This is a genomic window from Sphingomonas sp. (assembly GCF_035910975.1).
Taxonomy (GTDB): Bacteria; Pseudomonadota; Alphaproteobacteria; order Sphingomonadales; family Sphingomonadaceae; genus Sphingomonas.
Map to the genome: position 1 here is coordinate 173,015 of NZ_JAMHWM010000007.1, position 41,975 is coordinate 214,989.

40 protein-coding genes (1 of these 40 cut by a window edge) are annotated in these 41,975 nt (G+C 67.1%); 32 read left to right on the forward strand and 8 right to left on the reverse strand.

The features are described from left to right. A protein-coding gene (locus VYI76_RS02385; RefSeq protein ID WP_326523170.1) for an autotransporter assembly complex protein TamA crosses the window boundary here: on the reverse strand, positions 1-1,247 show its 5' portion. The gene continues 727 nt to the left of window position 1, outside the view; 1,247 of the gene's 1,974 nt are visible here — the first part of the coding sequence; its start codon is at positions 1,245-1,247; its stop codon lies off the left edge, out of view. Between the two features lie 40 nt (positions 1,248-1,287). After that, positions 1,288-1,560 carry a hypothetical protein gene (locus tag VYI76_RS02390; protein ID WP_443018885.1) on the reverse strand — a complete coding sequence of 91 codons (273 nt, stop codon included), beginning with the start codon at positions 1,558-1,560 and terminating at the stop codon, positions 1,288-1,290. Between the two features lie 111 nt (positions 1,561-1,671). Between VYI76_RS02390 and VYI76_RS02395 the strand changes: the two genes are divergently transcribed. Further along, complete coding sequence (locus tag VYI76_RS02395; RefSeq protein ID WP_326523171.1) at positions 1,672-1,857, forward strand: hypothetical protein; 186 nt, start codon at positions 1,672-1,674, stop codon at positions 1,855-1,857. A gap of 124 nt (positions 1,858-1,981) precedes the next feature. Here VYI76_RS02395 and VYI76_RS02400 read toward each other — a convergent pair whose 3' ends face one another. Then, complete coding sequence (locus VYI76_RS02400) at positions 1,982-2,596, reverse strand: S24 family peptidase (RefSeq protein ID WP_326523172.1); 615 nt, start codon at positions 2,594-2,596, stop codon at positions 1,982-1,984. A 102-nt stretch (positions 2,597-2,698) separates the two neighbouring features. Between VYI76_RS02400 and VYI76_RS02405 the strand changes: the two genes are divergently transcribed. Together VYI76_RS02405 and VYI76_RS02410 are read left to right on the forward strand one after the other, a co-directional pair. Next, on the forward strand, positions 2,699-2,872 hold the full coding sequence (locus tag VYI76_RS02405; protein WP_326523173.1) for a hypothetical protein: 174 nt from the start codon (positions 2,699-2,701) through the stop codon (positions 2,870-2,872). Beyond that, positions 2,869-3,183 carry a hypothetical protein gene (locus VYI76_RS02410; RefSeq protein ID WP_326523174.1) on the forward strand — a complete coding sequence of 105 codons (315 nt, stop codon included), beginning with the start codon at positions 2,869-2,871 and terminating at the stop codon, positions 3,181-3,183. Before VYI76_RS02405 ends, VYI76_RS02410 begins: the two co-directional genes overlap by 4 nt. Before the next feature lie 141 nt (positions 3,184-3,324). Here the strand turns inward: VYI76_RS02410 and VYI76_RS02415 are convergent, their stop codons facing one another. Further along, a complete protein-coding gene (locus tag VYI76_RS02415; protein WP_326523175.1) occupies positions 3,325-4,176 on the reverse strand; it encodes a hypothetical protein in 852 nt (283 codons plus the stop codon). Further along, a complete protein-coding gene (locus VYI76_RS02420; protein ID WP_326523212.1) occupies positions 4,146-5,384 on the reverse strand; it encodes a TIGR04063 family PEP-CTERM/XrtA system glycosyltransferase in 1,239 nt (412 codons plus the stop codon). Before VYI76_RS02420 ends, VYI76_RS02415 begins: the two co-directional genes overlap by 31 nt. 90 nt (positions 5,385-5,474) lie before the next feature. Between VYI76_RS02420 and VYI76_RS02425 the strand changes: the two genes are divergently transcribed. The 13 genes from VYI76_RS02425 (at position 5,475) to VYI76_RS02485 (ending at position 18,901) form a co-directional block, all read left to right on the forward strand. After that, entirely contained in the window at positions 5,475-5,627 is a 153-nt protein-coding gene (locus VYI76_RS02425; RefSeq protein ID WP_326523176.1) for a hypothetical protein, read from the forward strand. Beyond that, positions 5,620-6,981, forward strand: coding sequence for a putative O-glycosylation ligase, exosortase A system-associated (locus tag VYI76_RS02430; RefSeq protein WP_326523177.1), 1,362 nt, complete (start codon positions 5,620-5,622; stop codon positions 6,979-6,981). Before VYI76_RS02425 ends, VYI76_RS02430 begins: the two co-directional genes overlap by 8 nt. Next, on the forward strand, positions 6,978-8,054 hold the full coding sequence (locus tag VYI76_RS02435) for an acyltransferase family protein (protein WP_326523178.1): 1,077 nt from the start codon (positions 6,978-6,980) through the stop codon (positions 8,052-8,054). The genes VYI76_RS02430 and VYI76_RS02435 overlap by 4 nt, the downstream gene beginning before the upstream one ends. A gap of 159 nt (positions 8,055-8,213) precedes the next feature. After that, a complete protein-coding gene (locus VYI76_RS02440; protein WP_326523213.1) occupies positions 8,214-9,170 on the forward strand; it encodes a DNA topoisomerase IB in 957 nt (318 codons plus the stop codon). Positions 9,171-9,174: 4 nt separating this feature from the next. After that, positions 9,175-10,413: a mechanosensitive ion channel family protein gene (locus VYI76_RS02445; RefSeq protein ID WP_326523179.1), complete on the forward strand. Its 1,239-nt coding sequence runs from the start codon at positions 9,175-9,177 to the stop codon at positions 10,411-10,413. Between the two features lie 216 nt (positions 10,414-10,629). Then, on the forward strand, positions 10,630-11,085 hold the full coding sequence (locus tag VYI76_RS02450) for a MaoC family dehydratase (protein WP_326523180.1): 456 nt from the start codon (positions 10,630-10,632) through the stop codon (positions 11,083-11,085). 97 nt (positions 11,086-11,182) lie between these two features. Beyond that, positions 11,183-12,358: an acetyl-CoA C-acyltransferase gene (locus tag VYI76_RS02455; RefSeq protein WP_326523181.1), complete on the forward strand. Its 1,176-nt coding sequence runs from the start codon at positions 11,183-11,185 to the stop codon at positions 12,356-12,358. A 731-nt stretch (positions 12,359-13,089) separates the two neighbouring features. After that, positions 13,090-15,885: a monovalent cation/H+ antiporter subunit A gene (locus tag VYI76_RS02460; protein ID WP_326523214.1), complete on the forward strand. Its 2,796-nt coding sequence runs from the start codon at positions 13,090-13,092 to the stop codon at positions 15,883-15,885. After that, positions 15,882-16,229 (forward strand): Na+/H+ antiporter subunit C, encoded by a 348-nt coding sequence (locus VYI76_RS02465; RefSeq protein WP_326523182.1) that lies wholly within the window; start codon positions 15,882-15,884, stop codon positions 16,227-16,229. Before VYI76_RS02460 ends, VYI76_RS02465 begins: the two co-directional genes overlap by 4 nt. After that, positions 16,226-17,740 carry a monovalent cation/H+ antiporter subunit D gene (locus VYI76_RS02470; RefSeq protein WP_326523183.1) on the forward strand — a complete coding sequence of 505 codons (1,515 nt, stop codon included), beginning with the start codon at positions 16,226-16,228 and terminating at the stop codon, positions 17,738-17,740. Before VYI76_RS02465 ends, VYI76_RS02470 begins: the two co-directional genes overlap by 4 nt. Further along, a complete protein-coding gene (locus VYI76_RS02475; RefSeq protein ID WP_326523184.1) occupies positions 17,737-18,228 on the forward strand; it encodes a Na+/H+ antiporter subunit E in 492 nt (163 codons plus the stop codon). The genes VYI76_RS02470 and VYI76_RS02475 overlap by 4 nt, the downstream gene beginning before the upstream one ends. Next, on the forward strand, positions 18,225-18,494 hold the full coding sequence (locus VYI76_RS02480) for a K+/H+ antiporter subunit F (protein WP_326523185.1): 270 nt from the start codon (positions 18,225-18,227) through the stop codon (positions 18,492-18,494). Before VYI76_RS02475 ends, VYI76_RS02480 begins: the two co-directional genes overlap by 4 nt. Then, on the forward strand, positions 18,491-18,901 hold the full coding sequence (locus VYI76_RS02485) for a Na+/H+ antiporter subunit G (RefSeq protein ID WP_326523186.1): 411 nt from the start codon (positions 18,491-18,493) through the stop codon (positions 18,899-18,901). Before VYI76_RS02480 ends, VYI76_RS02485 begins: the two co-directional genes overlap by 4 nt. Before the next feature lie 5 nt (positions 18,902-18,906). Here VYI76_RS02485 and VYI76_RS02490 read toward each other — a convergent pair whose 3' ends face one another. Together VYI76_RS02490 and trkA are read right to left on the reverse strand one after the other, a co-directional pair. Then, positions 18,907-20,406, reverse strand: coding sequence for a TrkH family potassium uptake protein (locus tag VYI76_RS02490; RefSeq protein ID WP_326523187.1), 1,500 nt, complete (start codon positions 20,404-20,406; stop codon positions 18,907-18,909). After that, the gene (gene trkA / locus VYI76_RS02495) at positions 20,403-21,779 is read right to left on the reverse strand and encodes a Trk system potassium transporter TrkA (RefSeq protein ID WP_326523188.1); all 1,377 of its coding nucleotides are present in this window, start codon (positions 21,777-21,779) and stop codon (positions 20,403-20,405) included. The genes VYI76_RS02490 and trkA overlap by 4 nt, the downstream gene beginning before the upstream one ends. A 236-nt stretch (positions 21,780-22,015) precedes the next feature. Between trkA and VYI76_RS02500 the strand changes: the two genes are divergently transcribed. From VYI76_RS02500 to VYI76_RS02570, 15 genes are all read left to right on the forward strand, one after another. Continuing rightward, positions 22,016-23,821 (forward strand): SLC13 family permease, encoded by a 1,806-nt coding sequence (locus tag VYI76_RS02500; protein ID WP_326523189.1) that lies wholly within the window; start codon positions 22,016-22,018, stop codon positions 23,819-23,821. 93 nt (positions 23,822-23,914) lie between these two features. Next, complete coding sequence (locus tag VYI76_RS02505) at positions 23,915-24,481, forward strand: RNA polymerase sigma factor (protein WP_326523190.1); 567 nt, start codon at positions 23,915-23,917, stop codon at positions 24,479-24,481. Further along, on the forward strand, positions 24,474-24,836 hold the full coding sequence (locus VYI76_RS02510) for a DUF6768 family protein (protein WP_326523191.1): 363 nt from the start codon (positions 24,474-24,476) through the stop codon (positions 24,834-24,836). The genes VYI76_RS02505 and VYI76_RS02510 overlap by 8 nt, the downstream gene beginning before the upstream one ends. Positions 24,837-24,968: 132 nt before the next feature. Beyond that, positions 24,969-25,817: a TorF family putative porin gene (locus VYI76_RS02515; protein ID WP_326523192.1), complete on the forward strand. Its 849-nt coding sequence runs from the start codon at positions 24,969-24,971 to the stop codon at positions 25,815-25,817. A gap of 17 nt (positions 25,818-25,834) precedes the next feature. Further along, a complete protein-coding gene (gene kdpF, locus VYI76_RS02520) occupies positions 25,835-25,924 on the forward strand; it encodes a K(+)-transporting ATPase subunit F (protein ID WP_294093469.1) in 90 nt (29 codons plus the stop codon). Between the two features lies 1 nt (position 25,925). After that, on the forward strand, positions 25,926-27,944 hold the full coding sequence (gene kdpB, locus VYI76_RS02525) for a potassium-transporting ATPase subunit KdpB (RefSeq protein ID WP_326523193.1): 2,019 nt from the start codon (positions 25,926-25,928) through the stop codon (positions 27,942-27,944). A gap of 112 nt (positions 27,945-28,056) precedes the next feature. Then, positions 28,057-29,718: a potassium-transporting ATPase subunit KdpA gene (kdpA, locus tag VYI76_RS02530; protein ID WP_326523194.1), complete on the forward strand. Its 1,662-nt coding sequence runs from the start codon at positions 28,057-28,059 to the stop codon at positions 29,716-29,718. 12 nt (positions 29,719-29,730) lie between these two features. Further along, positions 29,731-30,285 carry a potassium-transporting ATPase subunit C gene (locus tag VYI76_RS02535; protein ID WP_326523195.1) on the forward strand — a complete coding sequence of 185 codons (555 nt, stop codon included), beginning with the start codon at positions 29,731-29,733 and terminating at the stop codon, positions 30,283-30,285. 42 nt (positions 30,286-30,327) lie between these two features. Then, on the forward strand, positions 30,328-32,973 hold the full coding sequence (locus VYI76_RS02540) for a sensor histidine kinase KdpD (protein WP_326523196.1): 2,646 nt from the start codon (positions 30,328-30,330) through the stop codon (positions 32,971-32,973). Then, complete coding sequence (locus tag VYI76_RS02545; protein ID WP_326523197.1) at positions 32,970-33,638, forward strand: response regulator transcription factor; 669 nt, start codon at positions 32,970-32,972, stop codon at positions 33,636-33,638. Before VYI76_RS02540 ends, VYI76_RS02545 begins: the two co-directional genes overlap by 4 nt. 853 nt (positions 33,639-34,491) lie before the next feature. After that, the gene (locus VYI76_RS02550) at positions 34,492-36,570 is read left to right on the forward strand and encodes a MobA/MobL family protein (RefSeq protein WP_326523198.1); all 2,079 of its coding nucleotides are present in this window, start codon (positions 34,492-34,494) and stop codon (positions 36,568-36,570) included. 93 nt (positions 36,571-36,663) lie between these two features. Further along, positions 36,664-37,575: a HEPN domain-containing protein gene (locus tag VYI76_RS02555; RefSeq protein ID WP_326523199.1), complete on the forward strand. Its 912-nt coding sequence runs from the start codon at positions 36,664-36,666 to the stop codon at positions 37,573-37,575. A gap of 143 nt (positions 37,576-37,718) precedes the next feature. Continuing rightward, positions 37,719-38,330 (forward strand): hypothetical protein, encoded by a 612-nt coding sequence (locus VYI76_RS02560; protein WP_326523200.1) that lies wholly within the window; start codon positions 37,719-37,721, stop codon positions 38,328-38,330. A 118-nt stretch (positions 38,331-38,448) separates the two neighbouring features. Continuing rightward, positions 38,449-38,973, forward strand: coding sequence for a hypothetical protein (locus VYI76_RS02565; protein WP_326523201.1), 525 nt, complete (start codon positions 38,449-38,451; stop codon positions 38,971-38,973). 48 nt (positions 38,974-39,021) lie between these two features. Further along, complete coding sequence (locus tag VYI76_RS02570; RefSeq protein ID WP_326523202.1) at positions 39,022-39,504, forward strand: hypothetical protein; 483 nt, start codon at positions 39,022-39,024, stop codon at positions 39,502-39,504. Positions 39,505-39,631: 127 nt separating this feature from the next. On the opposite strand, the gene VYI76_RS02575 is transcribed toward VYI76_RS02570, so the two are convergent. Beyond that, on the reverse strand, positions 39,632-40,585 hold the full coding sequence (locus tag VYI76_RS02575) for a LysR family transcriptional regulator (RefSeq protein WP_326523203.1): 954 nt from the start codon (positions 40,583-40,585) through the stop codon (positions 39,632-39,634). A gap of 79 nt (positions 40,586-40,664) precedes the next feature. On the opposite strand from VYI76_RS02575, the gene bla reads away from it, so the two are divergent. Further along, complete coding sequence (gene bla, locus VYI76_RS02580) at positions 40,665-41,585, forward strand: class A beta-lactamase (protein WP_326523204.1); 921 nt, start codon at positions 40,665-40,667, stop codon at positions 41,583-41,585. Positions 41,586-41,975: the final 390 nt, after the last annotated feature.

A 41,975-nucleotide genomic window follows, 5' to 3' on the forward strand; every position in this document is an offset into this window, starting at 1 on the left:
AAGGTGAAGGTGTCCGCCTCATAGGCATCACGTTCGGTATGCGCAGCGGCGACCTGCAGCGTCAGCACACGGTCACGCCCGCGGAAATTGTTGCGGCGGAAGGTGACCGCGCCGAGCTGTTCGCGCGTGCCGGCGACCGCGCGCAGCGTCAGCGCGCCCTCGGGCGGGAACAGGTTGCGGTGGGTCCAGCTCACCTCGGCACGCGCGCCTTCGCCGGTGCCATAACCCAGTTCGCCCGCGATCGTGCGCGGCGGCGCCGGCTCCAGCGCGACCGACACGTCGACCGAATCCGGCGTCTGCCCCTCAACCGGCTCGACGCGCACCGACGATACCAGCCCGGTCTGGATCAGCGCGCGGCGCAGGTCGGTCAGCGCGGACGCATCATACTCCTGACCGGGCGCGAACCGCGCGATTTCCTGCACATGGCGCGGGCCGAAGACGCGCGTGTCGTCCATCACCACCCGGCCGAAACGACGCGCGGTGCCGAGATCGAGCGCCATCGTCAGCGTCGCGGTACGGGCGGCGCGATCGACCACCACCTCGGGCTCGCCGACGCGCGCGAAGGCGAAGCCTTCCTCGCCCACCGCGACGCGCAGCCGGTCGGCGGCGGCGGCGATGGCGTCGTTGTTGACCGGCGCATCGGCCGGAAGCCCGAACGCACGGGTCAGGTCGGCTGCACGAGTCCCCGCGCGCTCCACCCCGTCCAGCGTCACCTGGGTCAGGCGATAGACCGGCCCTGCCTCGACATCGAGGGTGACGACCGCCTCGCCAGCCCTGGGTTCGACGCGGGTGGCGATGCGCGCGTCATAATAGCCCTCGGCGCGAAGCAGGTCTTCGAGCAGCGCCGAATCCTCGCGCGCGCGGCGGTCGAGCTGGGCGGCGTTGGCCGGCTCGCCGCGCCCCTCGCGCAGCGTGGATGCGGCGTCGAAACGCTGGCGCAGCAGCGTGCCGCCGACGCCGTCCAGTCCGGTCACCGCATAGCTGTAGCGCGTCTCCGGCGCGATCTGCGCGCGCTCGGCCGATGCCGCGTCGCTATCGGCCGGCGCGGTGGCGAGATCAGGCCAGTCGATCCCGATCCCCGGCAGTTCGGCCATCGGCGATCCGGGATCCAGTTCACCATCCTGCGGCGCCGGGGCTGCGGTCGGCGCGGGCGCGGCCGGGGGCACGCTCTGGGCAACGGCGGAACAGGGCGCGAATGCAAGCCAGCAGGCGGCAGCGACGCGGCGACGGCGAGCGAGCCCGGGCATCGCCGGTGTCTAGCCCCGATGCGGTCGCCCCGACAATGGTTTAGTGAACGGTTCCGTCCACGTCCTCGCTCGCCAGCAGCACGATCAGCCGCTCGATCTGGCGCCAGCGCGCGAAATGGGTGGCGTTGCCCTGGTCACGGCTGCGCTCGGCGCGCGCGGCCGCCTCGAAGCCGGCGTCGTCGCCGAACGCGGCGATCAACGCGGCGGCGTCATCCACCGCGCGGCGATCGGCAAGATAGGGAAGCGGGGCGGCAAGGCCATCGTCGATCATCATCGTCGCGCACAGTTCCAAACCGCGTGCCAGATCGCACACCGCGGCCCGTTCCGCCGATCACGACGGTTAACGCGAAAACTCGCGCCGTCCCGCCGATCCCGCGACGGGACGGTGGCGTCCAGCCTCGGGACATGGCACAGGCGCGGCACGATGCCCGCCCCCGCCCCCCTTCCGCCCAAGCGCCGGCCGATCGGCCCCGGCGGCCCGTTCGTCCTCGCGCTGTTCGCCGGCGTCATCATCGGCCTGATCTACGGCCAGCCGACGATCGGCTTCCTCGGCGGCCTGGCAACGGGCATCGCGGTCGCCCTGCTGATCTGGTTGCGCGACCGGACGTGACGTGACGCATGTTCCCCGGCGGAGACCGGGGTCCAGTCACGGCAACACCCGCCTTCAGGGCGCCGGGGCCGGCCTTGGCCTCCGCCGGATCGATTGAAACGGCTCCGACGTCTGACGGTGCTTCCTACAGCCGCCGGATCAACTGCACGACCCGGCCCAGCACTTCGACCTCGTTCAGCGCCGCGCGGCGTTCGGGGGCATTGTCGCTGACGATCCGCCAAGCATCGCCATCGCGCCGCAGCCGCTTGGCGAGCAGTTCGTCGTCCAGCCGCAGGACCCAGATCGCGCGATCATCCCCCGGCACGCAGCGGCCGCGATCGACCAATATGCGGTCGCCATCGTGCAGGGTGGGCTCCATCGACTGGCCCGCCACGTCGAGGATCGCGGCATCCCCCGCCCGGATGCCGAGCCGGTCGAGATCCTCGGCCGCATAGCCCGCGCTCGCCACCGCCCGCTCGTCGATCGCGAAGCGCCCCGGCCCGGCGGATACCGCAAGCGCCAGCCGCGGCACCCGCACCATCGCCGCCGGCTCAGGCCCCCCCAGCGCGCTGTCCGCCACGCCCAGGAAGGCGGCGAGCAGCCCGCGCTCGCGCTCCGGTAACAGCCGGGGCGTCCCACGCCTCAGATATTGCTGCATCCACGCCGAGTTCCGCCCCGCCACGCGTGACAGCGTGGCGAGCGTCGCGCCCTCGCGCGCGATCAGCGCCGTCAGCGCGGCGCGTTGCCCGGCTTCATCCATGTCGCCGCCATAGCTGTAGGAAAATTCCTAGACAAGTTGGATTTAGAACATTTCAAGAACAAAAGGCAGCGACTCGGGAGTGGAAGGGCAATGGCGATAGTGATGAAGGTGCGACGGTATCTGACACGCACGGGGATGGCGCCGACGGTGTTCGGGCGAAGCGCCGTCAACGATCCCCGGCTGGTGAGCGACCTGCTCAGGGGGCGCCAGCCGCGAGCCTCGATGACGGCGCGGATCGACGCCTTCATGACCGCGAACCCTGTGGGGCGGTCGTGAGCGCGCGGGCCGATGCCTCAAGGCTGCTCGATCGCGCGCTGCGAAGGTCGGCGGCGGATGCCGGATTGGCGATCGCGTTGTCGGAGAGCGGCTCGCGCCGCTGGGCGAGCGCGACTTTCGCCGGTTCGCGGCACCTGCTGGAAATCAGGCTGTCGACCTGTCCGACGGCCGGGGCGTGGCTGGAAGGGTTGCCGGAGGCCGACCTGCCGCTGCGCGGGCATCTCGTCGCCGACCTGATCGTGACGGAGCGTCGCGACGACGGCGCGGCGACCGTGGCGCAGGTCGAGGTGCTGACCCTCGAGGACGGCTGAGGGTCGAGCGACATTCAGGTCGGACACAGCCGAAAATGGCGTTAAGCGCGACCCGGATCGCAGCCTACTCCCGGTACGTGAGCACCGGGAGCGCACGGAGCCGCCATTCGCAGGCCGAGATGACCTGAATGTCGTTCGGACCTAGCCGGCCGCGCTGCGGCGCTCGTCCTTGGTGGCGTCGCGCTGGGCGACTCCGCGTTCGAGCCGGTCGAGCAGCGCGTGGATCGTCGCGTCGGTACGCGGTGCGGCGATCGGCGTGGCGCCCGCGATGGGCGCCGGGCGCGGCAGCTCGAACGCTTCGAAACGCTCGCCCTTCGCGTGGATCGCGACGCCGGTCCGCGGCGCCAGCTGCGCCAGCGGCCGCGCCGGATCGGCGGGCACTTCGGGAATCGCGTCAGGGTCGAAGGCGGCGAGCGGTGCGTCCAGATCACGCGGCAGATCGCGTTCGACCGGCGGACGCGCGGCCTTCACCGCCAGAAAGGGCGTACCCAGTTCGGCGCCGGCGTTGAGCGGCGCGCGTGGTGGCGCATCGGGGTGCGCGTCGGCACGGCGCAGCACCGGCACATTGGAATCCGGCGGAGCGGTCACACGCCTGGCCGTCAGTGCCGAGATACGCTCGCGAATGAACGCCGTTGCCCGAGATTTCGTCGACTTCGGGCGAGCCGGCACCGGTTCGTCGAGCACCTCGCGCAACGGCCGGCCGGACGGGCGCAGCGTCACCACGCCCTCGCCACCCAGCAGCAGGAAGGCGCCGAGCCACGCCGCCGCGCCGCCGGCACCGCCCAGCGTCATCGCCAGCGCGGTCCGCGCCGTCCAGCCGAGTGGCGGTTCCGCGGCCGGCAGCAACGCCGGCAGGCCGCTGTCGAGCACCGCGATCTCCAGGATGCCCTGCGGCACCAGCATGCACGCCAGCGCGATGCCGCCGCCGACGACGATGGCGAAGGCGGGGGCGAGCGGGATTTTCAGGCGGTCGGGGAGAAGCTGTGCGGCCATGAGGTTCCGTTTGCACCAGTTCGGATGATATTTTGGTAAACGCCATCGTAGCGGGCGACGTTGCTCGCCCAGTCGCGCTCCGCCTCGACGAAGGCGCGACCCCGCTGTCGCCGGCCGTCCCAGTCGGCGCGGTCCTCGAACAATGTGGCGACGCGATCGGCCAGGCTGGCCGGATCGTCGGCGGCAAATAATGTGCCGGTATCGCCGTCGCGAATCAGTTCGCGGTGGCCGCCGACGTCGGACGCCGCGACCAGCCGGCGCTGCGCCATCGCCTCCAGCGGCTTCAAGGGCGTCACCAGGTCGGTCAACCGCATGTGCTTGCGCGGATAGACCAGCACATCGATCACGCCATAATAACGCTCGACCTCGCCATGCGGCACGCGGCCGACGAAGTGGATCGCTTCGGCCACCGGCGACGCCGCCGCCTGCGCCCTGAGCGCGCCTTCGACCGGCCCACCGCCGACCAGCACCAGCTTCAGCCCCGGCCGCCGCGCGACCAGCGCGGGCATCGCCGCGATCAGATCGTCGAGCCCTTCGTAATCGTAGAAGCTGCCGATGAAGCCGATCGTGTCGCCCGCCAGCCCCAAACCGGCGGCCAGCGCATCGTCGCGCGGCGCCGGCGCGCCGAACAGCGTCAGATCGACGCCGTTGGGCGACACCATGATCTTGCCCCCGTCGATGCCGCGCCCGATCAGGTCGCCGCGCAGCCCCTCGCAGATCACCGCCGCCGCGTCGGCCTGACGCACCGCGAAAGTCTCCAGCGCGCGGGTCGCCCGATAGCGCGCCGATCCCTCGCGTCCCGTCCCGTTGCCGACGGCCGCATCCTCCCAGAAGGCGCGAATTTCGTAGAGCAGCGGAATGCCGCGTCGTTTCGACACCAGCAGCCCGGCCAGCGCGTCGATCACCGGCGAATGGGCGTGGAGTATGTCGGGGCGGAACTGATCGACGACCTGGCCGATGCGCTGGGCGAACCGGACGATCTCCCACGCCTCGCCCACAGGCGCAGGCAGGCGGCGGGGCAGCGGAGTGCGGTGGAAGTCGATCCCGTCGATCGTCTCTCGCGGCACCCGCGCGTCGCCGTGGCGCGGCCCGGTGACCGCCGCGACGACATGCCCGCGCCGCATCTGCGCCGACAGGATCGCACGGGTGCGAAAGGTGTAGCCGCTGTGCAGCGGCAGGCCGTGATCGAGGAGGTGGAGGATACGCATCGCAGGTCCGGCCATGGCACGCCGGTGTTTAACGCCGCGTCAACCGCCCGGGGCTACACCCCCGCCGGTGCAACAGGCCGACCAAAGACCATGATCGACAATCTCTCGCTCGGCCTGACGCACGGGCTGATGATGCTGGCCGCCTGGTATCTGCTGCGTCGGCCCGACCTCGACCGCGAGCGCACGTCACGCGACGCCGCCGAACCGCAGAAGCGTTCGCGCTGGGGCCGCCGCGATGCGTGATCTCGCCTTCGTCGGCTTCCTCGCCGCGATCCTCGCGCTCGGCTTCCGCCGGCCGTTCCTGTTCGTGCTGACCTATGTCTACATCGATATCGTCTCGCCGCAGCGGCTGACCTATCTGCTGCTCAACGCCGTTCCGATTTCGGCGATCGCGGTCGGACTCGCCATCCTCGCCTGGGCGGCGGTGGACGACAAGCGCGATACCCGCATCGCCCCGCGCCAGGGGCTGTTGCTCGTCCTGCTGCTCTACTGCTGGTACTCCACGGTCCACGCCGATTTCCCGGTCGATGCGGTGTTCAAATGGGAATGGGTGTGGAAGGCGCTGGCCTTCGCCATCTTCCTGCCGCTCACCCTGCGCACCCGGCTCAGGATCGAGGCGCTGTTGCTGTTCATGATCCTGTCGGCGGCGTCGATCATCATCGTCGGCGGCATCAAGACGGTCGCCTCGGGCGGCGGCTACGGCCAGCTGGCGCTGATGGTGGACAACAACTCCGGCCTCTATGAAGGCTCGACCATCTCGATGGTGGCGATCGCGATCATCCCGCTCATCCTGTGGTTCACGCGCTTCGGCACGATCTTCGTTCCGGACTGGCGGGTGAAGACCTTCTGCTCCGCGCTGATCTTCGCCTGCCTGCTGATCCCGGTCGGCACCTCGACCCGCACCGGCCTGTTGTGCATCGGCCTGCTCGCCCTGCTGATGCTGCGCGAGACGAAGCGGCGGGTGCTGTACCTCAGTCTGATCGGCGTCGTCGGGCTCGCGGCCATCCCGTTCCTGCCCTCCACCTTCACCGAACGGATGGGGACGATCAAGACCTACCAGGCCGACGCTTCCGCCTCGACCCGCCTCGCGGTGTGGAAATGGACGCTCGACTATGTCGGGACGCACCCGTTCGGCGGCGGATTCGAGGCCTATCGCCAGAACAGGATCGCCTACGACAAGGTCTCGGTCGCCGGCGACAAGAACAACGCCACGGTCGAACGCGAGTTGGAGACCGATCAGGGCCGCGCCTATCACAGCGCCTATTTCGAGATGCTGGGCGAACAGGGTTGGCCGGGTCTCGCCATCTGGCTGGCGATCCAGTTGGGCGGCCTGTTCCGCATGGAAGTGCTCAGGCGCCGCTATGCAAGGGAAACCGGCGATCTCGCCTGGGTCGCGCCGCTCGCCGGGGCGCTCCAGAACGCGCAGTTCGTCTACCTGCTCGGCGCCGCCTTCATCGCGGTCGCCTTCCAGCCCTTCATCTACATGCTGATCGGCGCGCAGATCGGGCTCGACACCTATGTCGCGCGCAAACGCCGCGAGGCGGGATGGACGCCGATCGGCCGCAAGCGCGCCGCACCCGCACCGGCCCCGGCATGACCACCCGCCGCGAACTCGCCGCGCTGACCAGCGTGCGCGGTATCGCCGCCTGGGCGGTGGTCCTCTATCACATCCGCCTGTCGGCGGACTGGCTGCCGAACGGGCTCGTTTCGATGCTCGCCAAGGGGTATCTGGCGGTCGATTTCTTCTTCCTGCTTTCGGGCTTCGTCATCTGGATGACGTGGGCCGATCGCCTGCGGAGCCGCGGGCTGGCCGAGCTGCCGGCCTTCCTGCAGAAGCGCGTCGCGCGCATCTGGCCGCTCCATGCCGTGGTACTGGCGGGGGGCGTCGCGCTGGCGCTGCTGCTCGCGGCGACCGGACGGCACGACGCGCGCGAATTTCCCTTCGCGGAACTGCCGCTGCACCTGCTGCTGATCCAGAACTGGGGATTCACCGACGCGCTGGCGTGGAACGATCCGGCGTGGTCGATCTCTGCCGAACTCGGCGCCTACCTCCTGTTCCCGCTGCTCGCGCTGGCGATCGACTGGCGGCGGATGCCGGCCTGGGCCGTAATCTCCGCGATCGCGGCCGGGGGCGTGCTGCTGGCGAGCATCTTCGCCGCGGCCGGCGCTCCGACGCTGGGGCACGAGATCGCCCGGCTCGGGCTGATCCGCTGCGTCATCGAATTCGCGATGGGGACGGCGGTGGCGGCGCTGTGGCTACGCTGGCGCGACCGGCCGGTGCTGCCCGCCCTGTCCGCCACCGCTGTCCTGACGCTGCTCGGCACGATGACGATAACAGGATTGATCCCCGAAGCGCTCGGCGTGCCGCTGGCCTTCGCCGCCCTGCTGCTCGCGCTGGCGCTGACCAGCGGGATGCGCGGCAACCCGCTGGAAGGGCGTGCGCTGCACTATCTCGGCGAGATCAGCTACGCGACCTATCTCGGCCATTTCCTGCTGTGGTTCGCCTTCAAGCTGGCGTTCGTCGACGATGCCCATGCGGTGCCGCCGACGCTGACCGCGCTGTACCTGCTGCTCGTCCTCGGCAGCTCGATCGCGCTCTACCATCTGATCGAGCGGCCGGCGCAACGCGCGATCAACGCGATCCGCCTGCGCCGGCCACGGCCCGCCTAGGCGACCACCTTCCCCAGCGGCCCGCCAACCCTCCCCCGCACTCTGCATTTCGGAACGGATCGACAGCCCGAGCATTGGCAGCGTCGTTACGAGCGAGGAACGAGCGTGGCGCGGATTGCCTATTGCGACGACAGCGAAGCCGGCATCACCCGGCGAAAGATGCGCCACGGCTGGGGCTATTGGGATGCCGCCGGCGCGCGCATCACCGACCAGGAGGAGATCGACCGGCTGAACGGCGTCGGCCTGCCCCCCGCCTATCGCGACGCATGGTTCTGCCCCAAGCCGAACGGCCATATCCAGGCGATCGGCTGGGACGAGAAGGGCCGCAAGCAATATCGCTATCACCCCGATTTCCGCGCCCGGCAGGAAAGCGCGAAATATGAAGGCTGCGCGACGTTCGGCCGGCTGCTGCCCAAGCTGCGCGCGCGGGTGGAGAGGGACCTGAAACTGCGCGGACTGAGCCGCGAAAAGGCGGTCGCCGCCGTCGTCCGGCTGCTCGACCTGGGCCATATTCGCGTCGGCAACGAAGGCTATGCGCGCGCCAACAGGAGTTTCGGCGCAACCACCCTGCGCTGCCGGCACGCCCAGGTGGTGGGCGAAAAGCTGAAGCTGAAATTCCGCGCGAAATCGGGCAAGGAAAAGGTGATGACCGTCACCGACCGCTCGCTCACCCGCTTCGTGCGCAAATGCCACGACCTGCCGGGCCAGCATTTGTTCCAGTGGCTCGACGAGGAAGGCGCGCCGCACCCGGTTTCATCGAGCGACGTCAACGAATATATCCGCGACGCAATGTCCGACGATTTCACCGCCAAGCATTTCCGGACCTGGGGCGCGAGCGTGCTGGCGTTCGAGGCGCTGGCCGGCGCGGACGAGGATATCGGATTGAATGCGATGCTGGCCCCGGTGACCGAGGCGCTGGGCAACACGCCCGCCATCGCCCGCAAATCCTATGTCCATCCGATGCTGGTCGAACTCGCCAGGTCGGGCGACCAGCAGGCGTTGCGCAACCGGCCGCTGCCCCGCGCCACCGCCCATCTCAGTCGGGCGGAGCGCGCCCTGATCGCGCTGCTCGACGCTACCGCCCAGGAGAAGCGCGAGTTGAAGCTCGCCGCATGAGTCTATGAGCAACACCACCAACGCCGCCGACGCGCCGAAACTGACCGGCGACGCCGCCCAGGCCCATATCCAGAGCCTCTGGACCGACGGGATCGTCTGGCTGCAGCACAACTGGCTGCAGATCGCCATCGCGATCGCCATCGCCACCGCGATCACCTTCGCGCTGATGTTCGCGCGACGGATGGGGCGCAAGCTGTGCGAGCGGCCGTCGCTGGCCGGCGGATGGGGGCTGGTGCTCGGCCGCACGATCGCCAGGACCAGCAACTTCTTCATCGTCATGCTCGCGGCCAAGCTGGTGGAGGGCTATGCCGACACCCCGCCGGCGCTGACGACGACGATGACCTTCCTGTTCACCGTCGCGGCGGTGTTCCAGGCGGCGATCTGGGCGCGCGAGCTGATCCTGGGCGGGATCGAGCACCGCATGACCGGGCAGGACCATGCGACGCTGGGCAGCGCCTTCGGCCTGATCCGGCTGCTCGTCACCTTCGCGCTGTTCGCGGTCGCGCTCATCGTCGTGCTCGACAATCTGGGCGTCAACGTCACCGGCCTGGTCGCGGGCCTGGGCGTCGGCGGCATCGCGATCGGCCTCGCCGCGCAGGGCATCTTCGCCGATCTGTTCGCGGCGCTGGCGATCATCTTCGACAAGCCGTTTCGCGTCGGCGACGCGATCACCTATTCGGGATCGTCGGGCACGGTCGAGCAGATCGGCCTGAAATCGACCCGCGTGCGCAGCGCGACGGGCGAGCAGAAGATCATCTCGAACAAGAGGCTGCTCGACAACGAGATCCTCAACAACACCCAGCGCGACTATCGCCGCATCTCGTTCACGCTGGGCGTGGTGCAATGGACCGGCGTGGAGGTGATGGAGGCGCTGCCCGGCATGATGAAGGCGATCGTCGAGCAATATGGCAAGCGGTTCGTCCGCGCGGGTTTCACAGCGTTCGGCGCGTCGTCCTACGACTTCACCGTCGAGTTCGATTCGCCCGGCCCCGCCTTCCAGGATGCGTTCGACGCCCGGCACCAGATCGGCCTGGCGATCATCCGTCGGCTGAACGAGGAGGGCATCGAGCTCGCCTATCCGACCCAGACCGATTTCACCGCGGCGCCCGACGGCGGGCTGATCTATCCCTACCCGCGCAAGGCATCGGCCGAGAAGGCGGGCCACAACATCTCCGATCCGATCCGCGCCGACGATACCCACGGCGTCGATGCCGACAGCGGATCGGCGGTCGACCAGGACTGATCGAGTCGCCGAACAGGGTTCGCAAGCCCCGGCGGGGCGGGTTTAGAACTTTGGGTCCGGTGACTCGGGGCGACGGCACGGCCTGATGGCGGGTGATCCTGCGGGGCGAGGTGTCATTTTCGTAAATCCGGTCTAGCGCGGGCTTGCGAATCCGCCGCTTCGCCGTTTAGGGGGATGAGGAGCGCCGGTGCGCCAAGCCTTGCGAGAGGAACTGCCGTGACCACGATCACCATCCAGGAGCGCAGCGGCCAGATCGGCCAGGAGGACGTGTCCGACTGGGTCGAGGTATCGCAGGAGATGATCGACAAGTTCGCCGACGCTACCGGCGACCACCAGTTCATCCACGTCAATCCCGCGATGGCAGCGATGACGCCGTTCGGCGGCACCATCGCGCACGGCTTCCTCACGCTGTCGCTGATGCCGCTGCTGGCGTCGAAGACCGAGCAGCCCCAGATCGCCGGTGTGCGGATGGGCGTGAACTACGGCGGCAACAAAGTACGGTTCCTCCAGCCCGTCCGCTCGGGCAAGCGCGTGCGTGGCCGTTTCAAGCTGCTCGAACTGGTCGAGAAGCGCCCCGGCCAGTGGCAGCAGACCAATGAATTCACCGTCGAGATCGAGGGCGAGGACAAGCCCGCGATGATCGCCGAATGGATCAGCCAGATTTTCGTCTAACCCCGTCATGCCAGCGCAAGCTGGCATCTCATGCCGCAAACTCGCGGCCCGAGACCCCGGCCTTCGCCGGGGTGACGCAAATCAGGAGATTTGCATCATGCGTTCCGCCGTCATCGTCTCGACCGCCCGCACCCCGATCGGCCGCGCCTATCGCGGCGCGTTTAACAACCTGCCGTCGCCAACCCTCGCCAGCCACGCGATCAAGGCCGCGGTCGCGCGTGCCGGGATCGAGGGGGCCGAGGTCGACGACGTGGTGTTCGGATCGGCGCTGCAACAGGGGCACCAGGCCGGCAACGTCGCGCGCACCTCGCTGCTGCGCGCGGGACTGCCCGACACCGTCTCCGGCATGTCGGTCGATCGCCAGTGCGCGTCCGGCCTGATGGCGATCGCCACCGCCGCCAAGCAGATCGTCGGTGACCGGATGGACGTGACGATCGGCGGCGGCGTGGAAAGCATCTCGCTGGTCCAGACGCCGCAGATGCGCATCGCGCCGGATCATGAATTGCTGGCGATGGTGCCCGACATCTACATGCCGATGCTCCAGACCGCCGAGGTGGTCGGCCAGCGCTATGGCATCTCGCGCGACGCCTGCGACGAATATGCCTTCCAGTCGCAGCAGCGCACCGCTGCCGCGCAGGCCGCCGGCAAGTTCGACGACGAGATCGTGGCGGTCACCGCGACGATGAACGTCGTCAACAAGGAAACCAAGGAAGTGACCCAGAAGGAGGTCACGCTGGCGAAGGACGAGGGCAACCGCGCCGACACCACGCTGGAGGGGCTGAAGTCGCTCAACCCCGTGCTGCCCGACGGTTCGGTCACCGCCGGCAACGCCAGCCAGTTGTCCGATGGCGCGTCGGCCAGCGTGCTGATGGAGGAATCGCTCGCGTCGAAGCGCGGCCTGACCCCGCTCGGCCGCTATGTCGGCATGGCGGTGGCCGGCACCAAGCCCGACGAGATGGGCATCGGCCCGGTCTTCGCGATCCCCAAGCTGCTCGAACGCTTCGACCTGAAGATGGAAGATATCGGCCTGTGGGAACTGAACGAGGCGTTCGCGGTGCAGGTGCTGTATTGCCGTGACAAGCTCGGCATTCCGAACGACCTGCTCAACGTCAACGGCGGCTCGATCTCGATCGGCCACCCCTATGGCATGACGGGCGCCCGCTGCACCGGCCACGCGCTGATCGAGGGCAAGCGGCGCGGCGCGAAATATGTCGTCGTCACGATGTGCGTCGGCGGCGGCATGGGCGCGGCCGGGCTGTTCGAGGTATTGTGAGCTGAAGGACCTTCCCGGTTGGGATATCCGAGCATTTCTACCAAAGTCATTTGTTCTTTCGATCTGGGCTTCGACCGTGGCAGCGGTTGAAGCCCAAAATCATTTGAGCCCCGGCTGACAGGCCAGGCCTCGCCCGCGTGCCGCCTGTGACGCGCTACGTCGATGATTCTCGCCGCCAAAGTCACGAAGGCAAAGGGCGCACCCAGGATCAGGCACATTCCTACGATCGGGGCCAGCGCCGGTCGTCCCGGCTCACCGGCAAGCGTGCGAGGGCACTCATGACAGCCCGTAACGCAGCCGATCGGGTGACCGGGGGAAAAATCATACCGATGCCGGGGGGGGGGGGGGAATCGCTTGAGCCGATCCACGAAAAACGGCTGATTTCTGCGAATGGTGACCCCTACGGGAGGGGTCTGAGCAGAAATCTGACTAACAAAATCAACACCTTATCGGGCGCTGAATGATCCGAACGTAGCAGTTTTGTAGCACTATATCGTTCGAACAAGCAGCCTACAATCGATGCCTGAAACGGTCAACCGACGGCACGTTGCTTGGTGATCGATGGGATCAATGTCGATCCTGGAAGGCGCAGGGGTGACATCAACCGGTCGCCTAAGTAGGCATGTTACGCGGCAGCCCGCTGGCGCATTCCTTCCTCTCGGCGATCGATCCGGCTCATCATCCGGGCTGGTCGCTTATGCAAAGGCGCTCGGACCGAATTGCTGTTGATCATGCTCGTCTTCCTGCCGTTCGTAGCGGCGCTAGCGATCGCGACGGCCTCCGATAGGTCGCGCGGCAGTCATGCCGTGATCGCGGGCGGTGCTAGTGTGATCGGGCTGGCGATCGTGACGGCTCAAGCGTTCCAACCATCGCAGCAGGTTGTGGTCAGTTGGGCACCGGCGCTGGGGCTGAACCTGACGATCATGGCCGATCCCCTTGGCCTGTTCTTCGCCGGGCTCATTCTGGGCATCGGCCTGCTCGTCGTGATCTACGCGCACGGCTACCTCGGCAAGGAGGAGCCGACCGGGCGGTTTCTGGCGTTTCTGATGCTGTTTCAGGGCGCGATGGTAGGGATCGTCCTGTCAGGCAACGTGCTGATGACGCTGGTGTTCTGGGAGCTGACCAGTCTGGCCTCATTCCTACTGATCGGTTTCTGGCGCGACCGGGCCGATGCGCGACAGGGCGCGCGGATGGCGCTGGCGGTGACCGGCGGCGGCGGGCTGGCGCTGATCGCCGGGCTGGTGCTGCTGGGACAGGCGGCGGGATCCTACGACCTCTCAACGATCCTGGCGCGCGGCGACATGGTGCGGGCGTCGCCATTCTATGGGCCGATGCTGGCGCTGATCCTGATCGGGTGCTTCACCAAGTCGGCGCAGTTCCCGTTCCATTTCTGGCTGCCGCACGCGATGGCGGCGCCAACGCCGGTCAGCGCCTATCTCCACTCGGCAACGATGGTGAAGGCCGGCGTTTTCCTGATCGCGCGGTTGTGGCCGGTGCTGGCGGGCACCGACGCGTTCTTCTACGCGGTCGCGACCACCGGGCTGGTGACGATGGTGTTCGGTGCGGCCGTCGCGCTGTTCCGCACCGATTTGAAGGCTATCCTCGCCTATTCGACGATCAGTCAGCTGGGGCTGATGGTCATGCTGCTCGGCTTTTCAACTGCCGTCGCGGTGGTGGCGGCGGTGTTCCACATCCTGAACCACGCCACGTTCAAGGCTGCGCTGTTCATGAACGCCGGCACGATCGACCATGAGACCGGCACACGCGACATCACCCGGCTGGGCGGGCTGGCGCGCCTGATGCCGGTCAGCGCGGTGCTGGGCACCTTGGCCGCAGCGGCGATGGCGGGATTGCCGCCGCTCAACGGGTTCATTTCGAAGGAGATGATGCTCGAACAGGCGTTGCACACCGGGTGGGCGGGGCAGGACTGGTTGGTGCCGCTGTTGGCGGCCGTCGGTGCGACGCTGTCGGTCGCTTACTCGCTGCGTTATGCGGTGCTGATCTATTTCGGACGGGCGCGCGGTGAGACGCCCAAGCTGGCGCATGAGCCGGGCGCGGCGATGACGGTGCCGCCGGTGGTGCTGGTCGCCTTGGTGGTGGCGATCGGGCTGTTGCCGATGCCTCTGGCCGGGCCGCTGGTGATGGCGGTGGCAAGCGCGGTGATCGCCGGACCCGCGCCCGAGACGCATCTGGCTCTGTGGCACGGGATCAACCCGGCGCTGGGCGCGAGCCTGATCGCGGTGGTCGGCGGTGCGGTACTGTTGTGGCGGCTGGCACCGCTGGCGGCGGCCCATGCCCGCGCCGCCCTGCCCGATGCGAAGCGGCTATTCGACGTGAGCGTAGCAGGCGCGGTCGCCGCCGCGCGGCGCATAACGACCGCGCTGCACGTGCCGTCGCTGCAGCGTGCGCTGTTCGTGACCTTCGCGGTCATCGTCGTGCTGGGCGTGGAGGCGATCGTCACCGCACCGGTCGGACCAGGCACGCGCCCGCCGCTGCCGGCGACGCCGGTCGCCCTTGTCGCGTGGGCCCTCCTGGTGGTCGCGACGGGGGCGGTGGTCGCCAGCCATCGCCGCCGCTTCGTCGCGCTGATCCTGGTCAGCGTCGTCGGGCTGGTCATCGCGCTTGGCTTCGTCCACTTTTCCGCCCCCGACCTCGCGCTCACCCAAATCGCGGTCGAGGTGGTGACGATCCTGTTGCTGCTGCTGGCGCTCAACATGATGCCCAAACGCCCGCCGCGCCTGTCCACCACGCCGCACCGCGTCCGCGACGGCCTGGTCGCGGGCGTCGGCGGCGTACTGGCGGGCAGTGCGGCCTGGGCGTTCCTGCGGCGCAGTCCGCCCGATCCGATCAGCGCGTTCCACTGGGCGAACAGCTATTCAGGCGGCGGCGGCACCAACGTCGTCAACGTGACGCTGGTCGATTTCCGCGCCTTCGACACGCTGGGCGAGATCATCGTGCTGGGCGTCGCGGGCCTCGTCATCTACGCGCTGCTGGAAACGGCGGCCCGCGGCGCGGCGGGGCGGCGGCTGCGGGCTTGGCGTGAAGATACGCCGCATTCGCCCGAGCGGCATCCCGTCATGTTCGTGATGGCGACCCGCATCCTGCTGCCGCTGGCGCTGCTGGTCGGCAGCTACATCTTCCTGCGCGGCCACAACCAACCCGGCGGCGGGTTCATCGCCGCGCTGCTGTTCGCCATCGCCATCCTGCTCCAGTTCCTTGCGTCCGGCTATGACTGGACCGATGCGCGCCGCCGCTTTGGCGAGCACCAGATGATCGGCTGGGGCGTGTTGATCGCGGTGGCAACGGGCGCGGGCGCGTTCGTATTCGGGCGGCCGTTCCTGACTAGCGCGTTCGGCTATGTCCATGTGCCGCTGGTCGGCGAGGTCGAACTGGCGACCGCGATCCTGTTCGATCTGGGCGTGGCATCGGTCGTGGTGGGCGCGGTGCTACTGACGCTCGCGCAGCTCAGCCACGTCGCCCAACGTGCCGCTCGCGCCGTCGATGAAGCTGGGGAGGACGCGGCATGACCATGGAATTGCTGGTCGCGAGCGCGATTGGGGTGCTGGTCGCGGGCGGCATCTACCTGACGCTGCGCGCACGCACGTTCCAGGTGGTGCTGGGGCTGACCCTGTTGTCCTACGCGGTCAACGTCTTCCTGTTCGCCGCCGGCGGGCTGGTGGTCGATCAGCCGCCGATCTGGGGCAAGGACGTCGCGCAGCATACCGACCCGTTGCCGCAGGCGCTGGTGCTGACCGCGATCGTCATCACCTTCGGCATGACCGCGCTGACCGTGATCCTGTCGCTGCGCAGCTTCCTGGAAAGCGGATCGGACCATGTCGACGGCGATGCCGACCCGGAGGATGCGGCATGACGGGCCCCGGCTTGCTGGTTCTGCCGGTGCTGATACCAGCGATCGTCGCGCCGCTGACGCTGCTGTTCTACCGGCGACGGCACCGGCTATCGATGGCGATCTCGGTCGCCGGTGCCGTCGCCATGCTGGCCGCCGCGATAGCGTTGCTGGTACAGGCGCAGGACGATGCGATCCGCAGCTATGCGATCGGCGGCTGGATCGCACCGTTCGGCATCGTGCTGGTCGGCGACCGACTGGCAGCGATCATGCTCGTATGCGCGGCGTTGCTTGCCTGTATCGTGCTGGGCCATGCGTTGCTGACGAAGCTCGACCGCAAGGGCTGGCATTTCCACCCGCTGTTCCATTTCCAGCTGATGGGGTTGAACGGCGCCTTTCTGACCGGCGATCTGTTCAACCTGTTCGTGTTCTTCGAGGTGCTGCTGATCGCCTCCTACGGCCTGATGCTGCATGGGCAAGGGCCGGCGCGGCTGAAGGCGGGCGTCGCCTATGTCGTGGTCAATATCGTCGGGTCGTCGCTGTTCCTGATCGCGCTGGCGATGCTCTACACCCTGACCGGCACGCTCAACATGGCGGACATGGCCGTTCGGTCGGCGCAGGTGCCGGCGGCGGATGGCGCCCTGTTGCGCGCGGCAGGGCTGATGCTGGTGACGGTATTCCTGCTCAAGGCGGCGGTGGTGCCGCTGCATTTGTGGCTGCCGCGCACCTATGTCGCGACGGCCCCGGCGGTCGCGGCACTGTTCGCGATCATGACCAAGGTCGGCGTCTACGCGCTGATCCGGATCGTGCCGCTGGTGTTCGGGGCCGAAGCCGGCGCGGCGGCATGGGTGCCGGCGCCGTGGCTAACCCCGGCCGCGATCCTGACGGCGGCGATCGGCTTCGTCGGCGTGCTGGCGGCGAAATCGATCCGCGAACAGGCGGCATTCGCGGTGGTCGGCTCGACCGGCACGTTGTTGCTGGCGGTCGGTGCGTGGCAGCGCGAGGCAATGGCGGCGGCGCTGTTCTACATGGTCCATGCCGTCTTCGCGGGCGCCGCGCTGTTCCTGGTTGCCGACGTGCTGCGCCGCCGGTGCGGGGAATATGCCGACATGGCGGTGCCCAGCCCGCGGTTCATGGGGCAGGACGCCGTCGCCGTCCTGTTCATGCTGACGGCAATCGCGGCGGTGGGCCTGCCGCCGCTGTCGGGCTTCGTCGGGAAGCTGTTCATCCTCCAGACCACTGCGGAGGCTGCGCGTGGGGTCATCTGGACCCTGATCCTGACCACCACGTTCATCGGCGTGGTCGGCTTTGCGCGGACCGGCAGCCTGTTATTCTGGAAGCCCGCACCGGCCGATGCGCCGTTCCATCCGATCGAGCGCGATCGCGGCGGCCTGATAGCGCCGGCAGCGACGATCGTCGTGCTTTCCGCACTGACCCTGGCGGCGGGCTGGGGCACGCGCCAGACCGAGGCGGCTGCCACACAAATATTTGCGCCCGACCGTTACGTCGCCGCCGTGCTGGGGGGTGAGCGATGATCCGCCGGCTGCTTCCGCATCCCGCGCTCAGCATCCTGTTGGGCGTAGTCTGGCTGCTGATCTCGAACAGCGTGACGGTGGGCAGCATATTGCTCGGGGCCGGCTTCGGTATCGTGCTGCCGATCTTCACCGCCGCCTTCTGGCCCAACCGGCCACGGCTCAGGTTCGGGCGCGCGATGGCGGCGTATCTGGCGATCGTGCTCTACGATATCGTCGTCGCCAATTTCCAGATCGCTTGGCTGATCCTGTTCCGACGTAACGCCGCGCTGCGCCCGGCCTGGCTGGTGGTGCCGGTCGAGCTCACCAGTCCCGAGGCGCTGACGATGCTGGCCGGCACGATCAGCCTGACGCCCGGCACGGTGACCGCCGACACATCCGCAGGCGGGCGGCACCTGCTGGTCCACGCGCTCGATGTCGCCGATCCGGCAGCGGAGGTCGCGCGGATCAAGCAGCGTTACGAGGCGCGGCTGGCGCGGATTTTCGCATGATCGCCGCCGCACTCATCTTTGCCTTCGCCTGCGTCGGCCTCGCGCTGGTGCTCAATCTCTGGCGTCTGCTGCGCGGACCGACGATTAGCGACCGGGTGGTGGCGCTCGACACCATGGTCATCAACGCGATCGGGTTGATCGTGCTGATCGGTATTCGCTATGCCACGCAGACCTATTTCGAGGCGGCGCTGCTGCTGGCAATGGTCGGCTTCGTCGGCACCATCGCCTATTGCAAGTTCGTGCTGCGCGGGGACATTGTCGAATGACCGGGCTGGTCGAAGTGCTGATCGCCGCTCTGGTCGTGCTCGGCGGTGCGTTCGCGCTGATCGGCAGCTGGGGGTTGGCCCGCCTGCCTTCGATCATGGAGCGGCTGCACGGGCCGACCAAGGCCACGACCCTGGGGCTCGGCGCGCTGTTGATCGCGTCGATGCTGTTCTTCACCGTCGTGCAGCGGAAATGGTCAGCGCACGAGCTGCTGATCACGCTGTTCCTGTTCCTGACCGCGCCGATCGCCGCGAACATGATCGCCAAGGCCCATCTGCATCGTGCCCGCCAGAACATTGATGGCGAACGGTTCGGTCCGGCCGGCGATCCGCCCCGGCCGGACGCTGACGCCGATTGGGCGGCCTTCGACGGCGACACAGACGGCGAGACGGGTGTTGCCGAAACTTGAGGCGCTTACCCGCGCCAGAACCGCGGGATGAACAACACTAGCACCGTGAACAATTCGAGCCGGCCGAGCAGCATCGCCACGCCGAGCAGCCACTTCGCCGCCGCCGGGAGGCTCGCGAAATTGCCGGCGGGTCCGATCGTGTTGCCCAGCCCGGGTCCGACGTTCGCGAGCGCGGTCGCCGCGCCGCTGGCACTGGTGATGAAATCGAGGTCCAGTGCCATCAGTGAGATCGTAAGCGCGGCATAACAAAGAAAGAAGACGGCGAAGAAGGCGACCACTGAATTGACGACCTCATCGTCGAGTTGCCGAGCCCCGTAGGATCGTGGAAAAACGCCGCGCGGATAGATGAGCCGCAGGAAATGGGTGCGCAGCATCACGGCCATGACCTCGAAGCGAAAGATCTTGATACCGCCCGAGGTCGATCCGGTGCAGCCGCCGATGAATGTCAGGCCGAAGAATAGGCCGATCACGACATTGCCCCACAGCGTATAGTCCGTCGTGGCGAACCCCGTCGTCGTGACGACCGAGACGACGTTGAACGCGGCATGCCGAAACGCGGGCTCGAGCGGATATCGACCCGTTATCGTGAGATAGCTGCCGAGCAGGCCGATCACGATGGCCAGAAAGATCAGCAGCGTGCGCACCTGCCGATCCCAGACCGCGCTGCGATCGCCGGCAATCAATCGCACATAGAGCACGAAAGGAATGCTGCCGGACAGCATGAACAAGGTCGCGAACCACTGGATGCCGTTCGCCTCCCACGTGCCGAACGAGCCGTCCGAGGTCGAGAAGCCGCCGGTCGCGACCGAACTGAGTGCATGCGCAACGGCATCGAACGGGATCATGCCCGCCAACCAGTAGACCACCGCCGCCAGCGCGGTGAGGCCGACATACACTCCGGTGATCGCCCAGGCGATCTGGCGAACCCGTGGCATGACCTTTTCCGAACGATCGGACGATTCGGTGCGGAACAGCTGCATCCCGCCGATGCCAAGCGCCGGAAGGATCGCAATCGCGGTCGCGATGATCCCGATGCCGCCCATCCATTGCAGCAGCGCGCGCCACAGCAGCATTCCCGGCGGTGCCTGCTCCAGCCCCGACAGCACGGTGGCGCCCGTCGTCGTGATGCCGGACGCGGCCTCGAAAAAGGCATCGGCGGCACTTCCGGCGACGATACCGTAGCGCGCGAAGTAGAACGGCAGCGCACTGACCGCGCAGACGCTGAACCAGCTCACCGGCGTCAGCAGGAAAGCCTGTCGCAAGGTAAGGCCGCTCGCCACCGTGCCGCGTCCCCACCAGGACAGCAGACCGCCGACGGCGCTGGACAAACCCGCTGCCACGGCGAACGCCTGCCAGTCCGGGTTGTGCTGGACCACATCGATGATCAGCGGGAATACCATCATCGCCGCAGTCGCGAGCAGGACCTGGCCGACCAGATAGGCTACCGGCCGCAGCTGTCCGGTTCTCGGCGCGTTCGTAACCGGGCCGGCGAGCGCGCTGCTCATGCCGCCGTCCGCTTGCCGCCGCCCAACAGCGATTCCGCGAGCCGCAGGGCGTTGTAGGTGACAAGCGCCACCACACGGTCCCCGGTCTGAAGCTCCGTGTTACCGGTCGCGATCATCGCCTCGCCATCGCGAACAACCGCGCCGATCCGCATCCCCTGTGGCAGACCGAGCGCATCAATGGGTCGACGCAGCAGCTTCGAGTCGGGACCGATCTGAGCCTCGATCACTTCACCAAAATCTTCGCGCAGCGTGTAAAGCGCCATGATGGCACCGTGGCGGACGTGCCGCAGCACGGTCGAGATGGTCACGGCGCTGGGACTGACGACGGCGTCGATGCCTAGCGTTGGAATAAGCCCTTCGTAGGAACGCTTGTTCACCAACGTGATGGCGCGGCGACATCCGGCCCGTTTCGCGAGGACCGACGCGAAGATATTGGTTTCATCGTCGTTGGTAACCGCGACGATCGTGTCGGCGGTCGCAACCTGTGCCTGCTCCTGGACGTCGCGATCCAGGACGTCCCCGCGGAGCACCACGGCGGCAGTGCCGAGTTCGCGGGCGGAATGTTCCGCCCGCGCCGCGTCCTGCTCGATCACCTTGATGTCGATGCGGGGCGATGACTGGCTCAGGCCGCGTGCCAGGTGAAGCCCGATGTTCCCTGCACCAATGATGATGACGCGGCGAGCGATCCGCTCGCGGTGGCCGAACGCTGCCATCACGGCCTCGACCCGATCGGTCAGCGCGATCACATAGAGGTCGTCGCCCAGTTCCAGACTGTCATCGGCATCCGGCACGAAGCAGCGTTCGCCCCGCACCACAGCCGCAACCGTCATGTCACCGGCTTCCGCCAATTCGGCGATGCGACGCCCGACCATGGCACAGTTGGCTTGATCGGCGTGGATGCCAAGCAGTTCGACCTTGCCGTCAGCCATCGGCACCATGTCGAAAGCACCCGGGGTGCGAAGGCGATGCGCGATACCCTCGGCGATCTCGATCTCGGGCGAGATGATGACGTCGATCGGCAGGTGCTCGGCCGCATAGAGGCCGGTCTTGTCCTGCGCGAGATAGCCGGTGTGCCGCAACCGGGCGACGCGGCGCTTAACCTTGAACAGCGAATAGGCGACCTGGCAGGCCACCATGTTGACCTCATCGGAGCGGGTCACGGCGATCAACATGTCGGCGCCTCGCGCGCCGGCCTTGTCCAGCGCGCTTGGATGGGAACCATGCCCCAGCACGCCGCGAACGTCGTAGCTTTCGTCGACCCGGCGGATCTGATCCGCGTCAATGTCGATGACCGTGACGTTGATACCCTCCGACGCAAGATGGCGCGCAATGGTGGTGCCGACCTGGCCGGCCCCACAGATCACTACTCGCATGCACGCATCTCCAGTTCCGACAACCCCGCGGGCGGTCATTAGATGAGCGGCTGTCAGGATTACAGGGCTGTCGAGCGGGCAATCGGCTTCGGCGGGAGCGATCGTGAAGTCGAAGGACTGACGATCGGATCGAAGAATGCAACCGCGGGTTGACCGCGGATCCGGTCCATGGCCCATCGGGCGCGATTGGCGCTCGCCGCAAGATGCTCACCCCGACAGAAAGTCCCATCGGCCCTATGGATAGCTTCATCGCCGTCATCAACGATCACCGTCCGCTGCTGGGGCTGGTCTTCATCGTCGGCCTGTTCGTGGCCTTCGCCAGCGAACGGCTGCCACCGGTCACGGTGGCCATTGTCGGCGCGGTCGCGATGATCGCGTTCGGCTGGCTTACGCCCGATCTCGTCACGCGGGCGTTCAGCAATTCAGCGCCGATCACGATCGCAGCGTTCTTCGTCCTGTCCGGGGCGTTGGTGCGGACGGGCGCGATCGAGGCTCTGGCGAGCGCCATCGTCCGCCGCGCCGAAAAGGCGCCCCGGCGGACGACCATGGAAATGCTGACCGGCGCCGGCATCGCACCCGCGTTCATCAACAACACGCCGGTCGTCATCATTCTCATCCCGCTGGTCCGCCGCCTGGCCAAGGCGGTCGGCATTCCGGCCACGCGGTTGCTGATCCCTTTATCCTATCTGTCGATTTTGGGCGGCACGCTGACGCTGATCGGCACATCGACCAACCTGCTGGTCGATGGGGTCGCGCGAGCCAACGGCCAGCCAGGGTTCGGCATCTTCGACATCACCGGCGTCGGGCTGGTGGCGATGGCGGCGGGGGTCGCGACGATGCTGGTACTGGGACCGCTGTTGCTGCCGGCGCGGCCGGACAACGATATCGCCGACCGGCACCGGCTGGAATATCTGACGGAGCTGGCGCTGACCGAGCAACTGCTGGAGAAGGCGACGACGATCGGCGAGCTGTCGTTCCTGAAGCGCGATGCGGTGCGGTTGGTCGCGGTCAGGCGGGGAAGCGCGCTGCTGCGCGATCTGCCGACCGATACCGCGCTGGAAAGCGGCGATCGGCTGGTGGTCGCGGCGTCAGCGGAAGAGATCGACAGCCTCGCGCGCAGCCATGCGGTCGTGGTCGGGCTGCAGAATGTCGGCCAGCCGATCCGGTTGGCGGAGGACGAGCGGGCCGATGGGGTGCGGCTGGTCGGCGTCACCATCGCGCCCACCCACCCGACGATCGGCGGGCAGCTGCGCGCGATCCCGTTCCTATCGAACCTGCGCGCGCGCGTGCTGGGGATCGGTCGCGCGCGGCACTTGCCGGGACCGGACCTGGGCAGCGTCCGCCTGCGCGCCGCCGACAGCCTGCTGGTCGCGGCCGACGCGAGCGCCGTCGCCGCGCTGGACGAGAACACCAATCTGATCGCCGAGGATACCAGCCACGTCCGCCCGTTCCGCCGCCGCCGTGCGCCGATCGCGATCGCGACGCTGGCGGCGGTGGTCGCCCTGGCCGCGGCGGGGATCGCCCCGGTGCTGTCGCTGGCCCTGATCGGGGTCGGCATCGTGCTGATCGCCCGGTGCCTGGACCCGGAGGAAGCCTGGGCCTCGCTCGACGGCAGCGTGCTGGTCCTGATCTTCGCGATGCTCGGGATCGGCAGCGGGCTGGAGGCGATCGGCACGGTGAAGCTGGTGGTGGATGCGGTCGCGCCCTGGCTGAGCGGCCTGTCGCCGCTGATGCTGACGATCGTGCTGTACCTGCTGACGTCGACGCTGACCGAGACGGTGACCAACAATGCCGTCGCGGTCATCATGACCCCGATCGCGATCGGCCTGGCCCAGGCGACCGGGCACGACCCGCGGGCGCTGATCGTCACCGTGATGTTCGCCGCCTCGGCCAGTTTCGCGACGCCGATCGGTTATCAGACCAACACGATGGTCTATGCCGCGGCGGACTATCGCTTCGCGGACTTCCTGAAGATCGGAATCCCGATGAACCTGATCGTCGGGCTGGCCACCTGTGTCGCGATCAACATGCTGATCGCGTGATACCGGGCGGCGTGCCGGTCTGAACCCGGTACATTTTTTCAGCGGCCATTGAACCTTTCGTGCCCGGCAGCGCACCTTGTCGATACGATGCGCGTGGAACCGACCTCATCCGCCAAATGGCGCCGTTCGCTCGACGAATATTGCGTCGTCGCGGCGCAGGCTGGCGATCGCGCGGCTCTGGCCCAGCTGGCCGAGCGCTGGCACCGCCGCCTCGTCGCCCATGCCTGGCGGCTGACCGGCGACCGCGACGCTGCGCACGATATCGTCCAGTCGGCCTGGATCGATATCGCGCGTGGTCTGGCGCAGTTGCAGGACGAGCGCGCGTTTCCGGCATGGGCCTATCGGATCGTGACGCGCCATGCCGGGCGGCGGATGGCGCAGGACACGGGCTCCCGGCAGCGATTGGCACCGCTGGATGACGAACTGGCCGACCCCGCACCCTGTGATGGCGAACAGGCGGCGGACCACGCCAGCCTGCGCGCCGCGGTCGCCGCATTACCCGCCATCCACCGCGCCGCCGTGGCGCTTCATTATTTCGAGGAACTGAGCATCGCCGAAACCGCGGTGGCGCTCGGTATCCCGGCCAACACCGTGAAGACGCGCATATTCCATGCCCGCCGGGCACTGCGCACCAAATTCGAAGGAGGACAGGATGCGTGATCTGGATGACGACACGATCGATGCCGCGATCGTCGCGGAGGAGGCCGCGTTGTTGCGGGCCATCGGCGAGGAGCCGGGATATCTGACCCAGGCGCGCAGCATCTTCAGCGGGGGCACCGGCTGGGTGAACGTGGTGCTGATGGTCGCCCAGACCGGATTGTTCGTCGCGGGCGTGTATTGCGGATGGCACTTCTTCCAAGCGAATGCGCCGCTGGAGGCCTTGCGTTGGGGTTTTCCATCGGCCGTGCTGCTGCAGATGTCGCTGGCGATCAAGCTGTCGCTCTGGCCGGCGATCCACGCGAACCGCGTGCTGCGGGCGATCAAACGGCTGGAGATCGAGTTGCAGCGCAACTGACCGGCAATGGTGCGAATCGGGCGTCTTTACGCTCTCCTTATGCCGCCAGCCGATGATCCACATGGCACCTTAACGCAGGCTTATCGCATCTGACGATCCGCCACCGCCAGTCCGGCCGGTGGGGAGATTCCGATGCTGAAGACGAGTTTTGCCGGCGCGATCGTGCTGGCGATGATGGCCACCCCCGCGCTGGGACAATCCGCGGATGCCCCGTCGGCTTCGTTGAGCGTCAGCGGGTCCGCCACGCTCATCAGCGACTATCGCTTCCGCGGCGTATCGCAGAGCGATGGCGGAGCCGCGGTGCAGGCTCGGATCACGGTGGCGCATGACAGCGGGGTATATGCCGGCGTCTGGGGTTCGAACCTGGCCGGATGGGGCACGTTCGGCGGACCCAATATGGAACTGGACCTGATCGGTGGCGTGAAGCGGTCGTTCGCGGGCGGGTCCATCGACGCCGGGCTGACGTGGTTCATGTATCCGGGCGGCGCGAAGACGACCGATTTCGGCGAGGTGTTCGTGAAGCTGTCGGGCACGACCGGTCCCGTAACGCTGACCGGCGCAGTCGCCTATGCGCCGAAGCAGCGCGCGCTGGGCCGCGTGTTCGGTTCCGGCGCGGCCGCTGCGGCAGGCACACTGACCCGACCGGGCGCGAAGGGCGACAATCTGTATCTCTCTGGCGACGGCGCACTGACGCTTAGCGGTACGCCCGTCACGCTGAAGGGGCATATCGGCCATTCGCGCGGCAATCGCGGGCTTGGCCCGAACGCCACCAGCGTCGCACCGACCGGGCGGTATTGGGATTGGTCGCTGGGCGCTGACGTGACGCCAGTATCCGGGCTGACGCTCGGTGTCGCGTGGGTCGGCACCGACATCGGGCGACGCGAATCGGCCTATTTCCAGCCCTTCTTCTCGCGCGGGCAGGACGGCAGCGGCGCGATCGCGGGATCGACGCTGCTCGCTTCGCTGACCGCCAGCTTCTAAAAACGAGGGACTTTCGCATGACGCTCGAACTCTGGCTCGGCGCGATCGTCGCCACCGGCCTGCTCTTCTATCTCGGCTTCGCGCTGGCACGGCCGGAACGGTTCTGACATGGCCGCTGCAAAGGGGATGTTCGATCCCGCGCTGATTGGCCCGGCGGTGCGCGACGCCTTCGCGAAGCTCGATCCGCGCACCCTGGTCCGCAACCCGGTGATGTTCACCACCGCCATAGTCGCGGTGCTGCTGACGGTGCTGGCGCTGTTCGGCCTGGCGCCGGGCAGCGCGGCGTTTCAGGTGCAACTCGTCTTCTGGATGTGGCTGACCGTCTTGTTCGGCAATTTCGCCGAGGCGCTGGCCGAAGGGCGCGGCAAGGCGCAGGCCGCGTCGCTACGCGGCACCAAGGCGGAGCTGCGGGCCAAGAAGCTGATCGGCGTCGCCGATGCGTGGGAACTGGTCCCCGCATCCCGGCTGGCGAAGGGCGACGTGGTGCTGGTCGAGACCGGCGACCTGATCCCGTCCGACGGCGAGGTGATCGCTGGCGTCGCGAGTGTCAACGAAGCCGCGATTACCGGCGAGAGCGCGTCCGTGATCCGCGAGGCCGGCGGCGACCGTTCGGCGGTGACGGCCGGAACGCGGGTCATCTCCGACAGCATCAGGGTGCGGGTCACGGTCGAGCCGGGTCAGGGGTTCCTCGACCGCATGATCGCGCTGGTCGAGGGGGCGGAGCGGCAGAAGACGCCGAACGAGATCGCGCTGAGCGTGCTGCTCGTCGGCCTGACCATCATCTTCCTGATCGCGGTCGGCACCATCCCCGCATTCGCCGCCTATGCCGGCGGCGGGGTGCCGGTTGCGCTGCTCGCGGCGCTGCTGATCGCGCTCATTCCCACGACCATCGCGGCTTTGCTGTCGGCGATCGGCATCGCCGGCATGGACCGGATGGTGCGCTTCAACGTGCTCGCCAAGTCGGGCCGCGCGGTCGAGGCGGCGGGCGACATCGACGTGCTGCTGCTCGACAAGACCGGCACGGTCACGGTGGGTGATCGCCACGCGGTCGAATTCCGCGCGCTGGCCGGCGTTGCGCCGATGGCGTTGGCGGAGGCGGCGCATCTCGCCAGCCTGGCCGACGAGACGCCCGAAGGCCGTTCGATCATCACGCTGGCGGAAGAGAAATTCGCGCTGGAGCTGAACGCGCTGCCGCAAGACGCGGAGATCATCGCGTTCAGCGCGCAGACGCGCTTGTCCGGCGTGAAGACCGATGACCGGCTGATCCAAAAGGGTGCGATCGACGCGATCCTGCGCGCGAATCCGGACAGCGACGCGACCGAACTGCGCCGCTTCGCCGAAGAGATCGCTCGCGCCGGCGGCACCCCGCTGGCCGTGGCGCAGGACGGCCGGTTGCTGGGCGTCATCCACCTGAAGGATATTCTGAAAGCTGGCATCCGCGAGCGGTTCGCCGAACTGCGCCGAATGGGCATCCGCACGGTGATGATCACCGGCGACAATCCGCTGACCGCCGCCGCGATCGCGGCCGAGGCCGGCCTCGACGATTTCCTCGCCGAGGCGACGCCCGAGGACAAGCTGGCCCGGATCCGTGCCGAACAGGCCGAGGGGCGGTTGGTCGCGATGTGCGGTGACGGCACCAACGATGCGCCCGCACTCGCGCACGCCGACGTCGGCATCGCGATGAACACCGGCACCCAGGCGGCGCGCGAGGCCGGCAACATGGTCGACCTCGACAGCGACCCGACCAAGCTGATCGAGGTCGTCGGCCTCGGCAAGCAGCTGCTGATGACGCGCGGCAGCCTGACGACCTTCTCGATCGCCAACGACGTGGCGAAATATTTCGCGATCATCCCCGCGCTGTTCGCCGCCTTCTATCCCGCGCTGGGCGTCCTCAACCTGATGGGGCTGGCCAGCCAGGAAAGCGCGATCCTGTCGGCGATCATCTTCAACGCGATCATCATCCCGCTGCTGGTGCCGCTGGCGCTGCGCGGCGTGCCCTACAAGCCGATCGGGGCGGCGCAGCTACTGGTCCGCAATCTCGGCCTTTACGGCGTCGGCGGGCTGATCGCGCCGTTCGTCGGCATCAAGCTGATCGACATCCTCGTCAACGCGCTCGGCCTGGTCTGAGCGGGAGCATCGTCATGACCTTCGCTTATCTCGCCCTCGGGCTTCTCACCTTCGCCCTGCTCGCCGGTCTCGTCCGGCTGGCGGACCGCGCCTGACCGAAGGGCCCACATCGATGGACGCCATCCTGCTCATCTCGCTGATCGTCGGCGCCACGGCGCTGCTCTCGGTCCCGCTCGGCCGGTACATGCGCTGGGCGATGGACCCGGCCGCACCGGGGCGCCCGCACGGCCTGTTCGCACGGATCGCCGGCCCGGCCGCGACGGCCGAACAGGGCTGGAAGGCCTATGCGCTGACGCTGCTCGGCTTTAACGCGCTGATGTTCGTCGCGGTCGTGGCGATCCTGTCGCTGCAACAGGTGCTGCCGCTCAACCCGGACGCCATGGCGGCGCTGGACCCCAGCCTGGTCTTCAACACCGCCGCCTCGTTCGTCACCAACACAAACCTGCAACATTATTCCGGCGAAGCGTCGATGAGCTATTTTTCGCAGCTCGGCGCGCTGATGTGGATGCAGTTCGTATCCGCCGCGACCGGTATCGCTGCGCTGACGGCGCTGGCACGGGGCCTAGCGGGTCGGGCGACGATGGGCAATTTCCTGTCCGACTTGCAGCGCGCCGCGTTCCTGGTCCTGCTGCCGCTGGCACTGGTCGTCGCGCTGCTGCTGGCGTTTGGCGGCGTCCCGATGACGCTGGGCGGATCGGTGAGCGTCGCCACGCTGGAAGGTGCCGCGCAGACCATTGCGCGCGGCCCCGTTGCGGCGTTCGTCGCGATCAAGCAGCTCGGCACCAACGGCGGCGGCTTCTTCGGCCCCAATTCGACCCATCCGTTCGAGAACCCGACCTTCTGGACCAACGCGGTCGAAATGATCGCGCTCATCCTTATCCCGATGGCCTGCGTCTGGATGTTCGGCCGCATTGTCGGCCGGCCGAAACACGCCCGCGTCGTGTTCCTGGTCATGCTCGCCTTCCTGACCGTCAAGGTCGCGGGTGCCGTCACCTTCGAAAGCGCGCCGACCGTAGCCTTCGCCAACCTGCCGATCGCACAGGATGTCGGCAATCTGGAGGGCAAGGAACTGCGCTTCGGCGCCACTACCGGCCCGCTGTGGGCGGTGCTGACGACTGCGACCAGCAACGGATCGGTCGGCGCGATGCACGACAGCCTCAATCCGTTGACCGGGCTGATGCCGATGATCGGCATGTGGCTGTCGGAAACCTATGGCGGCGTCGGCGTCGGCATGGTCAACATGTTCCTCTACATCCTGGTCGCGGTGTTCGTGGCGGGGATGATGGTGGGGCGCACTCCCGAATATCTCGGCCACCGGGTCGAGGGGCGCGAGGTGAAGCTGGCGATCATGGCGCTCGCCGCGCACGCGCTGTTCATCCTGGGCGGCACCGCGCTGTTCGCCGCGACATCGTGGGGCGCCGACACGCTGAACAATGCCGGGCCGCACGGCTTCAGCGAAATCCTCTACGAATTCAGCTCCGCCGCCGCCAACAACGGCTCCGGTTTCGAAGGGCTGGGCGACAATACGACGCCGTGGAACATCGCAACCGGGCTGGTGATGCTGCTGATGCGGTTCATCCCCATCATCCTGCCGCTGGCGATCGTCGGATCGTTCATGGCGAAGCGTCGCGCGGCGGAGTCGGCCGGTACGCTGGGTGTCGAGGATGCGACCTTCGGCGTGATGCTCGCCATCGTCGTCGTGATCTTCGGCGCGCTCACCTTCTTCCCCGCCGCCGCGCTCGGCCCCGTCGCCGAACACGCGATGCTGCCCTGACAGGATATAGCCATGCCCATCATCCTCTCCTCCCTGCGCATCTTCGCCGCGACGTTGCTGGTCTGTGTGGTCGGTTACACGCTGGTCGTGCTCGGCATCGCCCAGGCGGTGACGCCGGCCACCGCCAACGGCCAGTTGCTGACGGACTTACAGGGGCGCGTCGTTGGCAGCCGCCAGATCGCGCAGAGCTTCACCAGCCCACGCTATTTCTGGCCGCGCCCCTCGGCGGTCGACTACAACGGGCAGGGTGCGGGCGGCAGCAATAAATCTCCCACCTCACCCGACCTGACCGAACGCGCCGCCGAGACGGTGGCCCGCTACGGCGCGACCGCCGCGCGTCCGCTGCCGGCCGATCTCGTCGCTGCATCCGGGGCCGGGCTCGATCCGCACATCTCGCTGGGAGGCGCTCTTTATCAGGTCGATCGGGTTGCGGCGGCACGTGGCCTGGCCCCCGCCGCTGTCCGCGCGCTGGTCGAGCAGCAAGCCGAGCGACCCGGTGGCCCGTTCACCGCCGGTCGCATCGTCAACGTGCTGCAGCTGAACCTCGCGCTCGACCGGCAACGCTGACGCCTTGCCCGGCCCGGTCGATCCACGGCAAAGGGGTGGGCGATGACTGCATCCGCCCGCCCTTCGCCCGACGCCCTGCTGCGGCTCGCTACCGGCGAAGGGCGCGGCAAGCTCAAGGTGTTCCTCGGCGCCGCGCCGGGGGTGGGCAAGACTTATGAAATGCTGCGCGAGGCGGCGCAGCGGCGCGATGCCGGGGTGGATGTGGCGGTCGGCGTAGTGGAAACCCATGGTCGCGCTGAGACCGAGGCGATGACGGCGGGTTTCGAGATCGTGCCGCGCCGCGCCCTTGTCTATGAAGGCCGCACGCTCGCCGAGATGGATCTCGACGGCCTGCTCGCGCGCCGCCCAATGCTCGCGCTGGTCGACGAATTCGCCCACACCAACGCCGCCGGCAGCCGCCACCCGAAACGCTGGCAGGATGTCGAGGAACTGCTCGCGGCGGGGATCGACGTCTACACCACGCTGAACGTCCAGCATCTGGAGAGCGTCAACGACATCGTCGCGTCGTTCACTAATCTACGGGTGCGCGAGACATTGCCCGACAAGGTGCTGGATGGTGCCGAACTCGAAGTCGTCGACATCCCGCCCGACGAGCTGATCGAGCGGCTGCGTGAGGGAAAGGTCTACGTTCCCGATGAGGCGACCCGCGCACTCGCAAACTTCTTCTCGAAATCGAATCTGTCGGCGCTGCGGGAGCTGGCGCTGCGCCGCGCCGCTCAGGCGATCGACACGCAGATGCTCGATTACCTCCGCGCCCATGCCATGGCCGGCAACTATGCTGCGGGCGAGCGGGTGATGGTGGCGGTCAGCGAACAGCCCGGCGCCGATACGCTGGTGCGCGCCGCCAAGCGCCTTGCCGACGGGTTCCGCAGCCCCTGGATCGCTCTTCACGTCGAGACACCGCGCGACCTGCGTTTCACCGATGCGGAGCGCGAGCGTCTCGCCGCAAATCTCGGTCTGGCCGCCACGCTGGGGGCAACGATCGTCACCATTCCCGCGACGAAGGTGATGGAGGGGTTGCTCGACCAGCTCGCCGAGCATCGCATAACGCAACTCGTCATCGGCAAGTCGCAGCGTAGCTGGTGGTTCGAACGCCGCCACGGCTCGGTGGTCGATCGTATCGTGCGGGCGAGCGACGGCGTCGCGATCCATGTCCTGCCGCTGACTCCAACGCCAGCCGCGCCGCGCGGCACCAGCTATCGCCCGCCTGAGCGGATGCGCGACTATGCTCTCAGCCTGCTTGCGGTCGCAGTGGTGACGGCGCTGGGCCTGCTGGTGCAGCCATGGATCGGCTATCGCAGCGTCGACATGCTGTTCCTGCTGCCGACGATGGCGGCGGCGTCGCTGTTCGGGCTGCGCAAGGGGCTGTTCGCCGGTGTCGTGTCCGGGCTGGCCTATAATTTCTTCTTCATTCCGCCGGTCTACACGTTGACGATCTACGCCCCGCAGAACGTCATCACGTTCTTCGCGTTGATCGCAGTAGCGGTGGTGATCGCGCAATTGGCCGCGCGGGTGCGGGCGCAGGCCGAACTGGGGGCGAAGAGCGCGCGAGAGAATGCCGCCATCGCCAGCTTCGCCAAGACGCTGGGTGGCCTGTCCGAAGAACGCGAGACCGCGCAGAGTGTGTGTGGTGAGGTCGCGGCCCTGCTGGACGTTCAGGCGGTGCTGTTCACCGCCGACCCAGCGAACCCGCAGATGATCGCCAGCGTCCCGCCGAATGGCGCCTTCACTACGCTCGACATCGCGGCGGTGGCTTGGGCGGCCGAACGGGGCGAGCCGGCCGGGCGTGGCACCGGTACGCTGACGGCGTCCGAATGGCGCTTCCATCCGTTGAAGACCGCGCTCGGCACTTTGGCGGTGCTCGGGGTATCTCGCGCCGATGCGGCCGACCCGGTCCCCCCGCACCGCGCGGTGCTGTTCATGAGCCTGGTCGATCAGGCCGCGCTAGCCCATGAACGACTGAAGCTGGAGGCCGACATGCGCGAGGTCGCCGCCTTGCGCGATCGCGACGCGCTGCGCTCGACCTTGCTGTCGTCGCTGGCGCACGATCTGCGCACGCCGCTGACGGCGGTTTCCGCGGGGATCGACGCACTGGCGGCAGAGGGCGCGGCGCCCGAGCTGATCGGCCCGGTTCGCGCCGAGGCGCAGCGGCTGGCCCGGTTCTTCGACGACCTGATCGAGATCGTGCGCGTCGAGGCCGGCGCGCTGACGCCGAAGCTGGAAGCGACCGACCTGACCGATGCAGTCTCCGTCGCCGTGCACGACGTTCGGGCGGCACGGACAGGCAATACGGTGCTGGACGTGCCTCCCGATCTGCCGCTGGTCCGCACCGATGCGGCGCTGCTCAACCACATGCTCATCAACCTGATCGACAATGCCGTGAAGCATGGTGGCGGCGGCGAAGTCCGTCTGGAGGGGCGTCGTAGTTCGGACGGCATCACGCTGGCGGTGCTCGACGAGGGACCGGGCCTGCCGCCAGGGCGCGAGGACGCTGTGTTCGAGACGTTTACGCGGATCGCCGGCAGCGACCGAACGGGCGGCACCGGCCTTGGCCTCGCGATCGTGCGGGGGTTCGGCAAGGCGTTGGGGGTCGATACCCGCGCAACCAACCGGGCGGATCGCGGTGGCGCGCGGTTCGAACTCTTCTTTCCCGAGGGACTGCTCGTGCGCGAGGGACAGTCCCGATGAGCAACGCGGTGCTGGTGATCGACGACGAAGATGCGATCAGGCTGCTCGTCCGGCGCGCGCTCGATCGCGACGGACATGAGGTGCTGGAGGCCGGCAACGCTAACGAAGGCCTCTCCTTGGCGAAGGCGCGCATGCCCGCCGTGGTGCTGCTCGATCTGGGCTTGCCCGATCGCGACGGCCTGGAGCTCGTGCAGCCGCTGGTGACCGGCGGCGCCGCAGTGATCGTGGTCACCGCCCGCGACGCCACCGCGGAAAAGGTCGCGGCACTGGACCTTGGTGCGGATGACTATGTCACCAAGCCGTTCGATACAGACGAACTTCTCGCGCGTGTTCGCTCCGCGCTGCGCCGGCATCGGCCAGGCGGCGGTCACGCGCCAGCGATCGATGGCCTCTTGATTGACGAACAGGCGCACCGCGTGACGATCGACGGGAATGAGGTGCACCTGACCCCAAAGGAATTCGCGCTGCTCGCCCTGCTGGCCCGACATCCGGGCCGTGTCGTCACCCATGCGACATTGCTGCGAGAGCTTTGGGGCCCCGCCCACATCGACGATATCGAATATCTCAGGGTCGCAGTGCGCGCGCTGCGCCTGAAGATCGAGACCAATCCATCCGCGCCCACGCGGCTCCGAAACGAACCCGGCGTGGGCTATCGTTTCGGTTGAAGAATCCGCCGATTTCGCACGATGGAGCCAGGCTGCTTCGATGCGGGTTGGCCGGCGACTAGCACTCCGCCGGCCGCCCGGCCAGACAACATCAGGACCGTCCACAAGCCCATCCGATGGACGCTATGCTCGCGGCCCACCCGCGAATTTTCAAGCTATATTCAAAGTACTTTTCAGTGGCGGCGCGACTGCAAACGCAGAATGACGATCCGGTTCGGCCTTCGCTCCCTCCGCGCCGGATGAGCATGAAAACCAGTCTACGACCCAGAGTGAATCGCTGTCCTGATGTTGCGATTCCAGGGGCGCAACAGCGCAAAAAGGTGGAGACCACCTTTTTGCGTGCGATCTGCCGATGGCTGATGTCCTCCACGCTCGCGCGTTCCGGAAGGCGAGGTCATGCTGGTCGAGCTTGAACACCTCCATGCGTCATCGCTGGATGGGGGTTGTTTTGGCTTGATGTGGAAATCACGTCGTTGAGATGTTGAAGCCTAATCCATCACCCTATCCCGCGTTCGCCCATCAACTCGCCGCGCTGCTGGCGAGAATGGCGCGCGAGGAACGCGAACTGTTCGGCCCCGTCCTGCGCCGCCTGCGGGTGCGGGAGCTCGAACCAGCGATAAAGCGCGGCGCGCCGATTCCTGTGCCAGAATGGCGGGCGTCGTCATCCGGCGGTCGGATCAACTTCGGCCGCGCGAGTCCTATTACAGTCGAGCGCCGCCAGTCGGATCATGCGCGCGTCCCGCATATCGATATCTCGCATGTGGTCCGCACGGTGGTGCCGAGATCAAAGGACGGGCGGACCCACCACCGTTATCCGGCGATCGGCGGGGTCGCTGCGGGGCATCATGACTATGTGATCGACGGAGCGCTGAGTTACGCCAGGCATTATGATTACATTGTCCGCCAGGCCGGCGGCTGTGATCCGGGCGATCCGACCCCGCCGATCGATATCCTCGATTTCGAGGAAGAGCATCGCGCCGAGAATGTTCTCGCGGTGATCTCGAACATCGGCACGACCCGCGAGCGGCAGCGTGGCCTGTTCGCGGCGGCGGAGCGCTGTGAACGGCAGGCGCGGGGCGGCACGCTGAGCGTGTCGACCCGGCACGCCGGGGCGTGGCGCGCTGCGGCGGCCGAACCCGACGCGCCGGAGTGGATCGAGGCGGCGTCGCGCAAGCTGGACATCGCCGAGGCGAACCTGCTGACGCCTTCGCGCCGAAACAAGCTGGACGCCAAGGATGTCACCCTTTGCCGCGTCAATCTCGAACAGGCGCACGACCGGCTGGTTGAGGCCGACCGCATCTTCGGCAAGCGCTCGCAGGCCTTGCCGATATTCGCGCAGGGTCGGTCGGGCCGTATCCAGACGCGCTTCGTGCTCGAACTGCCGCGTAATCTGGATGTGCGATCCCAGCACGAAATCGTGCAGCGGTTCGGCGATCGCCTCGCTGCCGATGGCTGGATGTATGCGGCGGCGATCCATCGGCCCGACCCGCATAACGAGCGGACTAATATCCACGCGCACATCGACGCCTACGACCGGCCATGCCGGTGGCTCGACGAGCAGGGTTGCTGGGACTTCGAGTATCGCGAGCGCAAGCGCAACGGCAAGTGGACCTACCCGTATCGCCAGAACAAGATCGCTATCGCGCGCGGCGAAGCGGGCAGATCCAATGGGCTCAGCGTGGCCAGCACGTACTATAAGGGGCTGCGCGCCGCCTATGTCGCGATCGCCAACGATGTGATCGACGGGCGTGAGGACAACCCGCATTATGTGGTCGGCACCTACCGGCAGAACGGTATCCGGCTTACCCCGCTCAAGCACCTCGGGAACCGCATCACTGCCGCGGAAAAGCGCGGTGTGGTCACGCCGGCCGGCACCCGCAATGCGCTGATTCTGTTCGGGGACCGGCTGCGGCAGGTCCGGTTCGACCTGACCGCCGCCCGGCGCGAGCTGCACATTCGGGCGCGGGCCGGGATTGCGGCGGCGAAGACGGCTGCGGCGGAGCGCGCGATTCGTGAATGGCGCCGCCACGAAGCCGCGGTCCTGCTTCGACAGGCGCAGTCAGCGGTGATGGAAGTTGCCGGCGGTTTGCTGCGATCCCGCGCCGAGGCGGTGATCGCCCACCAGCGCGGTGATGATCAATCAGCGGCGAAACGGCGGGAGGAGCGGGCGGTCGTCAACGACGCGCGAGCGTGGCTCGCCGGGATCGACGCCCTACAGCCGCTGCCGCACGACCGGGATGCGGAAGCCGCGATCGTCGCCCAGCATCACGCCGCCGCGCTATCGGCGCGGGACGCGGCCGACAGCCATGACCGAAACGCCGTTCCCGACTTGGTCTATCACGCGCGCTTCAGTCACCAGGTGTCGGTCGGCGAGGATTATCGTGACGTGACACGCGGGCGTCTGCTCGAATGGCTCGACGCGAACGGGCAGGACGAAACGGCACTGGTGCTGAACGACGCGCAGGTGACGACCGGCCCCGGCGTGCCAAAGGCGATCGACCGCTTGTTCCGTCTATTCATCGCAGACCGCGCGGTGCAGGAGCGCTTGCATCGCGAGAAACTCAACCGCCAGCTGCGGGCGATCATCGACGATCCGGGCATTGCGGAGCCGGATGACCTTAAAACCGAACAATGGTTGGCACCTCGAACTGCGGCGCCAAGCGCCCCGAACGAAGTGCGCGTGCCAGCGCCAGTCGTGACCGCCGCCACCGCGTCATCGCCGCCGCTGCGGGGTATTCTCGCGCAGGCCCAAAGGCTGTCTAGGCCATCGCTGTCGGGCCAACGTGCCACGACATCGAAGACGCCGGGCGATCGATCGACGCCAAACTCAGCGACACCGGCATCGGCCCCCGATGCGGATATGCGCGGGACGCCGGGCGTCGAACCTGGCGACGTGGCCGCTGGCAGAAAAGGTGGCGGGATCTGGCGTTGATGCATGGGGCGCATCCGCCCCAAGGCATCGCCTTGGCCGATCACGATGTTGCGCGGTGGACGGATCGCGGTAGTCGGCTAGAGATGAAGAAGGATGCGTACCGACCTCGATCATTTGCCGGCCGCCAAACGCCACGAGCTTGAAGCGGTGGTGCGCATCCTGTTTGACGAGTTCGACGATGCGCTGGCGGGTCGCAAGGCGCCACACCGCAAGGCCGGTCGGATCCTGAAGATCATCCTGTTCGGTTCCTACGCGCGCGGCGACTGGGTCGCCGATCCGGTCGGTGGCTATTTCAGCGACTATGACCTGCTGGTGGTGGTGAACCACGACGAGCTTGCCGACGTCACCGAATATTGGCGTCACGCTGACGATCACCTGCTGCGCGAGCAGACGGTGAGCGGTCGCATCCGCACCCCGGTCAACTTCATCGTCCACAGCCTGACTGACGTAAACGCCCAGCTGCGGCGGGGACGGCCGTTCTTCGTCGATATCGCCAAGGACGGCATAGCGCTTTACGAAGCACCGGATCATCCGTTCGATCAGCCCAAGCGCCTGCCACCTGACGCAGCCCTGACCGAAGCAACTGGGTATTTCAGGCAGTGGTTCGATAGCGCAGGCCGAAGGCTCGACCTCGCGCTGAACGCCGTTGAACGTGGCTACGCGAAGGAAGCTGCGTTCGACCTCCATCAGGCAACCGAACGCCTCTATCACTGTACGCTGCTTGTTCTGACGCTCTACAGCCCAAAATCGCACAAGCTGAACGTGCTGCGTTCGCAAGCGGAGAGCATCGCCCCGTCGCTGATCGAAGCGTGGCCGCGTGACACCCGGTTCGCACAGCGCAGCTTCGAACTGCTGCGCCGGGCCTACGTCGATGCGCGCTATTCGCCGCATTACAAGATCACCGATGAAGAACTGGCCTGGCTGGTCGAGCGGGTGACCATCCTACAGGCCTTGGTGCGCCAAGTCTGCGAGGCACGGCTGGCCGAGCCGCTGCCGGACGCCTGACCCAGAAGGCGCGGCACGGCGGCCGCGCAACCCTGAGTGCATGAGAAGGAAGACCGAGGCGGTGCCTCGGGGAAAAGGAAAATCCTTGAGGCGCTACCCGCGGACGGCAGTCCGCGGGTCACCAAGCCTCCAAGGACAAGTTCGTGCCGAAGACCAGCCCCAAGACCGCTTCCGCCATCACCGCCAACCCGCATAGCTGGCTGACCCTCAACCCCGACCCCGATCACATCGCCGACAACTTCGTGTTCGGGGTGCTGGAGAGCGAATATGAAGGGCGCAGCAACACCGCCCTGGAGTTCGTGACCGTCAAGCTCCAGCCGGTGCCCCCGATGAACGGCGGCCCGGCAATCACCGCCGAACGCGCCGAGGTGGTGCTGCCGGCGGACGCCGACGACCGCTTCGCCGACCCGTTCGCGCTCGCCGCCGAGGTCGACCGCATGGCGGTGCCCGACAAGCCGGCACTGCTGTGCTACGTGACGCTGTACTTCCCCGACGCCGTGCGCCTGCACCGCGTGTGGAGCGAGGCGCGGTCGTTCGCCGAGACGCTCGCCGAGCGCGAACAGGTGGCGACGATCGTCGCGCTGCACGCCCCCCATCGCAAGGGTTCGGCCAACCCTGTCCACGCACACCTTTGTGTCATCCCCAGGGTCCTGAACAGTCTGGGGCTGGGCTGCTACCAGCACCTGTTCTGCTTCCCGCGCGGACAGAAGCAACTCGCGGCTCTGTGGGAAGCGCACCGCACGCGCGGGTCGTAATCGAACGACCCTCATGTCGCCGGCGGCCGCCATCCCGGCCGCCGATCACCCTGACTCATCACCGATGCTGCTCGACTGAAGAAAGCGGGCAGCAGCCCTTCCGCTTCGAAAGATACCCATGACCTCTCAAAACCCCGCCGGCGCGGACGCTGTCGCGCGCCTGCTCTCCCTGCCGCTCGTCGCAATGCGCGCCGTCATCGTCATCCCGCCCGAACCCATCGACCACATGCCCGCCTGCACGGTGCGGGTCGCCGAGACGCGGCTGCTGGTGGCCGCGACCTCTGAGCCCGCACCGGCGTTCGCCGGCACGCTCGGACAGGTGTCGTGCGCCCAGGGCGATGACATCCTGCTGATCCGCGGTGGCCGCCACCCCGAGATCCTTGATCCGGTCAGCGTCGATGTCGCGCTCCACTATGAGGGAGATGCGCTGGTCGTCCGCGACATGCTGTTCTTCCGCCATGCTGATCGCGGCCTGTGGCTGGTGCCGACAGCGCGCGGTCCGTTCATCGAACTGACCCACACCGGCCTGCGGCTCGAGATGCTGCCGCCGTTCCTCGATGCCGAGGACCGCACGACCGGCTTGTGCCGCGCCGCCGCCGAGATCGTGCGGCTGATGCGCCGGCGGCCCCGGGATGACGAGTGAAGGGCAAGTCCGGGTGATCCCCATGGTGGGGAGAAAAAGGAAGTCCCAATGTCCGACCCGATCGATATCGCAACGCGCCACACCCACGCGGTCGTCCGCATGCTGCTGGGCCGTAAGATGCTCAGGCCCGGTGCGGCGCTGATCGCAGGCGGCCCGGTCAACATGTTCAAGAAGATCGAGCTGGCCCGTGTGGCCAACGAGAGCCGCGCGGACCTCATCCACTTGACGTTCGACGACACCGCCGACGGCTACACCATGACCGGCCTGCACATCTGCGCGCCGCGCGACACCATCGTCCACAGCTACTCCGACTGCCAGCTCTCGCTCATCGGCAAGCGGACCATCATCGTGCCGCCGCACGGCCGCGGCCACTTCGTGCTCGCACCCGATGAGCTGATCCACAAGCCTGCCCGCCCAGACGGCTGGCAGCGCGGCATCGCTCGCGCCACGCAGCGCCTGCGCCAACTGGTCGAGCGCGGAACGGTCACCACCGGGCAGATCCAGCTCCATGAGATCGAACCGGCCGGGTGATGGGAGTTCGATGGTCAGAATGTGATCTCATCTGGGATCACATTCTGACCATGCGGGCAACGTCAGGATTGCGCCCCAATATCGGTCGTACCAAACTTTCCAGCGAACCCTGAAAGGCGCCGTCCAGTTAACACTTGAGCTGATCTGCATCTATCAGACAGGCTTCGCAAAGCCATTCGGCGAATATCTGCATCGCAGGACGTACTTGTTTCGACCGGAGATGTGTTAACCAGTAACTGCCGATGTCGATCTCGATCTTGAAAGGCTGAACTAGGTGGCCCAGCGCTAGCTCACGCTCGAACATCCGCGGCGGGGCCAGCGCGACGCCGTCGCCGGTTATGGCCGCCTGCACCATCGTGACCGATGAATCGAATTGCGGCCCACTAGCCTCTACATTGGGCACTGCCGCCGCCTTGAGCCAGCTTGCCCAATCGCCCGCCCGATAGGATCGCAATAGGCTGTGACGCGCGAGATCGGCCGGCCGCGCGAGCGTGGCAGCAGCAGTAGGGGCGCAGAGCGGCGCGACCGGGACCTTCATCAGGCGCCTGGCCTCGGTTCCATGCCAAGCACCGTCACCGAAGCGGATCGCAAAATCGAGCGCTTCGGTCCATAGATCTGCCTTGTTGTTGTTCGTCTGCACTCGGACGTCGATGGTCGGGTTAATTGCCTCGAATTCCGCCAGTCGTCGGAGCAGGAAGCCCGTGGCAAAGGTGCCAACCGCGCCCACCGTAACCACGTCCTTGGCGGCACCCGATCTGAGCGCTTCAAGCGCCCGCCCCACCTGCCCAAAAGTGCTGCTTACCACCGGCGCCAGCCGCGATCCCTCGTCGGTCAACACCAGCCCTCGTGCAGTGCGAGAAAACAGCGCAGTACCGAGATGATCTTCCAGCGCCTTTACCTGATGGCTAACCGCTGCCGGCGTGACGCACAATTCCTCTGCCGCACGGGTGAAATTCAGATATCGCGCGGAAGCCTCGAAAGCGCGAAGCGTGTTTAACGAGAAGCTTCGAAGGTTCATATCGGCCTTTACAAAAAGTATAGACTGCGCCGAGCTATCGTCCTTTGCACTGCGTTCGTCCACGGTCTTACCACCGGCAATGCGCTCAGGCCGTTGGGCCGATGGCGATACGAATTTGGATTCTGCGAACAGGACGCGCGGGATGATTAACCGGCGACATCTTTTTAATGGGACATTGGCGGCGGCAGGCCTCGTTACCACCGAGGCCTTCGGCGCCAAGTTGCGAAGCCGTAAGAATTTGCGACACCGTATGGATGTGATCGCGCCGCTACAGGCACTGGAAACAGGGCAGGCCCGGCTTGGAGTGTGCCTACTGGATACAGCGACAGGCGAAACTGCTGGCACGCGGATCAACGAGTCTTTCGCCATGTGCTCAACCTTCAAGCTTGCCATGGTTGGCGCTTGCTTGCGCGAGGCCGATGCCGGCCGGCTCCAATTGAACGAGGTCGTGAAATACGGAGCGGACGACCTTCTGCCCTGGGCTCCTGTCACGCGTGAAAACTTATCCCGGGGCGGCATGGCGATCATCGAGCTGGCGCAGGCGGCGCAGCGCTTCAGCGATGGCACAGCGGCGAACCTCTTGGTTCGGCGCTTAGGTGGACCAGCCGGCGTCACGCGAAAACTCCGCCAAATGGGGGATCCGACATCTCGGCTGGATCGCTACGAGCCGGACCTCGGGATGGTTCTTTCCGGCGATTTGCGCGACACAACTTCACCTGGCGATATGGCCCAGACGGTGCAGCGATTAACTACAGGCAACCTGCTATCGCAACAGTCACGCGGATCCTTGATCGGTTGGATGCGGGCGACCGCCACCGGCCCAAAGCGCCTTCGCGCTGGCTTGCCGACCAATTGGCAAGTCGGCAACAAAACCGGCACTGGGCGTGATGCGGGTATCACTAATAAATGCAACGACATCGCCATTGCCTTTCCGCCGGACCGGGCGCCGATCGTCATTACCGCGTACTATGACAGCGGAGAATATACCGACCAGGTCGAGGATATACATCAGGCCGTTCTGGCCGATGTCGGGCGGATCGCCGCAGAATGGGCCGTCAGTTGAGCCGCGCCAGCCTTTGGTTGAGCCACCGTTTCGGCTTCTATGCTGAACCAACTCAATGTCAGCTATAAGATCGCTAAAAGCCTGTGGATCGGACCGTCGCTCCATCCGCGGCTAAGCGCCTCAATCCCGGCCATTCCGGGACAAATGGCGTGCTCCAAAACCTGCCATTCGTTCTTGTGGACTGCAAACCCAAGGCGGCTAGCGGTCGCGCTCTCGCAGACTCAACCACACGTCCGTGCGAAACGAACGGACCGGTCATCACAAGATTGTCTCGCTCTATTGAAGGCGGTCGTTACCCTGCTGTCATCGCTTCCCAGGCGGCAGACCTCGCCAATCGCCCTCCGACAGGCGAGCCGTGGGGATCGACAGTCATGCGATCGAAATTTTCCC

Coding starts and splice junctions, on each gene's coding strand:
- VYI76_RS02480 (WP_326523185.1), top strand. CDS start 18,225: ATGATCGCCGCCGCACTCATCTTTGCCTTCGCCTGCGTCGGCCTCGCG.
- bla (WP_326523204.1), top strand. CDS start 40,665: ATGATTAACCGGCGACATCTTTTTAATGGGACATTGGCGGCGGCAGGC.
- VYI76_RS02555 (WP_326523199.1), top strand. CDS start 36,664: ATGCGTACCGACCTCGATCATTTGCCGGCCGCCAAACGCCACGAGCTT.
- VYI76_RS02535 (WP_326523195.1), top strand. CDS start 29,731: ATGCCCATCATCCTCTCCTCCCTGCGCATCTTCGCCGCGACGTTGCTG.
- trkA (WP_326523188.1), bottom strand. CDS start 21,779: ATGCGAGTAGTGATCTGTGGGGCCGGCCAGGTCGGCACCACCATTGCG.
- VYI76_RS02545 (WP_326523197.1), top strand. CDS start 32,970: ATGAGCAACGCGGTGCTGGTGATCGACGACGAAGATGCGATCAGGCTG.
- VYI76_RS02465 (WP_326523182.1), top strand. CDS start 15,882: ATGACCATGGAATTGCTGGTCGCGAGCGCGATTGGGGTGCTGGTCGCG.
- VYI76_RS02500 (WP_326523189.1), top strand. CDS start 22,016: ATGGATAGCTTCATCGCCGTCATCAACGATCACCGTCCGCTGCTGGGG.
- VYI76_RS02430 (WP_326523177.1), top strand. CDS start 5,620: ATGCGTGATCTCGCCTTCGTCGGCTTCCTCGCCGCGATCCTCGCGCTC.
- VYI76_RS02420 (WP_326523212.1), bottom strand. CDS start 5,384: ATGCGTATCCTCCACCTCCTCGATCACGGCCTGCCGCTGCACAGCGGC.
- VYI76_RS02565 (WP_326523201.1), top strand. CDS start 38,449: ATGACCTCTCAAAACCCCGCCGGCGCGGACGCTGTCGCGCGCCTGCTC.
- VYI76_RS02510 (WP_326523191.1), top strand. CDS start 24,474: ATGCGTGATCTGGATGACGACACGATCGATGCCGCGATCGTCGCGGAG.
- VYI76_RS02445 (WP_326523179.1), top strand. CDS start 9,175: ATGAGCAACACCACCAACGCCGCCGACGCGCCGAAACTGACCGGCGAC.
- VYI76_RS02455 (WP_326523181.1), top strand. CDS start 11,183: ATGCGTTCCGCCGTCATCGTCTCGACCGCCCGCACCCCGATCGGCCGC.
- VYI76_RS02435 (WP_326523178.1), top strand. CDS start 6,978: ATGACCACCCGCCGCGAACTCGCCGCGCTGACCAGCGTGCGCGGTATC.
- kdpB (WP_326523193.1), top strand. CDS start 25,926: ATGGCCGCTGCAAAGGGGATGTTCGATCCCGCGCTGATTGGCCCGGCG.
- VYI76_RS02395 (WP_326523171.1), top strand. CDS start 1,672: ATGCCCGCCCCCGCCCCCCTTCCGCCCAAGCGCCGGCCGATCGGCCCC.
- kdpA (WP_326523194.1), top strand. CDS start 28,057: ATGGACGCCATCCTGCTCATCTCGCTGATCGTCGGCGCCACGGCGCTG.
- VYI76_RS02470 (WP_326523183.1), top strand. CDS start 16,226: ATGACGGGCCCCGGCTTGCTGGTTCTGCCGGTGCTGATACCAGCGATC.
- VYI76_RS02440 (WP_326523213.1), top strand. CDS start 8,214: ATGCGCCACGGCTGGGGCTATTGGGATGCCGCCGGCGCGCGCATCACC.
- kdpF (WP_294093469.1), top strand. CDS start 25,835: ATGACGCTCGAACTCTGGCTCGGCGCGATCGTCGCCACCGGCCTGCTC.
- VYI76_RS02405 (WP_326523173.1), top strand. CDS start 2,699: ATGAAGGTGCGACGGTATCTGACACGCACGGGGATGGCGCCGACGGTG.
- VYI76_RS02425 (WP_326523176.1), top strand. CDS start 5,475: ATGATCGACAATCTCTCGCTCGGCCTGACGCACGGGCTGATGATGCTG.
- VYI76_RS02490 (WP_326523187.1), bottom strand. CDS start 20,406: ATGAGCAGCGCGCTCGCCGGCCCGGTTACGAACGCGCCGAGAACCGGA.
- VYI76_RS02475 (WP_326523184.1), top strand. CDS start 17,737: ATGATCCGCCGGCTGCTTCCGCATCCCGCGCTCAGCATCCTGTTGGGC.
- VYI76_RS02540 (WP_326523196.1), top strand. CDS start 30,328: ATGACTGCATCCGCCCGCCCTTCGCCCGACGCCCTGCTGCGGCTCGCT.
- VYI76_RS02515 (WP_326523192.1), top strand. CDS start 24,969: ATGCTGAAGACGAGTTTTGCCGGCGCGATCGTGCTGGCGATGATGGCC.
- VYI76_RS02485 (WP_326523186.1), top strand. CDS start 18,491: ATGACCGGGCTGGTCGAAGTGCTGATCGCCGCTCTGGTCGTGCTCGGC.
- VYI76_RS02400 (WP_326523172.1), bottom strand. CDS start 2,596: ATGGATGAAGCCGGGCAACGCGCCGCGCTGACGGCGCTGATCGCGCGC.
- VYI76_RS02460 (WP_326523214.1), top strand. CDS start 13,090: ATGCTCGTCTTCCTGCCGTTCGTAGCGGCGCTAGCGATCGCGACGGCC.
- VYI76_RS02570 (WP_326523202.1), top strand. CDS start 39,022: ATGTCCGACCCGATCGATATCGCAACGCGCCACACCCACGCGGTCGTC.
- VYI76_RS02415 (WP_326523175.1), bottom strand. CDS start 4,176: ATGGCCGCACAGCTTCTCCCCGACCGCCTGAAAATCCCGCTCGCCCCC.